Below are 57,671 nucleotides of genomic sequence, written 5' to 3'. Positions count from 1 at the left end.
GACACTGGGCGCTGCCACTGCATTTATCCAGTACTCCCGCGAGTTCAACCAGCCGCTCGGCCAGCTCGGCGGCATGATGCAGGAGGTGCAATCCGGCGTGGCCTCGGCCGAGCGCGTCTTTGAGCTTCTCGACGCCGGAGAGCAAGCCCCCGACACCACCGACGAGGACCTTCCCGGCCGCGCCCAAGGGCTCGTGGAGTTCCAAGACGTTGACTTCTCCTACGCGGAGGACAAGGAGCTCATCACCGGCCTCAACCTGCGCGTGGAGCCTGGCCAGACCGCGGCCATTGTCGGCCCCACCGGTGCCGGCAAGACCACACTGGTTAACTTGCTCATGCGCTTCTATGAGCTCGATGGCGGTCAAATTCTCATTGATGGGCACGATATCGCCCGTATGCCTCGCCATACCCTGCGTTCCCAGGTGGGCATGGTGCTCCAGGACGCCGTGCTCTTCAAGGGCTCGATCATGGAGAATATCCGCTACGGCCGCTTGGATGCGACGGACGAAGAGGTCATCGCTGCGGCAAAGGCAACCTATGTGGACCGCTTCGTCCACGCGCTGCCCGATGGCTATGACACCATCATCGACCAAGACGGCGGTGCTATCTCGGCCGGCGAGCGCCAGCTCATCACCATTGCCCGCGCCTTCTTGGCCCAGCCCGCGCTGCTCATCCTCGATGAGGCCACCTCTTCGGTCGATACCCGTACCGAGGTCCTCGTCCAGGAGGCGATGAACGCGCTGCGCGCAGACCGCACCTCTTTCGTCATTGCCCACCGCTTGTCCACCATTCGCGATGCAGACCTCATTCTCGTCATGGAAAACGGCACCATCGTGGAACAAGGTTCGCACGACGATCTCCTTGCGGCCCAAGGCGCATACTGGCGCCTGCATCAATCCCAGTTCGCTCAGGGGTAAACCTTCCCCGGCTGCGAGCTATTCCAGCCCTACCGTCACGGTCGGCGCGTTAAAGTGAGCACCCTTGAGGTTCACCAGCTCAAGGGTGACATCGCGCAGCTCAATGTGGTCCATGATTACATCGGGCACCTCCGCATCGGGGACGGGGTGAGCCTCTGGAATACCAAGTTTGTCCAACACGGCATTGATATCGTCGCGGCTTAAATCGATATCCGCCCGGGGTGCAGAAACCTTACCCACTGCCGGGGTGGCCTTAAGCTCGGTAGCCATAATGGTCACCGGTCCGCCGCGTACCTCGGTGGTGTCCCCTCCCGTGGTTAGCATGCCATCGCCATAGCGGCCAGGCAGCGTAATGGCGAGGTTGTCGATGTCTAGGTTGTCGCCCTTCAGCTCCAGGACCCGCACATCACCGCTGGCGGTGGGGAAAGTACCCAAGGATACGGTGACATTCTTCGTCAGCGTCACCGTATCCGCGAAGACGGTACTGAAGTACGGAACCGCCGGGGCATTTTGCGCATTAACCCGCTCTGAGCCGCTGGCACCAGCAACCACCAGCGCACAAGCCAGCACAATTAGGCAGCCGCGCGCCGCTCGAGGCAACGCCCTCATCATTGATCCGCTGCTTCCTTCGTACGGCGCTTCTTCTCCCCTGGCTGCCACGCAAAGGTAAAGGCCCCGCCAATAATGCCGAGCAGGGAGCCGATGACGAAGCCGCCCAAATTGGACGTCGGCAAGGCAATAATGGCCACGATGATGCCTAGCACACCGACATAATTCGAGGTTGCCGGCTGGAACCACGCACCAAGACCGAACATGGCTAGCAAGACGCCAATAAGCAGCGTAGAGACGCCAGAGATGGTGGAAATCATGACCAAAAGGTCAGAGATGCGGATGGTGATATAGGCCGGCGCGGCGATAATAATTCCGGAAAGGATGAGCAACAACCCCGGAAAAAAGGGCCGGCCAGAACGCCAGCGGCGAAAGCGCTGCCACACGCCAGGCTTAGATTCTTCGCCCGATGCCTCTGCTAATGGAAGGGACCGGGTTTCTTCCGCTGTAGGCTCAGCAGCCATTTTCGGAGCCCTTCCGCACCGTTACTCCCACATTCTTGGCGGAAAGGCGTTGCGCGCCCACGGAGGTGGCCTTCACATCATCCGCTTTGAGGGAGACCTGCTTCGAGTACAGGCCCCACGCGCCGGGATCGGCGGTATCGCTGAGCTGATTCGCATCGATGCCCACGTTGACATCCTGCATCACCAAGGAACCATCCACGTCGGTCGCGCCGACCAGCAAGCTATCGGATTCCACGCTGCCCTCACCCTCAGCTTTCAAAGCTAGGGTAGCCTCCCCACCAACGCCGGGCACCTTCGGAACCGTCACGGAAAGGCACAGGTCAGAAACCTTGGCATGGTCCAGTTTGATACGCGCGACGGGAAGGTGTTCATCGCCCTTTTGATCATCATCGACAAACAGCGAAAAGCCCTCGCCATCTAGATGCCCCATCGTGATTTTGAAGAAGCTACCCGAAAGCGCCAGGTTGGCAGTCAAGCCGCCTTGCGCCACGGCGAATCCGGTAACGCCAAAGGCGGCAAGGCCTGCGGTCAAGGCCACCGCGGCCTTGGTGATATTCGTTTTGCCCATGGCGGTTTGCCCTTTCTACGGCGGTTTAGGCTCTCTTCTTGCCAGGTTAGGCCACGCTGCAGGCACCGGCACTGGCTTTACTCTGCCGCCGTGTACAGCACGTTCAAAAGAATGTGACGGCCGAGTTTCTCATCTTGACAGTGTACAGTCCACCCCGCCGCGGCACCGCACTGAATGCAGACTCTGGGATTTTTGCCCCGAGGCTTTAAGGTAGATAACAACGTGGAGCATCAGTAATAAAGGAGCACGCATGACCACCGTGTTCGGTTGGATCGCTATAGCTGCATCGATTCCGGTGTGGCTGTACTTTTTCACCCGCGTATGGGCCCTCTTCAAGTTCATCCGCTCCGGCGGACCTAACCAGCTCAAGCGCACCGATAATATAGGCAAGCGTTTATGGCGCGTTATTGCAGAGGTCTTTGGCCATTCCCACTTCAAGGGTAAGCCTCTGGTCAATGCCGCCCACTGGCTGGTGATGGTGGGATTCCTTTTCGGCATCCTGGTGTGGTTTGAGGCCTATATTCAAACCTTCGCGCCGGACAAGGGCTGGCCCTGGCTCAGCCACTGGCCGGTCTACCACTTCGTTGAGGAAGTCTTGGGCATCGCGACGGTCCTCGGTATTGGTTTCCTCATCGCCGTGCGCCTCAAACTTGGCGATACCGAGCGCGGCAGCCGCTTCTTCAACTCCCAGACCACCTCGGCACGCTGGGTAGAGTTCATTGTCTTTTCTGAGGGACTCGGCATGATCTTGGTGAAATCCACCAAGATCGCCACCTACGGCGGCGGTTCCGCTTGGGCGGATTTCTTGAGCATCCACTTGGCCAAGCTCTTCCCCGAATCCCCGGCATTGGTGAGCTTCTTCGCCTTGTTCAAGCTGCTGTCCGGCATGCTGTTTATCGTCTTCATTTCCCGCAATTTCCAGTGGGGCGTGATGTGGCACCGCTTCACCAGCTTTTTCAATATCTTCTTCCAGCGCAACGCCACCGGTGAAAAGGCCCTACAATCCCTGCCCACCCTGGACTTGGAGGAAGACATCACCCCAGGTAGCTGGAAGATGCTGCTGGATTCCACCTCGTGTACCGAGTGCGGCCGCTGCCAAGAACTATGCCCGGCGTGGAATACCGAAAAGCCTCTGAGCCCCAAAAAGGTCATGATGGATCTGCGTCAGGGCGCACTGGATAATTACAACCCGCACGAAGGCCTGGATGTGCTGTCCATGGCCGGCGTCATCGACGATGACGTGCTGTGGTCTTGTACTAACTGCGGTGCCTGCGTGGATCAGTGCCCAACCGATATTGAACACATCGACCACATTGCGGACCTGCGCCGCTTCAAGGTGCTCGCAGAATCGGACTTCCCTTCCGAGCTCACCGGCTTGTTTAAGAATATGGAAAACAAGGGCAATCCATGGGGCCGGAATAATTCTGAGCGCCGCGCCTGGATCGATGAGGCCCGCGCCGATGGCATCGACGTCCCCATCATCGGTGAGGACGAGGCCGATTTCTCCGATATGGAATACCTGCTCTGGGTGGGCTGTGCTGGCGCTTATGATGACGATGGCCGCCGCACCACTCGTGCCGTAGTAGACCTGCTGCATACCGCAGGCGTAAAGTTTGGCGTGCTCTCCACGGGTGAGACCTGTACGGGTGATCCTGCCCGCCGCGCCGGCAACGAGTTCCTTTTCCAGATGATGGCGCAGCAAAACGTTGAAACCCTCAACAACGCCTTTGACGGCGTCCCGGAGGGCCAGCGCAAGATCATCACCACCTGCCCACACTGCTTTAACACCATCCGCAATGAGTACCCGGACTTTGACGGGCACTTCGACGTCTTCCACCACACCCAGCTGCTCAACCGCCTGGTCCGCGAGGGCTTGCTCAAACCGGTTCCGCGCACGCCGGAAAACCGCAAGCCCATTACCTACCACGATCCGTGCTTCCTCGGCCGCCACAATAAGGTCTTCGATCCTCCGCGCGAGCTGCTCGAGGCCACCGGCGTGGAGCTGCGCGAGATGGACAGGAACCGCGATGAAGCCTTCTGCTGTGGCGCCGGCGGTGCCCGCATGTTCATGGAGGAAAAGCTCGGCACCCGCATCAACGATTTCCGCACCGAGCAGGCTTTGGAGACCGGCGCGGAAGAAATCGCCACCGGTTGTCCCTTCTGCAATGTCATGATGACCGGCGGTGTGAAGTCCTTGGCGCAGGATTCCGCCCCCACTACCAAGGTCAATGACGTGGCGGTTATGCTGCGCAATTCTATTTCCCTCGACGAGTCCGGCACCCTCCCTGAGCCCCACCCCAAGGCGTTCCTGGCCACCCCTGTGCGCCACCAAAAGTCCGCAGGCACCAACGAAGTCCCGCTTGCCGACGCCCCCACTTCCAACGCTCCTACCACCCCGTCCGCCTCGGCACCAGCAGCACCAAGCACACCCGCTGCACCCGCAGCACCGGCTGCGCCCGCACCAAGTGCACCACCTGCTCCGTCGACGCCGACCCCGCCAGCTGCACCGCAGACTCCCCAAGCACCGGCAGCTCCCACAGCACCAAGCGCGCCTACCCCACCGAGCGCCTCGGCAGCACCTGCACCAAAAGCACCAGCCGCTCCGACGCCACCTAGTGCACCCGCGGCACCAAGCGCCCCTACTCCTCCGAGTGCTCCAGCAGCACCTGCGCCGAAGGCTCCCGCCGCTCCAACACCGCCAAGCGCACCCGCACCACCGGCTGTGCCCGCACCAAGTGCACCACCTGCTCCGTCGACGCCGACCCCGCCAGCTGCACCGCAGACTCCCCAAGCACCGGCAGCTCCCCCAACACCAAGCACGCCTACCCCACCGAGCGTCCCGGCAGCACCTGCACCAAAAGCACCAGCCGCTCCAACACCGCCAAGCGCACCCGCAGCACCCGCAGCACCGACGCCTCCAGCGACGCCGAAACCGCCACAGGCTGAGCCGCCAGCCGCACCGACCCCGCCAGCACCGCCGGCGGCTCCGGCACCACCGGCGTCGGAAAGCGTGCCCAAGCCACCTGAATCTGAGTAGGCACGCAGGGGCATTGGTGCGTACGCTGTAGTCCATGCATTTTAATGCGGGACTCGCCACCGATGCCCTGCTGCTGGCGGCAGGCGCAACTGAAAATACAAATTCCCTCGTCTCTTTCGCCTGGATTATGGCCGCGGCTCTACTCGCGCCGCTGGTCTCTTATATGTTGGGCTACCGCCTGCCGTCGGTGGCCCTCTTGCTGATTTTCGGCATGATTATTAGTCCTTCCGTACTCGACCTCGCGGCCGAGGACGAAGGCATCGCAATGCTCAAGGAGCTCGGCGTGGGCGCGCTGTTCCTTCTTGCAGGCTTTGAGATTCAAATCTCTACCCTCAAAACCAAAGAAGCCGGAACGGCACTATCTACTTGGATCATCTGTGCCCTCGCCTGTGGAGTGGGCGCCTACTTCTTGGTGGATAACGTGCCAGGTGCCATCGTCGTCGCCTTGGCCCTGACTTCAACGGCGCTGGGCACGCTCACGCCGATGCTGAAACAGGACCGCATTCTAGGCACCAAGGTGGGCAACTCCGTGATGATTCATGGTGCCATTGGTGAGGTCGCCCCCATTACCGCAATGGCGCTGTTGCTAGGTACTCGTTCCACGCTGACGACGATGATCATTTTGTTGTTCTTCATCATCATCGCCGTTGCCGTCGCCGTCATGCCAGCGGCCATCGCCTCGACCATCCCCTGGGTGAAGACCGCCTTTATCTCCGGTGCGGGCTCCACCAACCAGACGATCTTGCGTCTTATCATCCTGATTCTGGCCATCCTCATGGCGGTTACGGCAGTCTTTGAACTCGATATCGTGCTCGGCGCCTTTGCCGCTGGCATTATTTTGAACCGCATCATCCCGGATGAATTCCACCGCCGCCTTGAACACCGCCTCGATGTGGTGTTTTATTCGATGCTTATCCCGGTCTTCTTTGTGGTCTCCGGCATGAGCATTAGCTGGGATACCATTGCCAATAATCCGTGGAAGGTGCTGGGCATTCCAGCCCTCATTCTGGTGACGCGTGGTCTACCGGTCTTCCTGCGCGAAAATGTAGCGCATACCGGATCCGATATTGAAACCATCCGCGAGCGCCTCCAAGTGGGCTTGTATTCCGCCACCGGTCTGCCGATCATCGTGGCGGTGACCACCTTGGCGGTGAACTCCAAGATTATGGAACCCGAAAATGCCTCCATTTTTGTCTCCGGCGGCGCACTTACTGTCGCCCTCTTCCCATTCCTCGCCAGCCTGGTGGGCGGCAAGAAGCAGCCCGAAAAGAAGGACGAGGAATCTTCCGCCGCTGAGACCAAGGACCTATAGGCAGCGTTCGCTAAGAGCACGCCCCTAGCAGGGAGGAAATTTCCTAGACTGGGAAGCGTGAGTAATAGCTTTGGTTCTTCCCCTATCAATCGGACGATGCGCCTGTCCGATTCCGAGCGCAACGATGCAATCAATGACCTCGCCCGCGCCGTGGGTGAAGGCCGGTTAACCATGGAAGAGTTCGAAGACCGCTCGGACGACGTCATGCGCGCCCACACCCACCAAGACCTCGTGCCCGTCTTCCAAGACATTCCGGCGCGTGGTTCCCACGAGGTCAAGGTCTATTCCCGCGGTGAGGTCACGCGCGCCCATAATGCGGGCAAGAAGCCAAAGTTTGCGACCGCACTTTCCGGCTCGGTGGTGCTTGCCGTTGCCAGCCCAACGCTTATCGTGATGAGCGCGACCTTGAGCAGCCCATGGCTTTTGCTGGGAGGCGCGGTAGCAGCCGCGCTCATCCCTATCCTGTGGATTCTGCTCTACGTTGCCAAGGTGGGCCCATCCTCGTGGCACGCCCCATCCGTGCGCCAAATTGAAAAAGAGCAATTGCGCGAGATTCGCGCACTCACGGCGCATGAGCGCGCACAGCAAAAAATGATCGAAGAAAAGATGTGGGCCGATCGCCGCATGCAAGCCGGCGAAATAACCGGACAGGCTATGGATCTGGCCAAGCGCAAATTCAGCGAGTGGAATAAAAAATAGTCATCGCCGCTGTTAAAGCGTTTTGTGTAGCTGTGAATCGTGGCACAATATTCCCATGACTTCTCCGAAACACCGCATCTTTGACCAGTCCGACAAACTCAAGGGCGTCGCGTATGACATTCGCGGCGAGGTCTCTGCGGAAGCGGAACGCATGGAGCTCGATGGGCACACCATCTTGAAACTCAACACCGGTAACCCAGCCGTCTTCGGCTTCGAGGCTCCCGATGTCATCATGCGCGATATGATCGCTGCCCTGCCTACTTCCCAGGGCTATTCCACCTCCAAAGGAATCATTTCTGCTCGTCGGTCCATTGTTACCCGCTACGAGCTTGAAGATTTTCCGCCCTTTGATATCAACGATGTCTTCTTGGGCAATGGCGTCTCCGAGCTCATCAGCATGACCACCCAGGCGCTGCTCAATAATGGCGATGAGGTTCTCATCCCGGCGCCGGACTATCCACTGTGGACGGCAGCTACGTCCCTGGCGGGTGGCACCCCAGTGCACTACCTGTGCGATGAGGAGGACGACTGGAACCCATCGATCGAGGACATCGAGTCCAAGATCACGGATAAGACCAAGGCCATTGTGGTCATCAACCCGAATAACCCAACGGGTGCTGTCTACTCGCGCGAAGTTTTGCAGAAGATTGTCAACATCGCCCGCGAACATAACCTGCTCATCTTGGCCGATGAGATCTATGACCGCATTCTTTACGACGGCGCGCAGCACATCTCCATCGCTTCGCTCGCCCCAGACCTGCTCACCATCACATTTAATGGCTTGTCCAAGGCTTACCGCGTATGTGGTTACCGCGCTGGTTGGATGGTGCTCACCGGCCCTAAGCACCACGCCCGTGGCTTCATCGAGGGACTGGAGTTGCTCGCCGGAACGCGCCTATGCCCGAATGTGCCAGCGCAGCACGCTATCCAGGTGGCGCTAGGTGGCCGGCAGTCCATCTACGAGCTCACCGGTACCGGCGGGCGCCTTTTGCGCCAGCGCAATATTGCCTACGAAAAGCTCAACGAGATTCCGGGCGTTTCTGCGGTAAAGCCCATGGGCTCGCTGTACCTCTTCCCGCGCTTGGATCCGAACGTGTATGAGATCCATGATGATGCCAAGCTCATGCTGGATATTTTGAAGGCAGAAAAGATCCTCATGGTGCAAGGCACCGGCTTTAACTGGCCGAACCCGGATCACTTCCGCGTGGTGACGCTGCCGTGGGCATCCCAAATCGAAAACGCCATTGAGCGCCTAGGTAACTTCCTAGTGAGCTACAAGCAGTAGTTTCCCGCCAGTTGCTAATGATAGTGATAATCCATAACAATATGGTGCATGGGAAGACATTCTGCGGAACCTAAATCTCAGCCGACCCCTAGTTCATGGCGTCGGCTCTCTACTTCGATAACTCAGCATCCATGGCGATTGACTTTGCTCGGTGTGCTCGTCACAGCGCTTATTGCCACCATCGCGGGCATGGCATTGCTGTGGCCTCAGAGTCCAGCCTCCGAGCACACCTCCACTGATTTTCAGCAAACCTATGCCCTCAACCACCCACAGGTCGAGGGCACGGTCGACACGACAGATCACTCGGCTTGCCAATCGGAACTTACTGGACAGGCCTTTGATAAACCGCCGCTCATTCCGGGGACTGAGGAAGTGCAGTGCGACCGCGCCTTGGTCAACATCACCTCCGGCGAGGACGAAGGACGCATGACTCAATTGGTCACCTACGGAAATGCCGGCGATCCGCAGCTCAAACCGGGCGACAACATTGTTCTTTCCAAGGCTAATGACCCTTCCGGTGCTGTGTCCTATGCTTTCGCTGATTATCAGCGCACCGGAAGCCTAGCTCTGTGGGCAGTTATCGTGGCCGTCGTCATTATCGCTTTTGCGGCCTGGCATGGCGTGCGCGCCCTTATCGGCTTGGCGCTCAGCCTAGGCGTGATCTTTGCGTTCCTCGTCCCCGCTCTTATCGACGCCCATAACCCCCTCTGGTCCGCCCTGGTCGCCTGCTCCGCTATCATTCTGCTCGCCGTTCCTCTCGTCCACGGCCTGAATTGGAAATCGGCATCGGCGGTGGGCGGCTCCCTTATCGCTCTCATTCTTGCAGCAGCGTTAGCGTGGGCCGCTATCGATAGTTCGCAGCTACAAGGCTATAGTTCCGAGGACAACCTGAAGCTACTTCTTTATATGCCCAACGTGTCCATCGTGGCGTGCTCTTATGCGGTTTTGTGGTCGGTGCCTTGGGCAGCCTTGCCGACGTCGCCGTGGCCCAAGCATCCACCATTACCGAACTCCACGGAGCGGACCCTGATGCTCGCCCTTCACAGCTTTTCCTCTCCGCAATGAAGGTGGGCCGCGACCACATCGCCTCCATGGTCTATACGTTGATTCTCACCTATACCGGCGCAGCCTTGCCGCTGCTCATGCTGATTACCGCAGCAGAACGCCCTGCCGGCCAGATTTTGAGCAGCGATCTCGTCGCCACTGAGCTGCTGCGTTCCGGAGTGGGTGCGATGGCATTGACCCTCGCAGTTCCCATCACTACGGCCATCGCAGCTTTCACAGTGCCACAGCGCGCACAGGCTTAGGCCCCTATACAAAAGGCTGAGCAGGGCGATTATTTCGCTGCTCAGCCTTTGTATCTCAGAAGTAGAGGACCTAGAGGGTGCGCCCCAAGGCCTCAACCTTCCAGCCTGCCTGCTGCCAATCTGCGACAGGCAGCACATTGCGACCATCGATAATGTGCTTATTGTCCACCAGCTGGCCTGCCTGCTGCGGATCCAATTCCTTGAACTGCTTCCACTCGGTAGCCAAAATCACCAGTTCAGCCTCGCGCAGGGCATCGTCAGTGTCCGCGGCATAATCCAAGGTGGGGAATACCTTCTTCGCGTTGTCCATGCCTTCTGGGTCATAGACGGTTACTGCCGCGCCAGCCAGCGACAGGGAACCCGCTACGGCAAGGGCGGGCGAATCGCGCACGTCATCGGAATTCGGCTTAAACGCGCAACCCAATACGGTCACGCGGTGACCAAGCAGGGAACCATTGAAGGCTTCCTTGGCCAGGTCCACCACGCGGTCACGGCGGCGCATATTGATAGCGTCCACCTCACGCAGGAAGGTTAGCGCTTGGTCGGCGCCCAGCTCGCCAGCGCGGGCCATGAAAGCGCGGATGTCCTTGGGCAGGCAACCGCCACCAAAGCCGAGACCGGCGCCAAGGAACTTGCGGCCGATGCGCTCGTCGAGCCCAATGGCGTCGGCAAGAGCGGTAACGTCCGCGCCTGCAATCTCGCAGATCTCAGAAACGGCGTTGATAAAGGAAATCTTGGTGGCCAAGAACGCATTAGCGGAGACCTTGACCAGCTCGGCGGTCTGCCAATCCGTCACGATGAATGGGGTGTCCTGCGAGAGCGGCTGAGCATAAACCTCGCGAGCTACCTCCTCGGCACGGCTTTCGCCCTCGCGCACACCGAGAACGATGCGGTCTGGGGTGATGGTGTCCTTAACGGCGTAGCCCTCACGCAGGAACTCCGGGTTCCACGCGATTTCCACGGTGGTGCCTTCTGGGGCAAGCTCATTAGCCAGCTCCTGGAGCTCTGCCGCCGTTCCCACCGGAACGGTGGACTTACCAAAGATGATGTGATCGCCCTTGAGCTTGGGCACCAGGTCCGTAATGACGGCTTTCACATAGGTCATATCCGCCGCATAGGAACCGCGGCGCTGCGGGGTACCTACGCCCAAAAAATGCAGGTTGCCGAACGCGGCTGCTTCTTCATAGTCCGTGCTGAAGTCAAGGCGGCCGGCCTCGATATTGCGCTCGAGAACCTCCGGCAGGCCCGGTTCAAAGAACGGAACCTTGCCCGATTTAAGAGCGGAAATTTTATTGTCATCTACGTCCACGCCTAGTACTTCATGGCCGAGCTCGGCCATGCAGGCAGCATGGGTTGCACCCAAGTATCCGGTGCCGATTACAGTCATACGCATAAAACCCCATATTAGAGGCTCTATGTGAATGCCGGTTTAAGCCTATCGAAAATTCAGGTAAGACTTCGATGGCGTCGGGCCGCGCTGGCCCTGGTACTTCGACCCCAGCGAGCCGGTGCCATATGGGCTTTCCGCTGGTGAAGTCATCTTGAAGATAGCCAGCTGCCCCACCTTCATGCCCGGCCACAGGGCGATGGGCAGGTTGGCGGTATTAGAAAGCTCGAGCGTGATGTGGCCGGAAAAACCAGGGTCAATAAAGCCCGCGGTGGAGTGGGTCAACAGGCCTAGGCGGCCGAGGGAAGACTTGCCCTCCAAGCGACCGGCCAAGTCTGCCGGCAAGGTGAATTTTTCCAGCGTGGCGCCCAGCACGAACTCGCCTGGGTGCAGGATGAAGGACTGATCTTCTTCTACCTCCACCAAGGTGGTGAGATCCGGCATTTCCTCTTTGGGGTCAATATGCGTGTACCGCGAGTTATTGAAGACTCGGAAGTACTTATCTAGGCGCACGTCTACGGACGAGGGCTGGATAAGTTCGCTGTCGAAGGGCTCGATGCCCAATTCTTCGGCGTCAATGGCGGCACGGATATCACGATCTGAAAGAAGCACGGCCCCAATTCTACTCATGCCGAAGGCCGCGGTGTATAGTAGGCCGGAGCGCACAAACGCGCAGTGCCGACGTAGTTTAATGGTAGAACTGCAGCTTCCCAAGCTGCTAGCGCGGGTTCGATTCCCGTCGTCGGCTCCAATTTTCGGGGGGACAATATCGTGCTAGTCGGTGGCGCTTAGCCACTCGGCCAGTTCTTTTTGTGCTCGTTCTACCCCGCCTGGATAGTGTGCTTCCAACTCTGCGGCGGCTGGTTCGAAGAATTTCTCCGTGAGCGCGACAAGATCGCGCTCAGGAACAGTGCCGCGGATGTCATCTAGCGGGGCGCGGAACGTCATTCCACAATCGGTCCGGCGCTGATATCCGCGCCAGTCTTCGCTGTAGATGCGAAGTTCTGCCCCGCGCAGGTTGGATTCAACGACCACGTTGCCAAATATGAGCGTGGTAAGGGTTCGCTCTTCCATGGCGCCGAGTCTACTAGCCGCAGCGAACTATGGGCTGCGGGTCGTAGACCGTGGTGGTGGTCTCGCGGGAGAGCTCCTTGCCGCCTAGGTCCTTGATGATGCGGGTATCGGACGTCGTAAAGCCCGGCGCGCCAGAAGAAGGCGAGCAGTCGCTGCCGGGCACGGACATAGGTTGTGGGTCGGTCTTAGCCCAGCGGCCGTTGTTCACAGACTCGACGTCGACGGTCTTGGTGCCCTTCAGGCGCACGGTGATCTTGCCGCCACCAAAGTCGGTCTCAATGCGGACCGGGGTATTGAAGGTGTTGGTGAACTGCAGGTCGATGGCGCCCTCGTACACGGTGGCCTCGCGGCCGGCTGGGTAGCGGGAAATGTAGTACGAGTGCGGGGTGTGGGCGGTATCTTCCATGCCCGCAAAGTAGGCAGCGTTGTACAAGGTGGTGGCGAACTGGGAGATGCCGCCGCCCACGGCGGAGCCGGAGTGGCCATCGATAATGATGCCGGACTCAACGTAGCCCTGTGCCGTGCCGCGAGGGCCCGTGTGGCCGTTGAGGGAGAAGGTCTCGCCCGGGTTGACCACGGCGCCGTTGACCTGTTGGGCCACCAGCTCGATATTCTTGCCAGAGGCAGCGGAGTAGCCCTCGGTGGTGAACTCGCCCACGGTGTCGTTGAAGGTCGCCTTCTTAGCATCGTCGGTGGTGAACTCTGCCGGGTCCGGCTTGTAAGTAGCATCCCACTCGCGGTCATCGCCGGTCACGCGCTTGTCAAAGTCCTTCATGGTCGGCTCCCAGTCGATGATCTCGCCATCTTCCGACGGGGTGACCTGCTTATCGTTGCCGTTGAAGGAAATCTTGGCATTTACGCCCGGGACATCGGCGCCCTCGGAGCGCTCGGCCAGCAGCTCTTGCGCGCGGTTGGTATCCACGGCGAGCTTAAGCTTGCCGTCTTTCTTTTCAATGCTGGTGAACTGGGAGATTTCCGGCTTGTTCAGGGTAGCGCTGACATTATTCTTGGCCTTCAGGGTAATGGGATTATCCAGCGCCTTGGCGGCATCGCCGGTGCGCATGGCCTCGATAGCTTCATCATTGATGGCCGGCTCTACCTCTTCTGGGGCCACGTTTACGCCCTCGGAATCGAGCCAATTATCCGTAACCGCATTGTGCAGGGCGCCGGCATCCACGGTTTGGCCGAGCTTGGGGTCGGTGACCTTGAGCTCACCATTGTTGAGCTCCAGCATGCCATCGACTGGATCGGTGGAGAGATCCTTCTTCACGCGGTCCAGAGCCGGTTGCAGCTGGGCCTCATCCACATTGGTTTCTACCGGAATATCCCGGGTGGAGCGGAAGAAGCTATACAGGCGGGTAAAAGGATTGAGGGAAGGCTCCTCAATATTGTCCACGGCGCGCTGGTTATCCAGGGCGAGGCCCGACTCGGAGGGAACGAAATCGGTGTGCAGGTCGCCGGAGGTAACGCTCACGGGCTCGGTTTCTACGCCCGCAAGCTCGTCTTCGAGCTTCTCCACGGCGGCGGTGCGATCCATGGCGGAGATATCCACGCCGTTGACGGAAACGGCGCGCGGAATCTTGTCCTGGTTTGCTGCGACATCCCAGGCATAAGCAATGCCCGCGATCAGGACAAGGCCAACCAATACGCCGAGCGCGATGAGCCAGCCTTTAGCACCGTTTTTTCCTTCTGCCTTTTTCACGCCTTAAAGGTTAACGGTTTTAGTGGCATTTTTCCTAGTCCTGTGCGGGCTCGGGTGCAGCGCTGGCCGGGGGAGCGCTGACATGGCGGGCGGCGTCCGCAAGGCGTTCGAGTGGCAGGCGGCCCTGGTCGACTGCGCCAACAACGGCGTCGATCACCGCATTAATGTCCCCGTCGGTGGACCACAGGGGCAGGTCGGCTCCGGCATTGAGGGAGGTCACGACGGCGTCGGCAAGCGGGAGCGAATCCGCAATCGCCTTCATGCCACCGATGTCATCGGTATAGATGGGCCCGTCGTACTGCAGGGTCTCGCGGGCTAGGCCATAGGCTTCCGGCAGGATGGAAGCGGGAGTCTGACCATCGCCCAGGCCGGGCACGGCGAGGTGGCCCATCATGAGCGCGGCATTGGGCGCTTGGGGAAGAGCAGCCTTAAAGGGAATGAACTCGTGGCCTTCTAGCTCTTCTAGCGGCGGGGTAACGGCCTCGGCCAGGTGGGTATCGCCAGAAGCACGGCCGTGTCCCGGGAAATGCTTGAATACGGCCTTGACCCCGGCCGAATCCAACCCACGTGCAAAGGCCGCGCCATACTCGCCCGCTTGGGCCGGATCGGTGGAAAAAGAACGATCGCCCACAACTTCCAAGCCGTTGCCATCGACGTCGAGCACCGGCGCGAAGTCCACGTTAATGCCATGCGCCTTGAGGCTCGTGCCAATCTCGTGCGCGAGCTCCTCCACTTCTTGCGGAGAGCGCTCGGCCGCCATCTGTTGCGGCGCGGGGTACTCGCCCAGGATCTCCGAGAAACGTTGCACGCGCCCGCCCTCAAAATCGATGGAGACCTCAAAGTCGCGGCCCACCTCTTGGCGCAGGGCATTAATATCGCGGCCCTCTTCCTGCAGCAAGTTTGGATCCGCCCAGCTAGGGATAAAGATTCCGCCCACACCTGCCTCCAGCTTGGCCTTAGCATCGTCGTAGTTGGTGACCGGCGGCATCAGCACGGAAGCAGCCATGGCGCGGATGTCCTGCTGCGGGGCGGCCTCCTGCGAGATCTCTTCGAGCGTTTCGTGCGTCGCGGCAGGTGAGCTCGACCCAGCCGGGGTGGTGGAGCCCTGGCTCTCGTTGTCCTCCTGGGGGGAGGTAGAGCAGGCGCCCAAGGCCGTCACGAGGGCGAGGCTGGCAAGGATGCGCGGAGTTTTCATGCCTTCTAGTGTGCAATATTCCTCGCGTTCTGTCGCAAGCGGTGGGTAGACTAGTGACATGAGTAACGGCGAGACAATGCTAATTGCCTACGATGGCACCGAACGAGCCGGCCGCGCCCTCGAGTACGCGGCCCAGCTGCTGCGGCCCACCACGGTAGAAATCCTCACCGCCTGGGAGCCGGTAGCCCGGCAGACCGCCCGCGCTGTCAGTCGCACCGGAATGCACCAGTCCACCGTCTCCCCGGACGGCGTCGAGGAGGATCCGGCCTATGAAGAGGCGCTGAAGATTTGTCGCCAAGGTATCGAGCTGGCCGAAAGCTTGGGCCTAGCCGGCCGCGCCCACCTGGTGGAATCCGCTACCACCATTTCCTCCGCCATCATTGATGCCGCACACGAGCTGGACGTGGACGTCATCGTCACCGGCACCCGCGCCCTGACCGGTTTCCGCGCCTGGTGGACCAACTCCACCGCCGACCAGATTGTGCGCAATGCCGGCCTCCCCGTCTTTATCGTGCCGCAAGAAAACGAGGATGACGCGGACGACGATGAGGCCGAATACTTCTAAATAGCTGCTAATATCTTTAGCCATGGCTCTGGAAACCGATTCTTTGAACAAGCGTACCCTTGGCCCTGCCATCGGTAGCGCTGTTGTGGGCATCGCGCTCGGCGTCATCACCATCATCGGCATCGCTCAGTTCTCCGGCACCGATACCGTGCCGGAAGGCAATGCAGTTTCTGCCTCCGATGCGGTTTTGGGCGGCCCTGAGTACGGATCCCGCAACTAGGTGTGAGTACCCTCCGCGGGCGGCTTGCCCGCCCCTACCCGCTGGGGATTTTTGCCCTAGCGCTCATCCTCGCGGTGCAGCCGTGGGGGCTGACGGCGGCCGATACCAAGCATGATCTGGCGGCCGATCCGCTGCACTTTCTCCGCGGGGCGCTAAGCGCCTATACGGATACCTTTACCCTAGGACAGCTGCAGAATCAGGCCTATGGCTACCTCTTTCCCCAGGGCCCATTCTTCGTTTTAACCCAGCCCCTGCCCGATTGGGTAGCCCAGCGCCTGTGGTGGTTGCTGGTCTTGGGCGTCGGCTTCACCGGCTTCCATAAGCTCGCTTGCAAGGTGGGCCTGCGTGGCTGGTGGGTCTGGGTTGCAGCGATGCTCTACGCGCTCTCGCCGCGCACGCTTTCTACCCTGACCGCCATTTCTTCTGAGACCTGGCCGGTCATGCTCGCTCCCTGGGTTATCCTGCCCTTCCTCAATACCAAGCTCACCTGGCGCGATGCCGCCGCGGCCACCATCCCCGTGGCGCTGATGGGTGCGGTCAATGCCACTGCCACCATCGCGGCGTGTATCCCGGCCGCAGTAATCCTGCTCTACCGCCGTGCATTCAAGCCCGGCGCGGCCTGGCTTTTAGGCTGCCTGGCAGTATCGGCGTGGTGGATCGGTCCCCTTATCGTGCTTGGCCGCTATGCCCCGCCGTTTACGGAATTCATCGAATCCGCCCGCGTGACCACGCGCTGGCTTAACCTGCCAGAGATTCTGCGCGGAACCACGAGTTGGACGCCGTTCGTTGATACCGAGCGCGTGGCCGGCTATGAACTTGCCACCGAGTCCTTCTTTGTGCTGGTCACCATGGGCATCGCGGCGGTAGGCATCTACGGTCTTACCAAGCTGCCGCGCGTGTGGTCCGTCATGCTGGTGGTGGGCATCGTTGTGCTGGGCTGCCAGGTGGCGTGGTACCTCGATGCGCTCGATGGACCGCTGGCCGCGCTGCGCAACCTGCATAAATTCGATCCGCTGGTGCGCATCCCCCTGCTTCTGGGCGTGGCGCGCGCCTGCGCGAACCTGCCGCTGCCAAGAAGCTTGCACCCCAGCAAGAAGCAGACGCTCGGCGCACTGACGCTGCTGTTGTGCATCGCGGTGGTTTCCCCAGCGTGGTCACAGCGCTTGCTGCCGCTGGGTGCCTATAAGGAGGTGCCTTCCTATTGGCAGGAGGCAACGGACTTTATCAATACCCATGCTGCCGATACCCGCACCCTTATCTACCCAGAGGCGTCCTTTGCCCGGCAGACCTGGGGATGGACGCGCGACGAGCCGGCTCAGCCGCTGCTCGATGTCCCCTGGGCCGTGCGCGATGCCATTCCACTTGTGCCCCCAGAAGCAATCCGCGGGCTCGATGGTGTGATGGCCGCGCTCAAGGAGGATCCGGCTACCGGCGTGCGCTCCCTGCAGCGCTTGGGCATCGGCGCGGTCATGGTGCGCCACGATCTCTTCACCGGGGATGACGATGCCCTAGCCAGCGAGTTTGGCGGCGAGGTCCATCGCTTCGGCGAGGTCGATGTCATCCTGCTCAACCACACCGGCATGTCCTTAGGACCCACGGACCCAGTGCGCGTGGCCGGCGGCGGGGAAGCCTTGGCGCTTCTCGATGCCCATTCCACCCCCACCACTCGACAGCTCGTCGATCGCGACGCCGATATCGTCACCGATACCCCGACGCTCACGGACCGCAACTACGGCACCCTTGATGGCCCTATCTCCGCGCCCCTGGCCGCGGACGACCCCAGCCACGTGAATAACCGCCTGCGCGATTATCCCTCCGCTGGGCCCCTTACCCAGGTGGAAACCCACGGCGGTTCCGTGGCGGTCTCCTCCTCGGCTGCCGATGCCACGGCCTTTGGCGGAGCCCAGCCGAAAAAGTCCGCCACGGCCGCCGTGGACGGGGAGAACTCCACCGCCTGGTGGCCCGCGCCGGGCGATGATGCCGGGTGGATTGAACTGCGCGGTTCTTTCACCCAGCCGCGACTCAAGCTCATGGCCACCAGCGCCACCACGGTAACCGTGCGCTCTGGCAGCGCGGCCGTAGACGTGGACTTGCAGCCCTTCCGCTCGCAGGAAGTCCGCGTTCCCGGCGGCGATACCGAGGCCATCCGCGTAGAGCTATCCCACCGCACCGGCATCGCGGAGTTAGAGGTAGAAGGCCAGCCGGTCGAGCGCGTGGTGACCGTCCCGGATACCTCCCCTGACGTGCACCAATTCTTCTTCCAGCAAATGCTGCAGGATACTGGCGTGCTCATCCGCGACTTCACGGCGCCGCGCCCCATGCGGGTAAAGGTAGATTCCACCAAGCCTGTGCTTATCGACGCCCAGCGCTACTCCCCCGGCGATTCCCTCACCCTCAACCCTGGCACGCACCGCGTGCGCACCACTGGACCATGGGTGAGCCTGCGCGAGGAGGGCTGGCAACCAGCAGGCTCTTCCGAGCCCACCGGGTACTCGGTTGCAGCCGCTGATAAGGATCGCCTCTTGGTCACCGGTCGCGCCTTCAATAAGGGCCTGCGCGGTTATTTGGGCAATGAAGAGCTCACCCCGCGCGAGATCGATGCGGCCACCCAAGCTTTTGTCATTCCGGCCGGCCGCTCCGGTGACTTCCACATGACCTTTGCCGCCCAACCGGTTTACCGCGCCACCCTCCTCTTCGGCGGCGCCTTGGGCTTGCTCACCCTCGGCCTGTGCATCTTGGCGGCCGCGCGGCGCTCGTCCCAGCCCACCTGGCGCGCGCCGCGCGGCGGTGCCGCCTCGGCCGTAGTCGCTCTCGGCGCGCTGGCCCTGACCGGCTGGCCGGCCGCGGTGGCGGCCGTTGCCGCTTGGTTGGTGCTGCGCTGGACCACCATTCCGCGCGCCTACCTCGCGCCCGGTGTCGTAGCGGCGGCCGGGGCGATCCTCGCCCGCGCGCCGTGGACATCGGGATCCTATGCGGGCGATTCGCTCCTACTTAGCTGCTTGTGTGCCGCGGGCGTGGCCTGTCTTTTCGCCTCCGACCGAGGAGAAGATCCCGGCCGGGACGCTCGATGAGCGTATAGCTCGCGGCCGAGACCACCACGGTGGCCACCACCGTTACGGCCAGAATCACCCAAAAGTCCAGGGGTTTCCCGCTAAACAGCGGCACCCCGGTAAGCGGAAACGCCAGTCCCAGAATGGCCACATGCCATAAGAAGATGGAATAGGACCACGCGCCCAGTGCCTGCATGAGCGGGCTGGTCAGCCAGGACTTATCCCGTGGGGCGAGCGCCACCGGTACCACCACGACTGCGGCGAAGGCCGCTCCCGCAATGATCCGGCGGGAAAATTCACCTGGCTCTGGATGCACCAGTCCCTGCGGCCCGAACCACTCGCGGCTGGAAATCCACAGCACCACCGCTGCCACGAGCCACCATGCCCAGCGCGGCCGCAGCGCGCGTTGCACGCGCCGGCTAACACCAGCTTCTTCGCATTCCGCGGCCAGCATTCCCACGGCAAACCACGAAGCATACGCCGGCGGCCAAATCTGCGAATTGACCTGATCCTTGGAGTAATCGGCCACAAAGGGAACAAAACCCCAGGCCCAGCTAATCACGGCGCCCAGCGCGATGGCCGCTACCCGCCAGCGCCGCGGCAGCACCCCAAGAAGCCACACCAACACAGGCAGGGCAAGGTAGAAGAAGAACTCCACGCATAGCGACCACAGGTGAGTAAGCCCCGGCGCTAGCCCGTCCACCACATAGATCTGGGTAGAGGTGAGGTTGCTCAGCAGTTGGGTGAGGGTGAGCGAGTGGGCGTCGGGAAGCAGGAGCATCACCGCCACCACGCAGGCATAATAGGCCGGCACTAGGCGGGCCACGCGCGAGCGCGCATAGCCGGATAAGGTGTGCAAGCCGCGGCGACGCCACAAGAGGAAGGCACTGAGCGCAAAGAAGACAGCGACGAAATAATCAAAGCGCCCGGCAAACCCCCACCCGGTTCCGGTCTGAAAAGACACGTGGGTGACAATGATTCCAAGGGAAGCGACCGCGCGTAGACCGTCTAGCTCCGGCAGATGCTGGGGTACGCTTTTCACAGATGCCTGCGGCTGCACGCTTGCTCCTAACCCCGGATCGACCTGAAACTGATTGGACATATTACTGCAATGAAACGCTACCTTTGGCCACGCTCGCCACTGGCGTGGGTTGTCATTGCCGCCGTCATTTTCTTGGTGCTGGGTACCGTGGTGCCGCCGCTGTATAACAATCAGACTCGGCCGCTGGCCTTCGACCAAAACATCAACACCGTCACCGCGCCGTCGGCCGGGGTGTGGATGGAAGCGCCCGAGTTCATCGCCGGGGCCAAAGCCTCTGGCGATAGCAAGGACCCACAGTGCCAAGAAAAGCAGACACCCATGTGGTGCTACCTGCACCACGACCTGCTTACTATCGAGCGCAATACCACCACCTCTGAGGTGGCAGAAGATGATGCGCTCGCTAACTCCGATTCGCTCTCTCGCCTGCTCGCCGGCGATACTCCCCTTGCCCAAATCACCGAGCATTCCGTGTTGAACCGCGAGTCCACCTACCCAGTTGCTGCGCCAAAGGATAAATGGAAGTTTGTGCTACCGGCGCTGGATACCGGCATGGCCCGCACCGACTTCGAGCGCGATGGAATCAACTACTTCTTTCCCTCCGGTACCGAGCAGCGCTCCTATCCGTTTTTCGATCTAGCGACGCAATCCTCCACGGCGGTGGACTTCACCACGACGGAAAAGCTCGACGGTATCCCCACCTATTCTTTCCACCACGATATCCAGCCCATTTCCTTGGCTGATATGCGCAAAAGCATTACCGCCGAGGTCGATACCGGCACCGGCGATAAGCAACTAGCGGCCGAGGATTTCCGCATCTCCGGGTCGGCGAAGCGGTTCTACGACGCCGAGTCGCGCGAGCTCCTTGGCCTAGATGCCACTGACCGGGTCACGGTGGAGCCCTTCTACACCATCGGCCGCGATATCTCCGTCGAGCCCACCACCGGCACCATGGTGGACCTGCGCGAGAACATCAAGATCTTCTTTGCCGCGGACGAAAAGCAAGCCGGCACCATGGTGGCGAATGACGATACAGAAGACCGCTCCATCTTCGCCGCCGATCTGCGCTGGTCCGATGAGACCCGCGCGGAGCGCCTTGATGAGGTACGTCCGGTCATTCGCACCATTCGCGCCTTGATGGTGGTCGGCTGGGCCGGCAAGGCCATCGGCGTTGGTCTATTGCTCTGTGCCGCCTATATGTACATGCGCCGCCACCGTGAAGGCTAGGCGTCTTTTACTCCTCATCTGGGGCACCCTCCTCGTGGCCGCGGTGTGCTGGCCCTTTGCCTTGCCCGGCGAGTTCTTGTGGCGCGATATGGCGTTGCTTGACCATCCGGCGCTTTCCCCTTCTGCCTTTGGTGACGGCAGTTTGCCCGCCCGCAACGCACCGCAGGACGGTTTCCTTGCTCTCGTGGGCGGCGCGTGGGCGGCACGGGTGCTCATTTTTGCCGCCGCCGCGTCCTCCGCGCTCACCGCGGCGCGCTGGGCACGCTCTACAGTCGCCGCGGTGAGCGCGATGGCGGTGGCGGTGGCCAATCCCTTCGTCATCGAGCGTCTCCTGCAGGGCCAGTGGTCGCTTGCAGTGGCTGCGTGGCTGTTGCCGGTCATCGCGTGGGCTGGAAGAAAGCACAGCTGGGTGGCGTGGCTGGCCATGTGGGGAGCATCGCTTACCCCTACGGGCGGGCTCTTTGCCGTGGTGACCGCGGCGGTGACCTGCCGCAAGCGGGTAGCGCTCGGCGGCGTGATTCTGTGCTTGCCGTGGGCCATTCCGGGCATGTTCAACCCCGCCGCGCCCGGCGATACCGCGGCGGCGGTGGCCGCGTTTGGCCCGCGGGCAGAAGACTACGTCGGCACCGCGGGCGCGCTGCTGCGGCTCGGCGGTATCTGGAATGCGGAGGCGGCCATCGGATTCGCCGTGTGCGGCGTCATCGTGGCGATCATCGCCCTGCTCGGGGCGTGGCGGGTTCCCGCACGGTTAAGCGTCCTCGCGGCGATGGGGCTCGGCGGAGCGATGTTCTTCTGGCTGGTTCCCGGTGCTCTGGTGTGGTCCATCGATCACGTACCGGGGGCGGCGCTGCTGCGCGATAGCGGGAAACTGACCATGTTGGCGTTGCCGCTCTATGTGGCCTCACTGGGGGCGCTGCCGAATCTTCCGGCGGCACTGGCCACCATGGCCGCGACCGTGCAGCTGCTGCCCGTTCCGGGACGCCTCGCTGTGCTCGCGCCACGGGATACGGGGGTAGATGAGCAGTTGGTGCGCGCGATTGACGGCCGCGTGGCCTTCTTCCCGGAGCGCGCCAACCTCGTGGAGGTACCCGGCGGCGTGGCCGTCGACCCCTACTCCAAGGCGGTGGCCATGGTGGAATCAGGAGAATTGAGCGTAGACGGGACCGTGGTGGACCAAGCCTCGCCGCACTACCGGGCGGCGCTGCACGCGTGGGAAGAGCACGATATGAACCGGCTGGCCGAGGTCGGCGTCGGTGTGGTCGTGGTGGACGGTGCCATAGCCGCGGAAACCAACGCGCCGCGGCCGCAGGTTCCGTGGGCGCTTACCGCTTTGTGGATGGCGTGTCCGCTACTAGCCCTTGCAGCAATTCCGCGAACTGCTCGCCGGTCTTCTTCCACGAGAAGCTAGCGGCAAAATCCCGCGCGTTGGAGCCGAGGGTGCGGCGAAGGGGGGCGTCGGCAAGCAGCTGCTTGGTGGCCGCCACGAAATCCTCTTCGCGCTCTACCAGAATGCCGGTCCTGCCGTTGATAACGCTGTCACGCAGGCCAAATGTATAGCCAACGGCGGGCACCCCATGTTGGGCCGCCTCCATTACTGCCAAACCCCACCCCTCTTTGCGCGAAGGCATGAGCAAGGCATCGGCGCGGGCGAGCAGGGCGTGCTTATAGTCCTCGGTCACCTGGCCGCGAAAGCGCACGCGATCGCTTACCCCATGCTCCTCGGCATAGGCACGCAGGTTAGCTTCCCACCAGCCGGAGCCGATGACGTCCAAGACCGCGCCCGGGGTCTGCGCCACCGTATCCATGGCATGCTCGATCTGCTTATGTGGCACTAGGCGCGAAAGCGTGACTAGATGCACCTCGGCCTCTCGTTCCAGGGAAGGAACGTGATCAGGGACCGGGTCCAGGCCATTGGCGATGATGTGCGCGCCCTTAATGCCCAGCGCCTCTAAATCCTCGCGGGAGGCCTCAGACACGGTGACATAGGGAGCGCCGCGATACACACGCGGGGCCACCCGGGACTCAAGGAACCAACCGAGCCGGCCGAGGAGAGGGCCCGCCACCGGCCATTGTTCGCGGTGGCAATGGTGGGTAAGCAGCACCGTCGGCGCGCCAGACACCAGACGGGCGAAGAAAGGGATGCCGTTTTGGGTATCGATTACCGCATCCACGCCGCGCAGATCTCCCAGCCCCAGGCGGCCGGCCAGCATCGCCGCCCAGGCACGCGGATACACGCCGAATTTGGCGCCGCCGCGGCTATAGCGCACGCCGTCGCGCACCTCCCGGCGCGCGGCATTCATGTGCTTGGAGGTGCGAAAGACCACCTCGTGGCCTTGGGACGCCAGGTACCCGCCCACGCGCTCCAAGTAGCGCTCCGAGCCACCGCCTTGCGGGTGGGTGGAATCGCGCCAGCATAGTAAAAGAATCTTCATCGTGAGGTATTAGCCTAGTGGGTTATGAGACATACCCGTGAGATGGCCACGCTGCGCCGCTCCTTTCAGCTGCTGCGTTCCTTCCGCTTTGAGCAGACGCGCCCGGAGATTTTCTACGGCGGGCTCGCGGAGGATACGACCGCGCTGGTGGATAGCCTCGGCCGCGACTTGGGCGTGCAGCTTTTCGGAGCACGGGTGCTCGATGTCGGCGGCGGACCGGGCTATTTTGCGGACGCCTTTTCCCGGCGCGGCGCCCGCTATGTGGGATTGGAGCCAGATGCCGGCGAGATGTCTGCGGCCGGCATCCATTTAAGCAATTCCGTGCGTGGCGATGGCACCAACCTGCCCTTTGCCGATAATTCCTTTGACGTGGTCTATTCCTCCAACGTGGCCGAGCACATCCCCAATCCCTGGGATATGGGCGAGGAGATGCTGCGCGTAACCCGCCCCGGCGGACTTACCATCCTGAGCTACACGGTGTGGCTCGGCCCCTTTGGCGGCCACGAGACCGGCCTGTGGGAGCACTACATTGGGGGTGGCTTTGCCCGCGATCGCTATACCCGCCACCACGGCCATCCGCCCAAAAATGTCTTTGGCACTTCGCTTTTCGACGTCCCCTGCTCCGCCGGCCTTGCCTGGGCCCAGCGCACCGGCGCGCTCCAACTCGCCTTCCCCCGCTATCACCCCAGCTGGGCTTGGTGGCTCACCCGTGTGCCAGGGGTGCGGGAATTCGCGGTTTCTAACTTGACGCTAGTGCTGCAAAAATAGCACCCAACAACAGTGCTGTCGCTGGGTGCTATTGAGCTTAGAGCTTAAGAGGCGTTCTCTACACGCTCCTTCAGGGCGTGGAACTGGTCCCACACCTCGGACGGCACGCGGGAGCCCAAGAAGTTGAGGTAGCTGGCGTTATCCTGCATATCGCCTTCCCAATCCTTCGGGTTGACGGCGAGAGCGGCGCGAACATCCTCGATATCGAAGTCGATGCCCTCGAGGTCGATATCCTCGGCGCGGGCGGTGTGGCCCACGACGGTTTCCTCGGCCTCAACGTTGCCCTCAATGCGGTCAATGATCCACTTGAGCACGCGGGAGTTCTCGCCGAAGCCCGGCCACAGGAAGCGGCCGTCATCGCCACGGCGGAACCAGTTAACCAGGAAGATAGACGGCATGCGGTCGCCGCCCTTTTCACCCATATCGATCCAGTGCTGCAGGTAGTCACCGGCGTTGTAACCAATGAACGGCAGCATAGCCATCGGGTCGTGGCGCAGGGTGCCGACGCTACCTTCTGCGGCAGCGGTCTGGCCGGAAGCCAGCAGAGCGCCGATCATGGTGCCATGGTTCCAGTCAAAGGCCTGGGTTACCAGCGGGACGGTGGTCTTGCGGCGGCCGCCGAAGAGGATGGCGTCGATCTTCACGCCCTGCCAGTCGTCATACTCTGGTGCGGCGCTCGGGCACTGGGAAATCGGGACGCAGTAACGAGAATTCGGGTGCGCAGCCTTAGTGGAGGAGGACGGAGTCCAATCCTGACCGGTCCAGTCGATGAGGTGCTCTGGCGCCTCCTTGGACATCTCCTCCCACCAGACATCGCCGTCGTCGGTAAGCGCAACGTTGGTGAAGATGGTGTTGCCCGGCTCCATGGTCTGCATGGCAATCGGGTTGGAACCGTAGTTGGTGCCAGGGGCCACGCCGAAGAAACCATTTTCCGGGTTGACTGCGTAAAGGCCGTCCTCGCGCAGGTGCAGCCAGGCAATATCGTCACCGACGACCTCAGCCTTCCAGCCCGGAATGGTCGGCGTAATCATGGCCAGGTTGGTCTTGCCGCATGCCGAAGGGAAGGCGGCCGCAACGTGGTACTTCTTACCCTCTGGGTTGGTGAGCTTCAGGATGAGCATGTGCTCAGCCATCCAGCCTTCTTCCTTAGCCATGACAGAAGCGATGCGCAGCGCGTAGCACTTCTTCGCCAGGATGGCGTTGCCGCCGTAGCCGGAACCGTAGGACCAGATTTCCTTGGTCTCTGGGAACTGGGTGATGTACTTGGTGTCATTGCATGGCCACGCCACATCTTCCTGGCCTGCCTCTAGCGGGGCACCCACGGAGTGCAGGGCGTGGACGAAATCGCCGTCGGTACCAATCTTGTCCAAGGCTTCCGCACCCATACGGGTCATGATGCGCATGGAGAGCACCACATAGGCGGAGTCAGTCAGCTGCACGCCCAGCTTTGGTTCCGGATCGCTAATAGGGCCCATGCAGAAGGGAACCACGTACATGGTGCGGCCCTTCATGGAACCACGGAATGCCTCCGTCATTTCTTCCTTCATCGCAGCTGGCGGCGCCCAGTTATTGGTCGGGCCGGCGCCTTCTTCATTCTCGGTACAGATGAAGGTGCGGGATTCCACACGGGCAACGTCGGAAGGATTGGAGCGAGCCAGGTAGGAATTAGGGCGTTTTTCCTCATTCAGCTTGATAAGCGTGCCCTTTTCCACCAGCTCTGCGGCCAAACGGTCAGCCTCGTCCTGGGAGCCGTCTACAAAGACCACCTGGTCCGGCTGGAAAAGCTCAACGTTCTCGCTGATCCAGCCGATAAGCTTTTCGTTTTTAGTCGGCAGCTCTCCGACGAGCCCTGGGATAGTGGCGGTCATTAGTAATTCTCCTGAGGGTGGGTGTGAAAATTGGGGAAATAAAGCCCCAACTGTGCCTTCCACCTCAAGATTAACGTGCTTGTCCGAATAATTTGCGTAGATTTTGTCACACCGGTTATATCCACCGCGTTTACCAGAACTTCACCAAGCGCAACCACAGATACTGTGTTAAAAATCGCCTTTTTCCATCCCCCTGTCTGGGGGTCTATTCCCCTCCCTAGCGGCAACCAAAACGATAATCTTCCACCCCCAACCGGGCCCACTGGTTATACCAGGATTGGCTTCGCCACACGTGACCCACGGCGCGGCGTATTGCTTGGCAAGGCTAAGCAGGGAAAAATAGGCCGCAATGAATAGCACAGATAACTCTCAAAACACCCGCGCTGGAGAAATGCCTCCAGGGCGCCCGCCACAGACCGACTTCAATGCCGTATTCGACAACGAGCTTGACTACCCACGCCTAGGCAACGTCACCTTCCGCCGCGGCACGCTGACCGAAAATCAGCATGAGCTTTTTGAAAAGCGCTGGCCAGAACTAGGCCGCACGCTAGAAGACGAGGTCATTGACCTCGATGCCTGGTTTGGCCGCAGCGGGGCAAAGACCATCGTGGAAATCGGATCCGGTACCGGTACCTCTACCGCCGCCATGGCGCCGAAGGAGGCCGATACCAATATCATCGCCGTCGAGCTCTACAAGCCGGGCCTGGCCAAGCTACTGGGCCAGATCGAGCGCGAGGGTATCGACAATATCCGCATGATTCGCGGCGATGGCATCGAGGTCATGGTGCGCATGTTTGCGCCGGAATCCCTTGATGGCATCCGCGTTTTCTTCCCGGATCCCTGGCCAAAGGCCCGCCACCACAAGCGCCGCATCATCCAGTCGGGTACACTCAACCTTTTTGCTTCCCGCCTGAAGAAGGGCGGCGTGCTGCACGTTGCTACCGACCATGCCGGTTACGCCGAGTGGATCGATGAGCTTGTGGACGTAGAGCCGAGCCTGGATTACAAGGGCTGGCCGTGGCCAGAGTGCCCGCAGTTGGTGGACCGTCAGGTCATCACCAAGTTTGAGGGCAAGGGCCTAGATAAAGAACACGTCATCACGGAGTATCTCTGGGAGAAGAAATAAATGAGCACCTACCTACTTGTCTGGGATGCGCCCAATATGGACATGGGCTTAGGCTCCCTGCTCGGCGGCCGCCCCACCGCCGCACACCGCCCGCGCTTCGACGCCATCGGCCGCTGGCTGGTACACCTTGCCCAGGACGTTGATGCGGAACCGCGCGCCGATGTCTTTACTAATGTCACCCCGGGCGGCGCCGATGTCATCCGCCCATGGGTAGAAGCCATCCGCAACGTGGGCTTCGGCGTTTTTGCCAAACCCAAGATCCACGAAGACGATGACGTGGATCCGGATATGCTCGACCACATCGAAAGCCTGCGTGAGGATCTGGCCGGCGTGATTGTTGCCTCCGCCGATGGCCAGAATTTCCAGGAACCTTTGGAAGAGCTCATTGCGGAAGGCCTTCCGGTGACGGTCCTCGGTTTCCACGAGCATGCTGCGTGGGCCGTAGGCCACGCAGATATCAATTTTGTGGACCTGGAAGATATCGAGGGTGTATTCCGCGAGCCGCTACCGCGCGTGAACCTGGATAACCTGCCGGAGGGTGGTGCATGGCTGCAGCCATTCCGTCCCCTGGCTGCGCTGCTTAATAACCGCTAGGAGGCTGGCCCAATGTTTGAAAAATGGGGACGCTTTTCCTATGCGCACCGCCGGCTCATCCCCGCCATCATCGTCGCCGCCATCCTTGCGCTCTTCATCGGCTTTGGCTTGCAGCTCGAAGACCGCATGAGCCAGGAGGGCTGGGAAGATCCCAATGCGGCGTCGACAAGCGCGGCCCAGATCGAGCAGGAAGCATTCGGCCGCGATAACTCCGGCGATGTCATCTTGCTCTACCACTCCCCCGACGAGAACTTCGACGCCGCAAAGCAGCACTTGGCGCAGTTGAAATCGGAGTATCCGGACCAGATTGACTCGGTGACCAGCTACTTCGACACGAAGAACCCGAACCTGGTCAATGCTGATCATTCGCTGGCCTTCGCCGCCATCGGGCTGAAAGGCGATGACGAGCAGACGCTGAAAGATTTCCGCGCCATCGAGGGCGCGCTTACGGACACCACCGCACCGGTGGAGATTGCGGGTGCCACCGCGGTTGCTGATGCCCTGGATGAGGGAATGTCCCACGATATCTCCCGCGCCGAAAAGGCCGCCCTTCCACTGGTAGGCATCCTCCTCCTGGTGGTCTTTGGTTCCGTCGTTGCGGCCTGCATGCCGCTGGTGGTCGGCGGTCTCTCCATCTTGGGTTCTTTGGGCATCCTGTCCATCCTGGCCAGCTTCTCGCAGGTCAATGTCTTTGCCCAGGCCGTCGTCACCCTGCTGGGGCTCGGCCTCGCCATCGATTATGGCCTCTTTATGGTTTCGCGCTTCCGCGAGGAGCTGGACAAGGGCCGCTCCACCGAGGAGGCCGTGGCCACCACCACCGCAACCGCCGGGCAAACCGTGGTTTTCTCCGCGGCCATGGTCGCCGTTGCGCTTTCCGGCCTCTTCCTCTTCCCCCAGGCCTTCCTGAAGTCCGTGGCCTATGGCTCCATTTCTGCGGTCGGCTTGGCCGCGCTCCTTTCCGTCACCGTGCTGCCGTCCATTTTTGGCATGCTCGGCCCCAAGATCGATACCTGGTCCGTGCGCCGTACCTCGCGAACGGCTCGCACCATTCAGGACACCTGGTGGTATAAGCTTCCGCGCTGGGCCATGCGCCATGCCCGCGGGCTGACCATCGCCGTGTGCGGCCTGCTCATCGCGCTTACCCTGCCTATCATGAGCATCACCTTCGGTGGCATCAACGAGTCCTACCTGCCACCCGACCAGGACACTCGCGTGGCACAGGATAAATTCAACGAGGAGTTCCCCGCCTTCCGCACGGAGCCGGTCAAGCTCGTGGTGGAAAATGCCTCGAACCAGCAGCTTGTCGACGTCGTCATGCAGGTCCGCGGCCTCGACGGCCTCACCGATCCCATGGCGCCGACGACCGCCACCAAGGACGGCACGACCGTCCTTTCCGCCGGCATTGAAGACCGCGATGATTACGCGAAGATCGTGCACGAGCTGGAAAAGGTCAAGGCCCCTGAGGGCGTGAACCTCTACGTGGGCGGTACTCCCGCCATGGAGGTGGAGTCCCTCGATGCGCTCTTCCACACGCTGCCGTGGATGGCGCTCTACGTGGTGCTGGCTACATTCCTGCTCATGGCTCTGGTCTTCGGCTCCTTTGTACTGCCGCTCAAGGCCATTGTGATGACGTTGCTGACCTTGGGCGCAACGCTGGGCATCCTGACGTTAATGTTCGTTGCCGGCTTGGGATCGGACATCCTCAACTTCACGCCCGGCCCGCTCATGAGCCCGATTTTGGTACTCATTATCGCCATTGTCTACGGCCTGTCCACCGATTACGAGGTCTTTTTGGTCTCCCGCATGGTGGAGGCCCGCCGACGCGGCGCTTCCACCGAAGAGTCCATTGCGGCCGGCACCGCACATACCGGCGGCATTATTACCGCGGCGGCGCTCATCATGATCGTGGTCTCCGGCGCGTTCGGCTTCTCCGATATCGTGATGATGAAATACATTGCCTACGGCATGATTTTTGCCCTGCTTATCGACGCCACCATTGTCCGCATGCTCCTCGTCCCGGCCGTCATGCACTTGCTGCGCGAGGATAACTGGTGGGCCCCTAGCTGGCTGCGCCACGCCACCACCACCTTGACCGGCGGTGCGACCCACCGCGGCAAGACTGTTCCCTTCACTGAGCTCAAACAACGCCTCGAAGGGGGTAAGTAAGTGAAGAATTGGCTGCGCCTTATCGCCTCGCTCATCGTCCTGCTGGTCTTGGTTTATGTCTTCCGCGATGAGCTGGACTTCCTGCGCGAAGGCTTCTCGCGGCTTTCTCATTCCAATCCGGCCGCGATAGCACTGGTGATCATCGCCTCCATCGTGGCGGTACTCGCCATGGGCGAGGTCATGCGCCTGCTCATTCGCGCCGGTGGCGTCAAGGTACCGGCCTCAGAAACCGCAGCACTGACGTTGGCCGCTAATGCCTGGTCCACCACTCTTCCGGCCGGCCCAGCCTTTTCCGCCATCCTCACCTTCTACGTGCAGCGCACGTGGGGCGCGTCCGTCATGCTGTGTGGCTGGTTCTTCGTGCTGTCTTCTGCCATTTCCACGATGTGGCTCGTGCTCATCGGCTTGGGCGGCGTGCTCTTCCTCAACGCGGATATGGCGCTCTGGTCCCTCATTGGCACCCTAGTGCTCATGCTGGCGCTTTCTGGCGGCCTGTTCTGGCTGACCAATCATCCGGATACCATCATGCGCTGGCTCAACCGCCAAAAGCTCATTAAGGGCTCCAAGCGCGAAGCCCTCTTGGACCAGGTCAAGAATCTGGAGGAAGTTCACCTTACCCGCCGCCAATTCGGTTGGGTGTCCTTCTACTCTTTGGCCAACCGCCTGATCGACATGGTCTCGCTATGGGGCTGCGTGTGGGCCGTTACCGGCCACCTGCCCGCCCTGCACGCTGGCGAGGACACCACGACGATGGCCGGCGTGGCGCTGGCCTATCTCACCGCTAAGCTTGCCGGCTCTGCTCAGGTCACGCCGGCCGGCCTCGGAACGGTGGAAGCCGCCATCATCGCCACTCTGGTGGCCACGGGCATGACCGCGGTGGACGCTACCGGCGCGGCCATCATCTACCGCCTCATCTCCTTTGCCTTGATCACCATCATTGGCTGGGTAATCTACTTCTGGCACTATGCCCGCAAGGGCATTACCTACGCCGCCTTGAACCGAAAGGAAAACGCATGAGAATCGCCCCCATTATCGATATCATCGCCCTGATGCTCTTCGCCGTGGCTGCCCGCCTCGCCCACGGCGGTTTGAGCTTTTCCACCTGGGTAGATGCCTTTTGGCCCTGGGCCGTAGGCGCGCTTATCGGCTGGGTCATCATCCTCGCTACCAAGGTCCAGGGCAAGTGGAAGGAGGGCGGCATCGTCTGGCTGAGCACCGTCGTGGGCGGCATGGCCCTGTGGATGCTCGTCAACGGCCGCCTGCCGCACTGGAGCTTCCTCATCGTAGCGACGGTGATGTCAGCGCTATTTTTCTTTGGCTGGCGGCTTTTCGCCCGCAAATAAAAAAGAAGGAGGGTTCAACCCTCCTTCTTTTTGCTCCACTTACTTGGAACTTACCTGAATGCCTGCCTGATTCAGAATATCGACCACGAAACCAATGATCTCGCTGACGATGTCCACAGCGCTAGACAGAATCATAGATAACTCCTTCACTAGGATTAGCTCTTTATATGCTATCCAAGCACAAGGCATTACATCGGGGCAATAGTGTGCTTCTTCGGCAGATCGCTTTCCTGCTTGGTGGCCAGCTGGCGCAATGCCTGACGGAGCGCCAACCGGGACTGATTCGGCTGAATCATAGCGTCTAGATAACCACGCTCGGCCGCAACATAAGGAGCGGTCATGGTCTCATCGTAGAAGTCCATGAACATCTTCTTGGTCATCTCACGCTGCTCAGGGGTCTCGGCTGCCTCGAGCTGCTTGCCCGCGATCATCACCACGGCAGCGGCCGCGCCCATCACTGCGATCTGCGCGGTCGGCCACGCTAGGTTGATATCACCGGTCAGGTTCTTCGAGCCCATCACGGCATAGGCACCGCCGTAGGCCTTGCGCACGATGAGCGAGACCTTCGGCACGGTGGCTTCCACCACGGCGAAGGCGAACTTGGCGCCGCGGTGAATAAGACCCACCTTCTCCTGCTCCACGCCCGGCAGATAGCCCGGGGTATCCACTACGAAGACCAGCGGAATATTGTAGGCGTCGCAGATGCGGATAAAGCGCGCGCCCTTATCGGCGGCGTCGGCATCAATGCAGCCCGCAAGGTGCATGGGGTTATTGGCCACAAAGCCAACGGTCTTGCCATCGATGCGGCCGAAGGCGGTGATCATATTGGGCGCGAAGTTCTCTTGAATCTCAATGAGGTCCTCGTCATCGCCCAACTGGGTCAACAAGTCCATCATGTCGTAGCCAGCATTGGTGTCATCCGGCATGAAGGCATTGAGCTCTTCGTCTTCGGCCACTTCGGCGTCGGAAGGCGCAGCGAACTCCGGTGACTCATCAAAGCAGGTCAGCGGCAGGTGGTCGAGGAGATCGCGGACCATATCAAAGGCGTCATCCTCGGAAGGGACGACCGCCGAGACGTTACCGTTGAGCTCCTGCTGGCGAGCACCGCCCAGCTCGGCGGAGGTAATATCCTCACCGGTAACCTCACGGATGACGTTCGGGCCGGTGACGTACATTTCCGCTTCCTCGTCCACGGCAATGACAAAGTCCGTGGTCACGGGAGCATAGACGGCGCCACCGGCGGACTTGCCCATCATGATGGAAATCTGCGGGCTGCGGCCGGACAGCGGAAGCTGGCGGCGGGCGATCTCGGAGTACATGGCCAACGAAGTCACCGCATCCTGGATGCGGGCGCCGCCGGAATCCTGGATACCGATAACCGGGCAGCCAATCTTGATGGCCATGTCCATGACCTCGGTGACCTTCTTACCAAAGGTCACGCCGACAGAGCCGCCGTACACGGTCTTATCGTGGGCATAGATACACACAGGGCGGCCGGAGATGCGGCCATAACCGGTGACCACGCCATCGGAATAAATGGCGTCAGGGTCACCCGGGGTCTTGCCCAAGGAGCCGGTTTCGACGAAGGAACCCTCATCTAGCAATTCATTGATGCGTTGACGAGGCGTGGTGCGCCCAGCCTCGTCGCGGCGCTTGCGGGAGCGCTCACTGCCTGGGTCCTGCGCCTTGTCCAGACGCTCGCGCAGGTCAGCGAGTTTCTCAGCGGTTGTCTGCTTGGCCGCCACGTATCTTCTCCTCGATCCATTCGTTCATATGCTTGCCCACGATGCCGATGGCCGGCTCGTCCGGCACTGCAAGGTGATCGCCTTGCAGCTGCACAATTTCTAGATCCTTAACGATAACTCCCCAACCGCCGTCGGGGTCAATCTCAGCGTAGCGCGGCTCCAGCTCAATCGCACCGTCGTGCATGCGCTCGGAACGGAAAAGCAGTACCGGCACGGTGACATCGGCCCAGCGATGGAAGTCGATCTTGGCCAGAATCTGGTTATCCACGAAGGAAGCGCGCTGGTGCTCCAGTACGCCGGCGGCAAGGCCGTGCTCGGAGGCGTCGGTAGTAGCGAGGAACTCCGCCAACATGGTCATGAGCGCATCTTCGCCCATGGTCTCAAGCATCTCGTACGGTGGCTCAAAATCCAGGCCGTAGGTCTTCTTCGCAAAGGCCGCGTAGCGCTCCCACCGAGCACGGGTTTCTTCCGGGGTATCCGGCGCTGGGTTCGACGGCTGGGTGGTATCCAGCAGCGCGATGAACGCCACGTCCGCCGAATCCTGGCCGCGCTGGGTGCGCTGATGCAGCTGGTAGGCCACCTCGTAGGCCAGCGCGCCACCGAAGGACCACCCGCCGAGCACGACCTTGCGGCCGCGCGCGTAGTGCAAGATGTCCTCGATATAAGCCTCGGCGCGCTCCTCCAGCGAGCCTTCGATGCGCTCTACGCCGTAGACTGCCACGTCCTCGGGCAGGCGGCGGGTCAGTGGCTGGTAGACCACAGTTGTGCCGCCGGCTGGGTGGAACATGAATACGGCAGGACCATCAGCCTCGCGTAGGACGCGGATATTGCCTTCTACCTCAGTCTCCAGTCCTTCGCGGACGAGGTCGGCCAACGTCTCTAGGGCCTCGGCCTCGTGGACCTGCTGGGCGGTGACCTCGATGCCGGCGCGCTCGGTGAGGCGCTCGGCGATCTGGGCCGCTACCTCGTCGCTCACCTCAGGCAGCGCCGAGGTAACGCCCGCCGCTGCCTTTCCCGTGAAGGTGGCCCAGGTACCAAAGACCATGCGCTCCGAGGCATCGCGCGGGGCAACGCCGACGCCCTGGCCGGGCTCGTCTTCTTCTGGTGCAGGCGTATCCGCAGAAGCAATGTCGCTGGTATCCACGCTGCCGCCAGCGACGGCCTCTTCCACCATGGCAATGACGTCTGCCAAAGAGGCGTCGCGAAGCGCCTGCACCTGCAGCTGCGGAATCTGGAAGTCATTTTCCACGCGGTTCTTAATGCGCATGCCCATCAGGGAATCCAGGCCCAAGTCAATGAGCGGCAGCTCGCGCGGCAGGTCAGAGACGTCGTAGCCCATGGATTCCGACACGATGAGTGCGAGGCGATCCTCCACGGTTTCCTCCGCGGGATCCCAGCGCACGGCATCAACCTCTGCGGTTGCCGCAGGCTCGCTTTCAGGCACATCGGCCACGCCCGGGATGGGCGCCGCGCCCAAGTCCAAGGCGGAGGCAAAGCCTTCCGCCAAGAGCTCCGTCTGCGCGCCACGGACGGCGTAGACGGCTACGGACATACCACCGATGGACTGGCTTACCACCGTGGTGACCTCACCGCGCGGTGGCAGGTCGGCGTGCTCCTCGGTGGCGATGATGCGCGCCCCAGGCTGAACGGCCTCGGCCGCGGCCTCCACGATGGCCAGCGCGGATGGCGCCTGATCCGCATTGGTGGAGAAGGCCACCTTGCCCTCTGGCAGGTTGACGCGTGCGCCCGGCAGGCCGGAAACGCCGGCCGACGGACGGGCGTTGGTCCAGAAGCGCTGGCGGTTGAACTGGGTATAGGGTGCCTCCACGCGCGCACCAGAGCCAAAGACCGCGCCAAAATCTACCGGCATGCCGGCGACATAGAGCTTGCTGAGCAGGTCCAACAACGACTCGGTGGGATCTACCTTGCGCTTCAACGCATACAGCAGCTGCGCATCGGCCTTGCCCACGGCGAAGGCGGTGGACATGAGGCCCATCAGCGCCACCGGGTTCGGCGAGATTTCTACCAGCTGGGTGTGGCCGGCGTTGAAGGCTGCCTCGGTGGCATCCTGCAAATAGACCGAGTGGCGGGTCATGCGCAGCCAATAGTCCTCATCGTGGACGGTGGTACCAGGGCGATAAACCTCGCCCTTATCCACGGAGGAAAACAGCGGGGTGTGCAGCGGCTTGGCCTCCATGCCGGCGATGGCTGCATGCAGCTCGCCCAGGATGGGGTCCACGGCCGAGGTATGCCCTGCGGCCTTCACATTGAGTGCACGGGCGAACTTGCCCTCGCCGTCGAGCTTTTCCACCAGGTCCAGCACCTCTTGGCGCGGGCCGCCCACGGTGGTCATTCCGGGGCCGGTGTACACGGCGGGTTCGATGTTTCCGTCGAGCGCGGCAATATCCTCGGCCGAGAGCTCTACGACGGCCATGGCTCCTTGCTCGGCATCGCTTAGCGACGCCTCACCCTCACCCATCAACCGCGCGCGATGGCAGGCAATAACCATGGCGTCCTCTGCGGAGATGCCGCCTGCAGCATAGGCCGCGGCAATTTCGCCCATGGACATGCCCATTACGCCGGCCGGGCGCACGCCAAAGGAAGCGAGCAGGTCCGTCAACGCAATCTGAATGGCGGTAATGGCCACCTGGGCGGTCTCGGTGTCATAGGTTTGGGCATCATCGTTGACGATATCCAAGATGGACCAGCCGGACTCAAAGTCCACGATGGCATCCAGCTCTTCCAAGCGGGCCTTGAACTGCGGCGAGAGCGCAATCATGTCCTTCGCCATCTTGCGGTGCTGGGATCCGAAACCGGAGTAAACAAATACGGGCCCCGGGACCTGCGGGGAATCCGCAGCGGCGATGCCAACGGAAACCTTGCCCTCAGCTACCTGGCGCAGGCGCTTGACCGCTTCCTCGGTGGAGCTAGCCATCACGACGGCGCGGGAACGGGAGTGGTTGCGGCGGGCGACGGTGCGGGCGACGTCGACAAGCGCGGGCTTTTCCGCCTCAATGAAGTCTGCCAGCAAGGCCGCAGCGCGTGCCCGGCGCGAAGGCAAGAGGCCAGAGACCGGCAACGCCACCGTTTCGGTGGAAAGCTGGGGCGCGCGTTTGGCCGGGGCGCCGCGATAATCGGTGAGCACGACGTGCGCATTGGTGCCACCGAAACCAAAGCCAGACACACCAGCGACCTTGCGCCCGGAGTATTCGGGCCACTCGCGCGGATCCTCCACTACCTCGAGATGCTCGGCCTCGAAATCGATATAGCGATTCGGCGCCGAGTAATTGATATTCGCCGGAATCACGTCATTGCGCATGGCCTGGATGACCTTGATGAGGCCGACCACGCCCGCGGCGGATTCAGAGTGGCCGATATTGGTCTTGGCAGAGCCGAGCAAAATAGGAGTTTCGACCCCGCGGCCCGCACCGAGCACGCGGCCCAGGGCAGAGGCCTCGATCGGATCGCCCAAAATGGTGCCGGTGCCGTGGGCTTCGATATAGTCCACGTCCTGCGGATTTACGCCCGCATCAGCATAGGCGCGACGCAGCACATCCTCCTGTGCCTCCGGGTTCGGGGCGGTCAGGCCATTAGAGTGGCCATCGGAGTTGACGGCCGAGCCCTTGATGACGGCCAGGATATCGTCGCCGTCCGCTTCCGCGTCCTCCAAGCGCTTGAGCACGAGGACGCCGGCGGCGTCGGCACGCACGATGCCATCGGCGTCGTCAGAAAAGGCGTGAATGGCGCTCGTGGGAGAGGTAACGCCCAACTCCGAGAACGCCGTGGACGCATGCGGGGCGGCCAGAATATTCACGCCGCCTGCCAGCGCCACGTCCGCGCTCCCCGTGCGCAAATCCTTCATCGCCTGGTTCACCGCCACGAGGGAGGAGGAGCAAGCCGTATCCACGTTGATGGAAGGGCCGCGGAAATCCAGGGCGTAGGAAATGCGATTAGCCACCACGGCGGAAGAAATGCCGGTCAGCGCATACGGGTGCATCTCGGCGGAATCGGCACCGATGAGCATGCCGTAGTCATTATTGGTCGATCCCATATACACGCCGGTCTGCGTGCCACGCAGCTCATTGGCGGGAACACCAGCGTTTTCTAGCGCTTCCCACACCAGCTCCAACAGGATGCGCTGCTGGGGATCCATGTTGGCGGCCTCTAGCGGGGACAGGCCAAAAAATTCCGCATCAAAGGACGCGATGTCTTCGATATAGCCGCCGTCGGTATTTTGCTGGGCGATCTTCTCGCTCATGACCGGATCAGCGGAGTACTCGGACCACCGGCCTACTGGCAACGGGCCGGTGCCTGCGCGGGATTCCGCCAACATAGACCAGAACTCTTGGGCATTCTTAGCACCCGGGAAGCGGCCGGAAAGACCAATGACCGCAACGTCAGATCCCTGCGCGATCCGCGGCGCGTGCTCTTCCGGCTGGGGCGCCGCCGGTGCGTTCAGCAGGCGGTCCGCCAGCAGCTCGATGGTGGGATACTCATATGCCACGGTGGCATCGAGGCGGGTGCCCAGAAGGTTTTCCAGCTCGCCGGATAGCACTACAGCATCCCGCGAGGAGAGGCCATAATTTTCCAAAGGCTTGGAATCTAGGATCTCTTCGGCGGAAACACCGGTGGCCTGGGCGACCCAGTCACGCAGCCATGCTCGCAGTTGCTCGATGGTCATAAAAAGGTCTTTCGTTACGGAAAAATACTAAATGGCGTAGGGGTATATCGCTATATTTTGTCACTTTGTTAGCGATATATCAGAATCCCACATAATTCTTCTTGGCTACGCGGCGCGCAATCTTGCCGGAGGACGTGCGGTTGATTTCGCCAGGTGCCTTCCACACGATGTCATCCGGAGTAATGCCATGGTGGGCAGTGACCGCGGTGCGAATGGCCTCGGTTGCCTCGGCATCGCCGGACGGCTGCGCATCATCGGCGCGCTCCACCAGCAGGACGAGGGACTCAGAATCATTGCCTTCCACGGAAAAGGCTGCAACGGAATCCGGGCGAACCTGTGCGGAAGCTGCTTGCACCGTGCCCTCAATATCCTGCGGATAATGGTTGCGCCCAGCAATGACGATGAGATCCTTCAGGCGGCCCGTAATGTACAGCTCACCATCCACGATGGTTGCCAAGTCTCCGGTGGCCATCCAGTAATCGTCTTCCGGCAGGCCATCCTGCAGGCGCTCACCCAGCGTATTGCGGAAGGTCGCAGCAGTTTCCTCTGGGCGGTTGAGGTAGCCGGTGGCCATATTGGGACCGTGGACCCAGATTTCTCCGATAACGCCGTCCTTCACCTCGGTGCGAGTTTCCGGATCCACAATGGCGAGGTGCTGGTGCGGCACGCACTGTCCATTGGAGGCGTAGGCAACGGTATCTTCGGATTTATCCTCAATGACGGCGCGACCTGCGGCCAGCTCCGCGCGGTTAAAGTGCGCGATGACCGGGCGCTTGTCAGTTTGCGGGGTAGACACAATAAGTGCTGCCTCTGCCAGACCATAGGCCGGGCGCAGTACGGAACGGTCCACGCTGAAGGCATCGAGGAAGGAGTCCACGGCCGATTCCGTCACCGGCTCGGAACCAATAATGATGCCGGCCACGTGCGAGAAATCTGCATCCTCGGCATGGCGAGCGGCAAGTTCCAAGGCAAAGTTCGGGATAGCGGTATAGGTGGCCTGTTTGCCGGCCGTCACGCGCCGGACCCAGCGATCCGGGTGCTGGATGAAATCGCGCGGGGTCATCACCTCGAAGTCGAGGCCCAAGATGGTGACAAATACGGCCAGGATGATGCCCATATCGTGGTGCATCGGCAGCCAAGAAACGATGCGGGCCGGCATCTGCAGCTGCAGGGCCTGGAAAATCTGCGCCACGTTGGTAATAATCGCGCGATTGGTGAGCTCCACGCCGGCCGGGGTGCGGGTGGAACCGGAGGTGTACTGCAGGAAGGCAGTGTCCTCTGCGGTTCCTTCCACAGGAGTCCAGGAGGAAGCCAAAGAATCCGGCAGGACATCAAGGGAGATGATGCGCGGGCGCTCACGTTGAGCGGAAAAGTACGTGCGCACTGCCGCCGCCGATACGCGGTTAGTTACCACGATGGACGGTTCACAGTCACCAAATACGGCCTTGAGGTGGTCCGAGTGGCCCGGTTCGTTGGGGTCATATAGCGGAATCGGCACCATGCCCGCATAAAGAGCACCCAAGAAGCCGAAGACGTATTCCGGTGAATTACCTGCCAAGATGGCCACGCGGGTACCGGGCTCTGCCACCTGCTGCAGGCGCGCCGCCACCACCTTGATGCGGTTATTGACCTGTGCGCGGGTAAGCTCCCGGCAGGTTTCTTCCTCACCGTAGATCCACTGGCGCATGACCACGCGGTCTGGGTCGGTTTCCGCTTGGAAGAGCTTCTCTGCCAACTGGGCCAAGGTGAACTCGGGTGCTAAGAACTGCCCCATCTGCGCTTTTAGATCCATCGATTCTCCTTAGGTAAATGGTTTCGTTAATAAAACTATCGGAGTTGGGGGAATGGTTGTTACGCGGCGTCGATAAGCTGGCGGGCCCAGCCCACTACCCACTGGTTGGCAGTCGTGCCATCGATAACGCCACTATTTGAGGCGTACTGCGCATGCACGCCATTCGCGGCAATCAAACCCTGCGCGCGCTCTAGTGCATTGGTGACGTTTGGCGGGGCATCACACACCGAATCATTGGGCGCGCAAATTTGGAAGGTGCGATCCGCGAGGCTACCGAACCCATTCTGGCGCGCACCACGCATGGAAGCACCCGGCACGATGGGCTGCACCAATCCGGATACGGGCTGAAGGGCAATTTCTGCACCGACGCCACCCACCTTGCGGCCTGGGTTTTGCCCGACGCCATTTTGGCGGCGGCCGTCTGCGATAAGGGCCACGCCTGCGATGTTTTCCGCCGGAACCACGCCCTGGCCGCCACCAATCTCATCGGCAACGTCGCCAGCAATCACCGCACCCTGAGAAAAGCCGCTCAGAATGAACTTGGTAGCCGGGCAGCTTTGATGAACGCTACGCAGCTCGTCATTCATCTTGGCGGTTCCCTCAGTGCGGGAATCGTCGTAGCTCATCTCGTGCTGCGCATTAATATTTTTGAATTGCGCGGTATAGGGAAGGGTCCAGACCTTCACGTCGTCCCCGTAGGCCTCCTGCAACGGCTTCGTAATAGACAGCATGAACGAGCGCGGGTTGGCAGAAGGATTAATGGGGTCGTCGTCAGCCGCGGACTCCCAAGTACCCGGGGCAGAAATGAACTCAACACGGGGGCACCACTCGGGCTGCTGCGGTTGCGGCGGCGCTGCCTGCTCCGTGGTATGCGGAGCCGGGGAATCAGTGCCTTGGTTGAAGTAACGCGACGCGCCCACGCCAATGACAGCTAATACGACGAGGGCCGCGACAACGGTAATAGTTTTTCGCATGGATTAGTTGTACCAGGTAAACCTAGCAAATCCCTGAACGTGCAGAATCCTTGATGAGCTGGGAAAGCTCCTCAAAACTCTGCGTGGTGCGCTGCTGCTCGATGAGCTGGCCGGCAACTGCAGAAATGGTGACCTCATTCTCGTCGCAGGCCGCTTTGCCGGCTCCAAGGAGCTGATCCTCTACGCCATCGACGTTAACGCCGGCGTCCTTGAGCTTGTCCAAGTACTTGGCCTCTGGTTCCGGCACCTCAGCGGACGGGATTTCAGAGATCTCGCGCGCACCGCGGTCTTCTTGCGACTTAGAGGTGGCACTCTCCGAAGAAGAGGAAGGGGCCTCGGACTCGCGCTCGAGGGGCGCGACCTCGGTCTCTTGCGGCGGTTCGCTATCCACCGTGGCGGAATCGCAGCCCGCAAGACCCAAGCACAGCGCCGCGCCCACAACTACTAGCTTGCGCATAGCTACTTCTTCTCGGCCCGAACCTGGCCGAGGACCTCACTGATCTTGCCGTGCTGGAATTCCTGGCTCAGGCCGCCAGCGGCAATCTCGGAATAGTCAGAAGTAGGCCAGCCGAACTCGCCCTGCTCCCAGCCAGCCTGGCCCCAGCGGTCCATGATCTTGCTCTTTAGGATGTAGTGCGCACCAGTCTTCGGGGACCAGTAGATGCTGCCCTTTTCAAAGGTCTGGAAGAAGCCGCCGTTGACGGCGTTCTCACCGGACGTCGGGAAGCCGAGCGCAGATTCAGCGCCGCCCATGTCCTTGTACTTGGCGCCGATAGCACCGTGGACTACCTGGTTGGAGCCATCCGGGTTACGGGTCAGGACGCCATCCTGGAATTCCTGCATGTAACCCTCGCCGACCTTCTTAACCGAGCCGGTCGGGTACTTCAGGTCGCCCTTTTCGTAGCCATTCTTACCCCAGGCCTGGAACATATCGCCGGTAATCTCCCAAGCGCCGGTCTCCGGGGACCAGTAGATGGAGCCGTGCTCGAAGTGCACGAAGCGACCCTTGCCGTCCGGGGTCTTAGACTCGCCGGTCTTAGGGAAGCCCAGCCAGGAGGTAGGCCCGCCGATTTCGGCGTAGCGGGCACCAATGCGGCCGAAGAGAGCGTGCGCACCGGTATCCGGGGACCAGTAAGCGGTACCAGACTCGAAGTCCTGGGCCTTGCCCTTCTTAGCGACGTCGTACTCGTTATTCAAGCAAGAGCCAATGACGCCGCTCTTGGTCTCCTTGGCGATGGCGCCGATGGCCTCACAGTCCGCACCGCGATCAGCCTTGTCCATCTCGAGGGCATCTGCGATGTAGGGCCATGCCTGCTGCATCTCAAACTGCCAGTATTCCCAGCTGTGCACGCCGGATGGGCGGAACTTAATCACTGGGTTAATCTTGGCGCGCTTTGCGTAGTCCACATAGGTCTGGGTGGACATGCGGGAAATGACCTCCAAGCCCATACCGGCAAGGTTGGCCTGACCCTTGGCTACGGAGTTGGCGTTACCAAAGTCATCCTTGCCCGAACCTGCAGAGACATAGACCTTCATGTCCTTCAGGTTTTCAATGCCCAGCTTCGGATCGTGGTCGATCCAGTTTTGAGAACCTGGCTCGCCCCACATCTTGCGGGAATCATAGCCGCCGGCATCGCGCTGCGCAGCCATGATGGCTTCCGGCATGCCGCGCGTAGTGGTGTCCAGGTAACCGGAGAAGGAACCCACGAAGTTGAACAGGTGCGGGTTGCGCTCAGCCAAGTTCATCGCGGCCGTGCCGCCCATGGACAGGCCGGTGACCGCACGCTTGTGGTTCGAGCGGTACTCATTATCCAAGATGGGGATCAATTCCTTGGTGAGGAAGGTCTCCCACATGTAGTGCTTACCGCGGTCTGCCTGCTCCCAGTCCGAGTAGAAGGAAGATTCGCCGCCTACCGGCATAACTAGGTTGACGTTACGGTCAGCGTACTGGTTCAGAATATTGGTCTCGATGGTCCAGCCGGACTCATCGTCACGTGCACGCAGGCCGTCGAGCGCCCATACCTCTGGGAACTTCTTTTCCGGGTGGGAGTACCAGTCACGAGCCAGCTGGATCTGCACCTTCTGCTCTTTGTCCGGCATAGCCGCGGACTTGATGTAGACCATCAAGTGGCGGTTGGTCAGGTACTCCACACGATTGATCTTGACACCCTCCGGCAGGCCCTTAACATCTGGGTATTCGGTGTTCAGCGGGGTGCGAGCGGGCGGCTCCTTCGGTGCGAAGTGATCGGACAGGCTGGAATCGCCGCCGATTGCGGAAGAGAGATCGCCTACGGAAGATTGTGCGGTGGCGTTTGGCAGCAGAGCCAAACCCACGGCAATAGCGGTAGGTACTGCGGCCACTGCAAGGCCCTTGCGAGCTTTGCTCGGGGAAGTGCTTTTGCGCATAGGTAAACGTCCTTGAAGATTTGCCGCGGTACCTTTCCGAGGGTTCCCCTCCCCCGGACCGATGCCTGCGGCGTGAGCTGTCTATCGTGTGCTCAAGTTTAAGTTGAACTTGAGACTTACGCTAGACTGACACGCCGCTACATTGCCGGGGAGTTGCCCGGGTTATCCTGTCCGCTCACGCGATACAGGTGCTCGTTGACAAACTCACCGACGCCCCAGCGTGCCAGCTCGCGGCCGTAGCCGGAGCGATTCACGCCACCGAAAGGCAGGCCTGCTGCGGTTACCGACGCCTCGTTGACAAACGTCATGCCATCGTTGAGCTGGTTTGCCACCTCGAATGCGGCATCCAGGTCGGTGCCCCACACGGAGCTGGACAGACCATACTCCGAGTTATTGGCAATCTCGATAGCCTCTTCAACATCCTTGGCCTTGTAGACAATAGCCACAGGACCGAAGATCTCGTTGCAGCCTACGTCGGTGGATGGGTCGACGTCGGTAAGCAGCGCAGGCTCCATGTAGGCGCCCTCGCGGTCAATCTTCTTGCCGCCTACGCGAATCTTGGCGTCACCATTGGCCACGGCCTTTTCTAGGCGCTCCACAATCTCATCGCGAGCACCGATGGAGGACAGCGGACCAATGTCGGCATTCTCGTCGTCATAAGTGCCAACCTTCATGTCCCCAATCTTCTTCTCCAGGTACTCCACGGTGCGGTCGTAGAAGTCCTCCAGAACGATGAGGCGCTTTGGCGCGTTGCAGGCCTGGCCAGTGTTGTACATGCGAATCAGGTTGTACTGATCCAGGACCCACTCCAGGTTCTCATCATCAATAACCAGGAACGGGTCGTTGCCGCCTAGCTCCAGCACGGACTTCTTGTAATTTTCACCGGCGGTCTTGGCCACGGCAGCACCTGCGCCCTCCGAGCCGGTCAGCGAAACACCCTTGATACGCTTATCCGCTACAAAGGCATCCATCTGGGAACCGGAAGCGTAGATGTTGATGTACGCGTCCTTCGGCAGACCAGCCTCTTCCAGGATGTCCTGGCATGCCTGGGAAGACAGCGGGCAGATGGAAGCGTGCTTGAGCACAATGGTGTTACCCAGCAGCAGGTTAGGCGCCGCGAAGCGGGCTACCTGGTAGTACGGGAAGTTCCACGGCATGATGCCCAGCAGTGGACCGATCGGCTCCTTGCGCACTACGGTCTTGTCGGCATTCTGTGCCGGCAGGTACTCGTCGGCAAGCAGCTCGTGCGCGTGCTCGGAGTAGTAGCGGTAAATATCGGCAACAATCTGTACCTCGGCCTTGGCCCAACGGGTCAGCTTGCCCATCTCGCGGCCGATGTGATCTGCTAACTCATCAATGCGCTCTTCATAAAGGTCAGCTGCGCGGGACAAAACCGCAGCACGCTCCTCGATGCGAGTGCTACGCCATGCCTCGTAGGCCGCGGTGGAGCGGTCTAGGATGTCATCGCGCTGCGAATCATCGATACGTTCAAACTGGTCTTCACTCTTGCCTGTGTTTGGATTCTCAATAGCGAACATGCGCCCCTGTATAGTCCCAACTCACATACCTTGCAATGAACCCCTCCTGAGCTTGAGGAATCGCTCCCACGTCAGTTTCCAATGAATACTCCGGGGCGCCAATGGACCTGCCGCTCGATCCACCTCATAAGTGCCATCCTCAAACATCCAGACAATATCTCCGGTAAACGGGTCCATGATGTATCGCACCCGACCATCCGTCTTCACGTTATGGTGATGCTGACACAAGCTCACCAGATTTCCCACACTGGTAGGTCCTTTGTCGCCGTACTCCACGCGATGATCCAATTGACAATAGTGTGCTGGCATCGAGCACCCTGGCCACCGGCAGGTCGCGTCCCGTCCCTGCACCCAGGCGCGGATTTCTTCTGAGGGAACATACTTTTCGACGTCCTCGGCGGTAAGAGTTCGCACCGCAGAGTCATGGGCCAGGTCCTCCCCCAGATCGCACCATCCTGCGCTAGGAATGAAGACGCGGGAAGGATCCTCCCCGGTGCGATAGGTGTTAATCACCACCTTGGTACTAGTGCGGTTGAAGATCAGACTTTCCAGCGCCTCCGCCGTTGAAACCCCCTCTTGTGCTGCCGCTTTATCAATATGTCTAGAAATTGCCGCCGCAGTGGCCTTATCTGTCTTCAACACAATCGTGGCCTGTCCACCCGAATAGGACACCGACACTGCGCGCTCGATCTGCGCCGATAAATCTGGCTTCAGCAGCCCATCAATGAATCCACGCAGGAAATTTCGGATTTCCGGTTCCGTCGGCACGTGCTGTCCCGGGTCTTTGGGCGTGAGGAAATCTGCCAAGGCCGCATCAACTAGTTGGATCTGCGCTTCGTCCTCGCCGAGGGGACGCAATTCCACGTCAATAACTTGGAGTCGCGGAAGGTCCAAAATCCAGTGTTCCGTTTGCACTGCGGTAGTAAGCGGCAGTTCGCGCATCCGAAAGTGGGCTTGGATTGCACTTGATACCCGCCATCGCGAAAGACCGAGTCTCTTGGACAAAACGGCCAGTGTGCAATCAACGTCGTCTTCTAACTGTGGCAGCACTGCCTGGAACAGTTGCCATGATTGAATTCTTTGCACCATGGCCATGACACACACGGTGTCTTCCATGTCATTGGTAGAAAAATACGCCTGTTTTGGTGGTGCGGTAGCAGTAGTCACGAAAGCTCCCCCTCTGAATAATTTCGCACACCCAATCGAACTGACACGCCTAGATTAGCGCAATGCCGAGACGCCCGCAATAGTTAGACGTATATTTGTTCGATACCCTTCGCAAAAGAAAATCCCCTTTCCTTAAGAAAGGGGATTCGGCCGCAAGAATTACCAAGCGTTCATGACGTTAAGCACCTGTGGCTTAGAGCGGTTGAGCTGGTAGCCGAACTGCTCCCAGTTGTGCAGACCCTGTGCCGGGTAGTCCACGGTCGGGTTCAGGCCCTGCAGGCGAGCGGCACCCTCCCACACGCGGGTGGTGATATTCGAGCCGAACTCGAGCGCGGCACCGGCGGCCTGGTGCTCCGGAAGGTAGTGGCTATCGCCGGCGCCTGGGACACCAGAAGCTGCGGAGATGTACAGGTTGGTATTGCGCAACTTCGGAATAAGCAGCAGCGGATCGTTCTGGAAACGCTTCGGGTTAAACAGGGAACCGTACATAGCGTTGATGTTGAATCCGCCCGCATCCAGCATGGCAAAGCGCATCATGGTCTGAGCGCCTGGGACCGTGGTGGTCAGGAAGCCGGAGTAGGACAGCGCCTGACGGAACTGGTTCGGGTGCTTTGCAGCCAGGGTCAGGGCGGCACCGGCGCCCATGGACAGGCCAGCAATGGAGTTGTTGTTGCGGGCAACACCGAAGTTGCGCTCCAAGTAGCCAGGAAGCTCGCTGGTCAGGAAGGTCTCCCACTTGTAGTTGACCGGATTTTCCAGGTCATAGGTAGCAGGACCCTGCCAGTCAGCGTAGAAGGAAGCAGCACCACCGACGGGCATAGCGAGGGTGATGTTGTGCGGCTCGTAGGTCTTGGCAGCATTAACGTCATTTACCCATGCGTTAGTGCGATCGGTGGCACGCAGGCCATCTAGCAGGTAGAGGGCAGCATTGCCGCCGCGCTTTGCCGGCTGAACCTGCACCGGGATGGTGCGGCCCATAGCCTGGGACCATACGTCGCAACGCTGGACCCACCAGCCAACCTTGTCCCACTCACACGTACCAGTGGCGTCACGGCGCAGCCAGTCGCGGTTGGCTGCCTCTGCCGGCTGGGAACCTGCCACGACGGCCAGGCCCAAAGCTACGGCAACTGCCATGATGACTGAAAGGACGCGACCCTTGATGGATGCAGTCATCTTTCTCCTTCAAACTACTCGGTGATTGTCACTAAGTTCTATCGTCCGGAACCTGTATACCGTTAACGTCACGGATCGATAACAATGTCACAGAATAGTGTAACTTAGGTTCCCCCTAAAGTCTGCATCTAAAGGAATTAGCTCAGGTAGTCAGAGGGATCAGAAGAAAAAGTGAGGGTCCGACCATCGGTCAGAGAGAATTTAATATTTTTCCAGAAACGGTCCCAAGTTAGGGGTTCCCTGTATGTGGCGAAGAGTTTCTGAAAATCGGCGTCGGCAAGCGCGGCGCGAGCCTTGGCCGCCTCGTACTTATCAATCCACGCCGGGATCTCGTCGATATCGGCGGCGGAATCTGCCACCTGCCACGACATATCCAAGCTCTTGTCGTGCCCAATGCGCCCGCCCTCGATGCGCGGCTGGCGCGCCGCCAAAGGGTTGCTGAGGCCGATATTGTCCAGCACGCGAATATCCAGCGGCGCATTCATGGAAGACAGGCCCAAATTGAGCAGGTAAACGGTCGGCGGATCGGTGCGCGAAGGGTCCGCAGGCGTGGCCGTCCACGAGAACCTATCTTCGCCCTTGATATAGCGGAAGGTCATGGCGTCGCCCGCCTCTAGCTCGTCGATGCCCTCCTGGTAGTCCTCCATAAACTTGGCGCCGAGGAACTCTTCGGCCCGCATAGGAGGATCCTGGCGCTGGGTGGCATAGGTCCAAAAATCGCGCTCGTCCACGATGGAAATTTCATCCGCATAGATGCTGCGATCCACCGGATGCCCGCGCAGAACGATAACCAGCGCCCACACCGCACAGAGGACGGAAACGATCCACATGCGTACGCTAACGACAAAGATCGGAAGCAGAATCGCAAAAAGTGGCAGCAGCAGCATGCGGCCGTGCATAAAGTCTCCACCCACGCGCAAGACATAAAGCGTATGGATGAGCGCCGCACCTACAAAAAGATACGTGGCAGTGGCGGTGGATCGGAGAGCCGTGGGGCGCAGGTCCGCCTTCCACAGACCCGCAATGGCTAGCACGATGAGCGGTAGGAAGAGCCAGTACGGTCCGGCAAAGTCCGCCAGGTAGGTAAAGCCCTTGCCCCATTCGGAACCGGCCGCAGACTTGGCCACGGCTGTGTGCGGGGTCAGCAGGCCGTAGTAACCCATGCGGAAAATCTCATAGGCCAACGGCAGCGGGACTGCGACGGCAAGAATCTTCCACCAGCGGTGGGATACGAGCAGCACGATTCCCACCAGGCCACCGTACAGAGCGAGCTCTGGGCGCACCAGCCAGGACAGCCCGGCCCAGAAGGCGAGCCAATAGGCGTCGCTATTGCTCCCGGAGTGGCGACGCGGGCGCGACCACCTCAGCAACAGCCACCACAGCACCGCAAGGTAGAAGATGCACAGTCCCCATTCCAGGCCGGAGGTAAAGAAGTCGCGGGCCGGTGGCAGGGCCACATACACAAGTGCGCCGGCCGGAAGGACGGCGCCAGAGCGCATGCTTGCCGACGCCCCCGTGCCGACAACCATTGCTGCTACCGCCAAGAAGAGGCCCAAGTAAATGGCGATGCCTTCCAGGTTTGCGTGGGAGACCCAGCGCACGAGGAAGATGAGGTACTGCCACAGCGTGGAAGTATTGGCCTCCACGCGCTCGCCCATATTGAACACGGGCCCGTTTCCAGCTTCGAGATTGCGCACGGTACGCAGGACGATGAGTCCGTCATCGGAAATCCAGCGGCGCGCAAAACCGCCCCACAAAGATAAAACACCGATCACAAGGGCGGCCGCCGGGGCACTCCAGCGGGCGATACTCTTGTGGTCGGTGTTAAGCACGGGGAGAAAGTTTATCAGCCCCGCGGAAAATTTCTATATCGATTCAGCTGTGTCTAGAACAACGGCATGATATAAACCGCCATGGCGATGCAGGCGAGCCAAGCCAAGGCGAGAACCTGCAAAGTGCGGTCCTCGAGTGCAATCTCATCCGGTGCGCCGCCCTGGCCGCGGTCCACATCGGCCGCGTAACGCAGGATGGCGATAGTAAACGGCACCATGGAAATCTGGTACCACACGCCACCGGTCTGGGCGTCGTTAGCGAGCTCGAAGCCCCACAAGGTGTAGCAGATGACCACTGCGGTGGCGGCTAGGGTCCACACGAAGCGCAGGTAGGTGGGCGTATAGCCCTCCAGGGATTTGCGGATTTTCGCGCCAGTCTGTTCTACCAACAGGATCTCCGAGTAGCGCTTGCCGGAGGCCATAAACAGCGAGCCGAAGGCCGCCACCAGCAGGAACCACTGGGAAAGCTCGATGCCTGCGGCTACGCCACCGGCCATGGTGCGCAGCATGAAGCCGGAGGACACCAGCGCAATATCGATCACCGGCATATGCTTCCAGCCAAAGCAATAGCCCAACTGCAGTGCGATATAAATTGCCATCACGATAGCCAGCTGCGGCCCGGCCGTAGCGAGGAAAGACAAGCCGATGGACAGGCAGATGAGCACCACGGCCATGACATAGGCGAGCTTGATCGGTAGCACACCCGAGGCAATCGGGCGGAAGCGCTTGGTCGGATGCTCTTGGTCCTCTCGCCAATCCTTCGCATCGTTAATCAGGTAAATGGAGGAAGCACCGAGGCAGAAGACGACGAAGGCCAAGAGGACGTCGAGAAGCACGCGGCCATGGAACAGCGCTTCGGCGCCGGCCGCGGCGGGGGCGGCCAGCACCAGGACGTTTTTGACCCACTGCTTGGGGCGCAGGGCCTTAATCATGCCATCGGCAAGATTCTTCGGCGGCTTGCGCTTGCGGCCGGTGTCTACGCCAGAGGTGTGCGGCTCCGAATGGAAAAAGTGCTGGTTTCCATCATCACTCATGCTTCATTCCTTTCATCACGACCTCCGCGGTAGCAGCGCCGATGGCCGCGCCCACGGCCGTATCTGTTGGGTAGTGCACTCCGAGCACCATACGCGATGCCATCATTACCGGCACGCCGAGAAGGGGCGCCTTGCGGCCGGTAAGGCGGCTTACCGCCACCAGGAATGCGGTGGTCGAAGTCGCGTGCGAGCTGGGAAAGGAGAGCTTGGAGGGCGTTTTTACACCCACGCGCACGTAGGGATAATCCGGGCGCTTGCGGCGCACGATGCGCTTGAGCACCACGCTGGCGGCGTGCGCGAGGAAGGCAGCGGCTCCAACACGGATCCAGCCTTCGCGGCGGCACTTGTCGATGCCCGCCCCTACCGCAGCGCTACCCATCCAGCCCAAGGCATGCTCGCCCCAGTGGCTAAGCCCGCGGGCGGTGGGAAGCACGCCGGGCACGTCGAAGGCCGCATTCTGGATGGATTCGAGGACGCGCGATTCTGCTACGGAAAGCTTATTGGGCATCGAAGACCTTCTTCCAGGACTCGCGCGAGGTCAGCTCCGGCTGTGCCGCGCGGTATTCGGCGCGCAGGTCGTCGAAGTTCTCCTCGATTTCCTTCAGCAGCTCGCGGGTCTGGGTCACGAGGTCCTTGGCTAGGTCGCGATCACGCTTGCGAAAGGCCACGCCGGTGCCACCCGCGGTGGAGACGGTGGCCGAATCTACGCGGGACAAGGTGAACCAGCGGGCCTCGTCCGGGGTGAGGTTGAGCTGCGGCGCCTCATGGTGCGCAGCGTCTTCCTTGCTGACGAGGTGCTTGAGGCCTTTGATGGCCCACGGGATCTTCTTAATCTTGGCCAGGCGGCCGCCGATATTGCGGGTGGGAACGCCCGGCGCGCCGGTGGGAGCCGGCAGCTCATCGGCGGATTCCAGGATCACGGCATCGGAGTAGTTCTTGCGGATCTGCGCGATGCGCGGCAGCGAAGACTCCAAGATGTCGAAGAGATGATCCGGTCCGGCCAGGAAGTCCCGCATAGCCTCAATCTGGATGGCCATGGTGGAGTATTCCATGCACATGGTGTGCTTGAGGGTGGACTTAAAGATGGACTTGGTAATGCCCTTGGCCGGTCCCTCGTGGTACATCGCGGCAACGATGAGGCGGTTGCGCAGGTGGAAGTAGGCCTGCCAGTCAATGGCATCGTCCTTGTCGGCCCAGGCCATGTGCCAGATAGCGGCGCCCGGCCAGGTCACCGTGGGGAATCCGTTGCGCGCTGCGCGCAGGGAGTACTCGGTATCGTCCCACTTGATAAACAGCGGCAGCGGCTGGCCGTTGGTTTCTGCCACGATGCGCGGGAAGAGGCACATCCACCAGCCGTTGTATTCCACGTCAACGCGGCGGTGCAGCGCGCGGGAATCGTACTTCTTGGGATCCAGGTGGGTTTCGCGGGTGCCGATGGCGCGCAGTGGGTACTTGGCAAAGTCGTGGTCGTAGACGGCGTGCGGCGCCGCGCCCCACATGAAATCGGCACGGTTAACCTGCTCGCCGGTAGTGCGCAGCTGGGAGCGCTCCTGCAGGTTGAGCATCTGGCCGCCGACGATGATGGGCTTAGCCGCGTAGCGGGCCGCCTGGACCGCGCGCAGCACGGAGTCCGGCTCGATGGCGATGTCATCGTCCATGTACAGGATGAAGGGCGATTCGGTATTTTCCAGCGCCTCGTACATGATGCGGGAGTAGCCGCCAGAGCCGCCTAGGTTGCCCTGGCGGAATTCGCGGAAGCGCTCGCCAAAGTGAGCCACCGCCTCGTCGTACCCCGGCTCATCGGCTGGGTGCTGGTTGCCTTGATCCGGCATGAGGACGAAGTCGATGATCTCATCTACTACCGGGTCCTCGGCCAGCGCCTTGAGGGCTGCCACGGCATCGGTCGGGCGGTTAAAGGTGGGAATGCCAACCGCCACGCGCTTGTCCTGCGCCGGCTGCTCGGTGCCGTCCGGCAAAAGCTGTGGGCCGGGGGCATGGGGGGAGCACCAGGCGGCGTCGGCAAGCGTGGTTTCCTGCTCGGCGGTGATATCGAACCACAGCCAGCCGCCATCCTCGAAGTTCTTAAGCGGCAGCTCGAACTCGTGGTGGCCGGTGCCTACCAGGTGGTTGGCCACGGAAATGCGCTGGCCATCCTGCTTGGAGCGGTAGAGGGAAATATTTGCTTGACCCTCAATGTCCAGGCTGAGGATTACGGAACGCAGCTGGGACCAGCGGCGCCAGTAGGAGGCTGGGAAGGCGTTGAAGTAGGTTTCAAAAGATGCTGCCTCGCCGGCCGGGATGGTGACGGAGGTGCGGTTAAACCAGCTGAGGCGTTCGCGGTTTTGCTCGGCCTCGATGAGATAGAGCATCCGCACATCAAAGGGCTCGCCGCGCTTAGGCAGCAGGATGCGCTGCAGGGGCTCATGGGCCTGGGTGTTGTTGGCAGTCACGATAGCTTCGATTCTCCAAACGGTATAAACAGTAGTCAGCGATTTAGCGTAGTTGCTTTTGCATAAGTACTACGGTTTACACGCGGAGCCCGTATTATGGAACATCATGAGATGGGTTCCTTGCGCGGCAGCAGTGGGTCTTCTCGCTGTAGCCAGCGCGCCCGCCGCTATCGCAGAGGAAAAGCCCGCGGTGGAGTTTCTGGACCACGCCCAAATCCTTAGCACTTCGGACGAAGAGGCCATCAAATCGCAAGCCCAGTCCATGCATTTGCCGGATTCCGTGCACGAGGTCCTCTACGCTACGTACCCGAATTCGGGCGAGGAATTTTCCCGCACCCTGTTCCATGACTTGGAACGCGAGCATCCACAGTTCATCAGCGGAAGTGGGCTACAGAAAAATGTGCTCGTCATCGCGGTAGGTTTTGAGCCCAATAGTATGGCCGTGCACTGCGGCACAGAGGTGTGCCAGGACATCAAGATTTATGACGAGGGCCGCGTTGACGGCATCTTGGACCAGATGCGGTCGGCGTTGGCGGACGATGACTATACCATCGGCATGATCCTGGCGACGCGCGCCGCCGCGGATACCACCGTGCGCCGGCAATATACGCAGGATATGCCCACGTGGTCCGTATTCATCGCGGCCACTATGGTGCTCGTGGTTCTGGGCGCGGTTGGCCTCATTACCTACTTGTTCATCCGCCGCGCCCGAGTGCGCAAGCGCTTCGATTATATTAAGGGCGCTCGCGACGGGGCTGAGGAACTCATCAAGCGCACGGAAGCACGGATTGACGCCCTGCATTCCCCCTTAGCGGGCGACTACCTGAAGGTACAGTGGCGCTCTCTGGTCAATCAGTACACCGATGCGCGGCCGACGCTCAAGGCGCTGGAGGACATCCAAGACTATTCGCTTCACGCTGCCTCCATCAAGGAGGCGTACAAAGCGCTCAAGCAGATCAATACGGCCGCAGCGCAGATAGATTCCCTGGAAAATTTCTGCGCCGGCGATACTGCGGTGCGCGCGGGCGAGGTGCAATGGCTGCTTGGCGACGCCCAAGCGGCCCTCTCCCGCCAGCCCGACAACGCCAGCTTGCGCCAGATAACGCAGCGCATTAGCGACCTGTCCCAGGATTTGTCGCGGGAAGACTTCGATTCCGCCTTCGCTCGCGTCCTCGAGGACTATCACCCCATGGTGGGCGCGCTGCCAGAACGGCTATATCCGCAGCGCGACCGCAAAACTCCCCCACTGTTGGGCACGCCGGAATGGCGCCCCGGTATGGGCACGCACTACATGCCCTATAGGTTTGCGGGCTTCTGGGTGGCTAATAATAACGTCTCCTCCCAGCTGCCCAACCCGTATCGCTTCTAGGCGTTGACCGGCTCGGTTACCGGATCGATGCCCAGCTTATTGAGCATGTAGAGCACGCGGGCTTCGAGGTCATCAGCCAATTCGCGCGCCTCCTCCACGGTATCCGCAGCAGGAATATCCCAAATCTTGATGTCCTTGCCCGCCTCATCGCGCTCTACCTCGCGGCCCAAGAACACGATGTAATCCGGCATCGCTACCGTGCGCACCTCGTCGAGGTACTTATTCGGGGCCTCACCCATGCCGCGCTCGTTCATGACGTGGGCAAGGTGGCCTTCCGCTTCGTTTTCTGGGTGAGCAACGGCGGTATCTACAAAGAGGGCTTCGCCGGCGTGCTTGCGGGTAAGTTCCGCTGCGGCTTGGGCCAGCGCATTATTGGTACCGGCGGCAAAGCGAACGTGCAGGCGGTGAGCACCGAAGTAGTTGCGCACCTCACGCTCCACCAAAAGCGGCACGAATTCCTCGAGCTCCGCCTTCTTGGTGTGCTTGGCAATAACCTCATCGAGCTTGGCATCGATTTCCGCGGCCGTGTACTCGTGGCCGTAGTTCTCGTGCAGATCCTGGCGCAGGGTTTCAAACTGGTTCATTGTTATCCCCTTTCTCGGATTATTGTCCCGTTTGCTAATTGTTAACCTGTCGTTAACTTTAATGGTTAACGTTGGGTTAAGTCAAACGGTTGGGAATGACCCAATAGTTTTCTGCGCCGAAAATGCAGGGCTAAGTAGCAAAAGGGCATGCCTATACAAAAAGACAGCGCCGAGACGGCTGTGTCTCGGCGCTGTCTTCGAAGATCTTCTAGCCGAACTAGAAGTCTTGGGAAAACAGTTACAGTACTTGTCTGCAACTTTCTCCGTTAGTATGGCAGGAACGGAGGATTTTGTAAACCGCGCGACGAGACTCATTAAAAATGCCCGCGAAAGGCCGCGCCGTACGTTAAGGAGGCCATTCGTGAGAAACCACGAATGGGAAAGATTTGAAAGGGGATTAAGCCGTCCTCGACTCACACCGTACCTTGAGCGGGCAGGCCATGATCCTGAACTCGCGCTCGCCTTATACCGATGGAATATCGAAATCTCAGCAGCTTTTCTCGAGGTCCTTGCCCCTGTCGAGATTATTGTTCGTAACGCGATAGACCGCGAATTGAGGCTCTGGAATCGCCAACGCAGGCAACCCGATGGATCCTCGTACGGCCCAGACTGGACGATCAATCCCGCGACTCAACTCGCATCACTGAAACGAACATTGTCAGAAGCGACCCGGCAAGCAAGGAAGTCAGCGCGTTCACGTCCTACTTATCACCCACGAAAAACCACCGAAGTTACACACGACGATATTGTTGCTCAATTGAGCTTCGGCGTATGGCCGCGCCTGCTTCCTCCAAGCCAACCGAGCAATAAAAAGAAGCAGATCCTTTGGGATTACGCCCTAGTCCGTGCTTTTCCTTACGCAGCCCACAATTCTGTCAGTGGAGTCCTCAAGCAACCTGCAGTAGAACTCGTCTACGAACGATTGCACCGGCTTGCTCAGTTACGGAATCGCGCCGCACACGTAGAAAACCTTCTCGACTCCAACCCGCATGCGCGACTGCACGATGCAACAGAAATAGTTCGTTACATAGATCCAGGCCTCCGTAGCTGGGTAAAGGACCTTTCCCGAGTGGAAGACATCGCCCGCCGTCGACCATAGCTGGCTCACGATTCTTCAGCCTGAGCACGAAACAAAAGCCCTAGCTAACTTATGCATTGCCTTCACGGCATGACGCCTGAACCGGTATCTCACAATTGTGTCTCTAGCGGAATTGGTGACGCGTTTTAAGGCGCGTCCTGACTACTCTCGCCCAAATCCCGCTGCCACGCCCACACGCACATACACTTAAATCATGCGCATTCTCCCCGTCCTCACCGCCGCGTCCTTGCTCTTCCTTGGCCCTGCCGCGCCCGCCTTCGCGTTGGAGCCCTCCGCCGTCACCCTCGATGACCAGGCGGACATCCTGACGCCCGAGGAAGAATCCCAGCTCAAGGAGGACGCCAGCAACGTCACCCTGCCCCAGAGCGTCACCGCTATCGACTTCGTCACATTTGAAAGCAACGACGATAATCTCAATGACACCGTGCGCTTCTATACCGGCGACCACGGGCTCCATGACGCCTCTGGCGAGAAATACGCCGACAGTCACCTCATCGTCGCCGTGGGCATGAACCCGCGTCGCATGGGTGTCTACGCCGGCGAGGACGTCGCAGGCGACCTCAACCTCCGCGACGAGAAGCGTCTCAAGGCAATTACCGACGAAATGCGCGGGCTCCTCGCGGACGAGAAGTACAAGGACGGCATGCTCCGCGGCGTGCAGGCCGCTGCCGATGCCGATCTCACTGCCAAGGACTCCAACGACGGCCACGTGGGCGGCATTATCGGCGGCACCTTCGGCGTCCTCGGCCTCGGTGCTCTCGGCGCTGCACTAGCGGCCACCCGCAAGAAGAAGGCCAAGAAAGCCCGTGAGGACTGGGACTACATCCTGGCCCACCATGGCGATATCACGCAGCGCCTCGACCAGATCAACGTCCGCGCCCATTCGCTCAGCTCTCCCCTGGCGAATGACACGCTGCGCCAGCAGTGGGAGGAGATTCGCTCCCGCTTTGTCGACGCCCACTCACGCATGACCGGCTTCGACGGACTCACCTCAAAGTCCCCGGACAGCGAGTTCCGTGACTGTGCACCGCGCATCGCGGACGCTCGCGCCGCCGTCGAAGCCACGGTGAACGCCGAGTCCAATATCGAACAGCTCGCCCGCATGGAGCACGGCAACACCGAAGTCCGCCGTCGTGAGCTCACGGATCTTCATGAAGACGTCCTCGCCGCCACCAACAAGGCGGAGGTTGATCTCAAGGGCAAGCTCGAGGCGCTCGACGCCCGCGTCCTGGAACTGCGGAAATACATCGATGCCCCCAATTTCATGGACACCTACGCCGGCATCCTCGGCGATTACAAGGTCCTCATCGACGCACTCCAGGACCAGCTCTACGCTGCCTCCAACATCGAGCGCGAGGACCACAGCGCCGTTACGCTTGCCGATGCCGCCTGGCGCCCCGGCGTCGGCTCCTACTACGTCCCATACTTCGTGGTCCACGACTGGCACCAGTCGGACGTCGTCGCCCACGCTCAGACAAGTTCGGGTTCTGGCGGCGTCTCCACGGGCTACTCCTCCGGTGGATTCTCCGGCTCGGGCGGATCCAGCTCGTTCTAAGGAGGACTCACACGACTCATTTGTTTATCGTTCGTCACGGCGAAACTGCCTGGTCGCGCACTGGCTAGCACACCTCAACCACGGATCTTCCGCTCACGGAGAAGGGCCGCGAGCAGGCGAAGGCGCTTGCGGGCATCCTCGACCCCGACCAGTTCGACACGGTTTACGAGGCATTCGCGAAAGGTTCTTCACCTGATTCGCGAAACCTCGCCGGGGCGCGCAAACGCTTATCCCTGCGCTGATTTTCATTTCAGCACAGGGGCTTTTTCATTTAGCCTGTGGATAACTGGAAAATTCAACAGAGCCTGTGAAAACTCAA

General features: G+C 60.8%; 44 protein-coding genes, 1 tRNA gene and 2 pseudogenes (1 of these 47 only partly in view). 22 read left to right on the top strand and 25 right to left on the bottom strand.

Annotated features, from left to right (window positions below; translation table 11 throughout):
* Nucleotides 1–916, top strand: the 3' end of a protein-coding gene (locus tag MHY24_RS04095; RefSeq protein WP_301332445.1) for an ABC transporter ATP-binding protein. It extends 1,022 nt beyond the left edge of the window; only the last 916 of its 1,938 coding nucleotides appear in the window; its start codon lies beyond the left edge, outside the window; it ends in the stop codon at nt 914–916.
* Nucleotides 917–934: 18 nt separating this feature from the next.
* On the opposite strand, the gene MHY24_RS04090 is transcribed toward MHY24_RS04095, so the two are convergent.
* From MHY24_RS04090 to MHY24_RS04080, 3 genes are read right to left on the bottom strand one after another with little or no spacing between them, the layout of a single operon-like run.
* The gene (locus tag MHY24_RS04090; RefSeq protein WP_239228444.1) at nt 935–1,528 is read right to left on the bottom strand and encodes a hypothetical protein; all 594 of its coding nucleotides are present in this window, start codon (nt 1,526–1,528) and stop codon (nt 935–937) included.
* Nucleotides 1,525–1,989, bottom strand: a complete 465-nt coding sequence (locus MHY24_RS04085; RefSeq protein ID WP_239228443.1) for a DUF6114 domain-containing protein — start codon at nt 1,987–1,989, stop codon at nt 1,525–1,527. The genes MHY24_RS04090 and MHY24_RS04085 overlap by 4 nt, the downstream gene beginning before the upstream one ends.
* On the bottom strand, nt 1,979–2,557 hold the full coding sequence (locus MHY24_RS04080) for a DUF6230 family protein (RefSeq protein ID WP_204610822.1): 579 nt from the start codon (nt 2,555–2,557) through the stop codon (nt 1,979–1,981). The genes MHY24_RS04085 and MHY24_RS04080 overlap by 11 nt, the downstream gene beginning before the upstream one ends.
* A gap of 250 nt (nt 2,558–2,807) precedes the next feature.
* Here MHY24_RS04080 and MHY24_RS04075 point away from each other — a divergent pair, with 250 nt between their 5' ends.
* The 5 genes and pseudogenes from MHY24_RS04075 (at nt 2,808) to MHY24_RS04055 (ending at nt 10,197) form a co-directional block, all read left to right on the top strand.
* The gene (locus MHY24_RS04075) at nt 2,808–5,594 is read left to right on the top strand and encodes a (Fe-S)-binding protein (RefSeq protein ID WP_239228442.1); all 2,787 of its coding nucleotides are present in this window, start codon (nt 2,808–2,810) and stop codon (nt 5,592–5,594) included.
* Between the two features lie 34 nt (nt 5,595–5,628).
* The gene (locus MHY24_RS04070; RefSeq protein ID WP_204610820.1) at nt 5,629–6,906 is read left to right on the top strand and encodes a cation:proton antiporter; all 1,278 of its coding nucleotides are present in this window, start codon (nt 5,629–5,631) and stop codon (nt 6,904–6,906) included.
* 57 nt (nt 6,907–6,963) lie between these two features.
* Nucleotides 6,964–7,605 carry a DUF1707 domain-containing protein gene (locus tag MHY24_RS04065; RefSeq protein ID WP_239228441.1) on the top strand — a complete coding sequence of 214 codons (642 nt, stop codon included), beginning with the start codon at nt 6,964–6,966 and terminating at the stop codon, nt 7,603–7,605.
* Nucleotides 7,606–7,660: 55 nt separating this feature from the next.
* Nucleotides 7,661–8,890 (top strand): pyridoxal phosphate-dependent aminotransferase, encoded by a 1,230-nt coding sequence (locus MHY24_RS04060; RefSeq protein ID WP_179387070.1) that lies wholly within the window; start codon nt 7,661–7,663, stop codon nt 8,888–8,890.
* 144 nt (nt 8,891–9,034) lie between these two features.
* Nucleotides 9,035–10,197 (top strand): annotated as a pseudogene (locus MHY24_RS04055) (YibE/F family protein).
* A gap of 70 nt (nt 10,198–10,267) precedes the next feature.
* Here MHY24_RS04055 and MHY24_RS04050 read toward each other — a convergent pair.
* Both MHY24_RS04050 and dcd read right to left on the bottom strand, forming a co-directional pair.
* Entirely contained in the window at nt 10,268–11,590 is a 1,323-nt protein-coding gene (locus MHY24_RS04050) for a UDP-glucose/GDP-mannose dehydrogenase family protein (RefSeq protein WP_204610818.1), read from the bottom strand.
* 42 nt (nt 11,591–11,632) lie between these two features.
* On the bottom strand, nt 11,633–12,196 hold the full coding sequence (gene dcd / locus MHY24_RS04045; protein WP_005329405.1) for a dCTP deaminase: 564 nt from the start codon (nt 12,194–12,196) through the stop codon (nt 11,633–11,635).
* A gap of 65 nt (nt 12,197–12,261) precedes the next feature.
* Between dcd and MHY24_RS04040 the strand changes: the two genes are divergently transcribed.
* Nucleotides 12,262–12,335 (top strand) — tRNA-Gly (locus MHY24_RS04040).
* Between the two features lie 23 nt (nt 12,336–12,358).
* Here MHY24_RS04040 and MHY24_RS04035 read toward each other — a convergent pair.
* The 3 genes from MHY24_RS04035 to MHY24_RS04025 are packed head-to-tail and all read right to left on the bottom strand — an operon-like array spanning nt 12,359 to nt 15,555.
* Nucleotides 12,359–12,658, bottom strand: coding sequence for a hypothetical protein (locus MHY24_RS04035; RefSeq protein ID WP_239228440.1), 300 nt, complete (start codon nt 12,656–12,658; stop codon nt 12,359–12,361).
* A gap of 13 nt (nt 12,659–12,671) precedes the next feature.
* Nucleotides 12,672–14,360: a VanW family protein gene (locus MHY24_RS04030; RefSeq protein ID WP_239228439.1), complete on the bottom strand. Its 1,689-nt coding sequence runs from the start codon at nt 14,358–14,360 to the stop codon at nt 12,672–12,674.
* A 34-nt stretch (nt 14,361–14,394) separates the two neighbouring features.
* The gene (locus MHY24_RS04025) at nt 14,395–15,555 is read right to left on the bottom strand and encodes a glycoside hydrolase family 3 N-terminal domain-containing protein (RefSeq protein ID WP_239228438.1); all 1,161 of its coding nucleotides are present in this window, start codon (nt 15,553–15,555) and stop codon (nt 14,395–14,397) included.
* 58 nt (nt 15,556–15,613) lie between these two features.
* On the opposite strand from MHY24_RS04025, the gene MHY24_RS04020 reads away from it, so the two are divergent.
* From MHY24_RS04020 to MHY24_RS04010, 3 genes are read left to right on the top strand one after another with little or no spacing between them, the layout of a single operon-like run.
* Entirely contained in the window at nt 15,614–16,120 is a 507-nt protein-coding gene (locus MHY24_RS04020) for a universal stress protein (protein WP_049359996.1), read from the top strand.
* Nucleotides 16,121–16,142: 22 nt separating this feature from the next.
* The gene (locus MHY24_RS04015; RefSeq protein ID WP_005325448.1) at nt 16,143–16,340 is read left to right on the top strand and encodes a DUF2613 domain-containing protein; all 198 of its coding nucleotides are present in this window, start codon (nt 16,143–16,145) and stop codon (nt 16,338–16,340) included.
* A 2-nt stretch (nt 16,341–16,342) separates the two neighbouring features.
* Complete coding sequence (locus MHY24_RS04010) at nt 16,343–19,411, top strand: alpha-(1->3)-arabinofuranosyltransferase family protein (protein WP_239228437.1); 3,069 nt, start codon at nt 16,343–16,345, stop codon at nt 19,409–19,411.
* On the opposite strand, the gene MHY24_RS04005 is transcribed toward MHY24_RS04010, so the two are convergent.
* Nucleotides 19,332–20,492: an acyltransferase gene (locus MHY24_RS04005; RefSeq protein ID WP_239228436.1), complete on the bottom strand. Its 1,161-nt coding sequence runs from the start codon at nt 20,490–20,492 to the stop codon at nt 19,332–19,334. The two genes, MHY24_RS04010 and MHY24_RS04005, sit on opposite strands and share 80 nt — an antisense overlap.
* A gap of 9 nt (nt 20,493–20,501) precedes the next feature.
* Here MHY24_RS04005 and MHY24_RS04000 point away from each other — a divergent pair, with 9 nt between their 5' ends.
* Together MHY24_RS04000 and MHY24_RS03995 are read left to right on the top strand one after the other, a co-directional pair.
* Nucleotides 20,502–21,656, top strand: coding sequence for a DUF3068 domain-containing protein (locus MHY24_RS04000; protein ID WP_239228435.1), 1,155 nt, complete (start codon nt 20,502–20,504; stop codon nt 21,654–21,656).
* Complete coding sequence (locus tag MHY24_RS03995; RefSeq protein WP_239228434.1) at nt 21,646–23,064, top strand: hypothetical protein; 1,419 nt, start codon at nt 21,646–21,648, stop codon at nt 23,062–23,064. The genes MHY24_RS04000 and MHY24_RS03995 overlap by 11 nt, the downstream gene beginning before the upstream one ends.
* On the opposite strand, the gene MHY24_RS03990 is transcribed toward MHY24_RS03995, so the two are convergent.
* Nucleotides 22,979–24,088 carry a glycosyltransferase family 4 protein gene (locus tag MHY24_RS03990; RefSeq protein ID WP_239228433.1) on the bottom strand — a complete coding sequence of 370 codons (1,110 nt, stop codon included), beginning with the start codon at nt 24,086–24,088 and terminating at the stop codon, nt 22,979–22,981. The two genes, MHY24_RS03995 and MHY24_RS03990, sit on opposite strands and share 86 nt — an antisense overlap.
* A gap of 24 nt (nt 24,089–24,112) precedes the next feature.
* Here MHY24_RS03990 and MHY24_RS03985 point away from each other — a divergent pair, with 24 nt between their 5' ends.
* Nucleotides 24,113–24,856 carry a class I SAM-dependent methyltransferase gene (locus MHY24_RS03985; protein WP_239228432.1) on the top strand — a complete coding sequence of 248 codons (744 nt, stop codon included), beginning with the start codon at nt 24,113–24,115 and terminating at the stop codon, nt 24,854–24,856.
* A 44-nt stretch (nt 24,857–24,900) separates the two neighbouring features.
* Here MHY24_RS03985 and MHY24_RS03980 read toward each other — a convergent pair whose 3' ends face one another.
* Nucleotides 24,901–26,724 carry a phosphoenolpyruvate carboxykinase (GTP) gene (locus tag MHY24_RS03980; RefSeq protein WP_239228431.1) on the bottom strand — a complete coding sequence of 608 codons (1,824 nt, stop codon included), beginning with the start codon at nt 26,722–26,724 and terminating at the stop codon, nt 24,901–24,903.
* A 349-nt stretch (nt 26,725–27,073) separates the two neighbouring features.
* Here MHY24_RS03980 and trmB point away from each other — a divergent pair, with 349 nt between their 5' ends.
* The 5 genes from trmB to MHY24_RS03955 are packed head-to-tail and all read left to right on the top strand — an operon-like array spanning nt 27,074 to nt 31,953.
* Nucleotides 27,074–27,850 (top strand): tRNA (guanosine(46)-N7)-methyltransferase TrmB, encoded by a 777-nt coding sequence (gene trmB, locus MHY24_RS03975; protein ID WP_239228430.1) that lies wholly within the window; start codon nt 27,074–27,076, stop codon nt 27,848–27,850.
* Nucleotides 27,851–28,444, top strand: coding sequence for an NYN domain-containing protein (locus MHY24_RS03970; RefSeq protein ID WP_005325427.1), 594 nt, complete (start codon nt 27,851–27,853; stop codon nt 28,442–28,444).
* 12 nt (nt 28,445–28,456) lie between these two features.
* Nucleotides 28,457–30,610 carry an MMPL family transporter gene (locus tag MHY24_RS03965; RefSeq protein ID WP_239228429.1) on the top strand — a complete coding sequence of 718 codons (2,154 nt, stop codon included), beginning with the start codon at nt 28,457–28,459 and terminating at the stop codon, nt 30,608–30,610.
* The gene (locus MHY24_RS03960) at nt 30,611–31,627 is read left to right on the top strand and encodes a YbhN family protein (protein WP_239228428.1); all 1,017 of its coding nucleotides are present in this window, start codon (nt 30,611–30,613) and stop codon (nt 31,625–31,627) included.
* On the top strand, nt 31,624–31,953 hold the full coding sequence (locus MHY24_RS03955; protein ID WP_204610794.1) for a DUF3054 domain-containing protein: 330 nt from the start codon (nt 31,624–31,626) through the stop codon (nt 31,951–31,953). The genes MHY24_RS03960 and MHY24_RS03955 overlap by 4 nt, the downstream gene beginning before the upstream one ends.
* A gap of 188 nt (nt 31,954–32,141) precedes the next feature.
* Here the strand turns inward: MHY24_RS03955 and MHY24_RS03950 are convergent, their stop codons facing one another.
* The 13 genes from MHY24_RS03950 to MHY24_RS03890 all read right to left on the bottom strand — a co-directional run bounded on the left by MHY24_RS03950 (nt 32,142) and on the right by MHY24_RS03890 (nt 52,745).
* Nucleotides 32,142–33,698, bottom strand: a complete 1,557-nt coding sequence (locus tag MHY24_RS03950) for an acyl-CoA carboxylase subunit beta (protein ID WP_239228427.1) — start codon at nt 33,696–33,698, stop codon at nt 32,142–32,144.
* Nucleotides 33,673–38,379, bottom strand: a complete 4,707-nt coding sequence (locus MHY24_RS03945; protein ID WP_239228426.1) for a type I polyketide synthase — start codon at nt 38,377–38,379, stop codon at nt 33,673–33,675. Before MHY24_RS03945 ends, MHY24_RS03950 begins: the two co-directional genes overlap by 26 nt.
* 79 nt (nt 38,380–38,458) lie before the next feature.
* Entirely contained in the window at nt 38,459–40,171 is a 1,713-nt protein-coding gene (locus tag MHY24_RS03940; RefSeq protein WP_239228425.1) for an AMP-binding protein, read from the bottom strand.
* Between the two features lie 59 nt (nt 40,172–40,230).
* Nucleotides 40,231–41,145, bottom strand: a complete 915-nt coding sequence (locus MHY24_RS03935; RefSeq protein ID WP_239228424.1) for a cutinase family protein — start codon at nt 41,143–41,145, stop codon at nt 40,231–40,233.
* Between the two features lie 22 nt (nt 41,146–41,167).
* A complete protein-coding gene (locus tag MHY24_RS03930) occupies nt 41,168–41,602 on the bottom strand; it encodes a hypothetical protein (protein WP_204610789.1) in 435 nt (144 codons plus the stop codon).
* A 2-nt stretch (nt 41,603–41,604) separates the two neighbouring features.
* Complete coding sequence (locus MHY24_RS03925) at nt 41,605–43,551, bottom strand: alpha/beta hydrolase-fold protein (protein WP_239228423.1); 1,947 nt, start codon at nt 43,549–43,551, stop codon at nt 41,605–41,607.
* 137 nt (nt 43,552–43,688) lie between these two features.
* Nucleotides 43,689–45,089 carry an NAD-dependent succinate-semialdehyde dehydrogenase gene (locus MHY24_RS03920; protein WP_239228422.1) on the bottom strand — a complete coding sequence of 467 codons (1,401 nt, stop codon included), beginning with the start codon at nt 45,087–45,089 and terminating at the stop codon, nt 43,689–43,691.
* 21 nt (nt 45,090–45,110) lie between these two features.
* The gene (locus MHY24_RS03915; protein ID WP_239228421.1) at nt 45,111–46,256 is read right to left on the bottom strand and encodes an HNH endonuclease signature motif containing protein; all 1,146 of its coding nucleotides are present in this window, start codon (nt 46,254–46,256) and stop codon (nt 45,111–45,113) included.
* Nucleotides 46,257–46,415: 159 nt separating this feature from the next.
* Nucleotides 46,416–47,429, bottom strand: coding sequence for an alpha/beta hydrolase family protein (locus tag MHY24_RS03910; RefSeq protein WP_049377543.1), 1,014 nt, complete (start codon nt 47,427–47,429; stop codon nt 46,416–46,418).
* A gap of 137 nt (nt 47,430–47,566) precedes the next feature.
* The gene (locus MHY24_RS03905; RefSeq protein WP_239228420.1) at nt 47,567–49,261 is read right to left on the bottom strand and encodes a hypothetical protein; all 1,695 of its coding nucleotides are present in this window, start codon (nt 49,259–49,261) and stop codon (nt 47,567–47,569) included.
* 53 nt (nt 49,262–49,314) lie between these two features.
* On the bottom strand, nt 49,315–50,295 hold the full coding sequence (locus MHY24_RS03900) for a decaprenyl-phosphate phosphoribosyltransferase (protein ID WP_204610781.1): 981 nt from the start codon (nt 50,293–50,295) through the stop codon (nt 49,315–49,317).
* Nucleotides 50,288–50,803, bottom strand: a complete 516-nt coding sequence (locus MHY24_RS03895) for a phosphatase PAP2 family protein (protein ID WP_239228419.1) — start codon at nt 50,801–50,803, stop codon at nt 50,288–50,290. The genes MHY24_RS03900 and MHY24_RS03895 overlap by 8 nt, the downstream gene beginning before the upstream one ends.
* Complete coding sequence (locus tag MHY24_RS03890) at nt 50,793–52,745, bottom strand: glycosyltransferase (protein ID WP_239228418.1); 1,953 nt, start codon at nt 52,743–52,745, stop codon at nt 50,793–50,795. The genes MHY24_RS03895 and MHY24_RS03890 overlap by 11 nt, the downstream gene beginning before the upstream one ends.
* A gap of 106 nt (nt 52,746–52,851) precedes the next feature.
* Between MHY24_RS03890 and MHY24_RS03885 the strand changes: the two genes are divergently transcribed.
* Nucleotides 52,852–54,114 (top strand): hypothetical protein, encoded by a 1,263-nt coding sequence (locus MHY24_RS03885; protein WP_239228417.1) that lies wholly within the window; start codon nt 52,852–52,854, stop codon nt 54,112–54,114.
* Here MHY24_RS03885 and MHY24_RS03880 read toward each other — a convergent pair.
* Nucleotides 54,111–54,698, bottom strand: a complete 588-nt coding sequence (locus MHY24_RS03880; protein ID WP_005325402.1) for a three-helix bundle dimerization domain-containing protein — start codon at nt 54,696–54,698, stop codon at nt 54,111–54,113. The two genes, MHY24_RS03885 and MHY24_RS03880, sit on opposite strands and share 4 nt — an antisense overlap.
* A 361-nt stretch (nt 54,699–55,059) precedes the next feature.
* Between MHY24_RS03880 and MHY24_RS03875 the strand changes: the two genes are divergently transcribed.
* From MHY24_RS03875 to MHY24_RS03865, 3 genes and pseudogenes are all read left to right on the top strand, one after another.
* Entirely contained in the window at nt 55,060–55,797 is a 738-nt protein-coding gene (locus MHY24_RS03875) for an Abi family protein (protein ID WP_239228416.1), read from the top strand.
* Between the two features lie 193 nt (nt 55,798–55,990).
* Entirely contained in the window at nt 55,991–57,352 is a 1,362-nt protein-coding gene (locus MHY24_RS03870; RefSeq protein ID WP_239228415.1) for a DUF5129 domain-containing protein, read from the top strand.
* A gap of 86 nt (nt 57,353–57,438) precedes the next feature.
* Nucleotides 57,439–57,594: pseudogene (locus tag MHY24_RS03865) on the top strand (hypothetical protein); the annotation flags it as partial.
* Nucleotides 57,595–57,671 lie beyond the last annotated feature (77 nt).

The sequence above is a fragment of the Corynebacterium sp. ACRPQ genome (assembly GCF_022347225.1).
Classification (GTDB): domain Bacteria; phylum Actinomycetota; class Actinomycetes; order Mycobacteriales; family Mycobacteriaceae; genus Corynebacterium; species Corynebacterium tuberculostearicum_D.
Note: the sequence above shows the minus strand (reverse complement) of the source record. Positions and strands in the feature narration are given on the sequence as shown.

Coding starts and splice junctions, on each gene's coding strand:
- MHY24_RS04090 (WP_239228444.1), bottom strand. CDS start 1,528: ATGATGAGGGCGTTGCCTCGAGCGGCGCGCGGCTGCCTAATTGTGCTG.
- MHY24_RS04085 (WP_239228443.1), bottom strand. CDS start 1,989: ATGGCTGCTGAGCCTACAGCGGAAGAAACCCGGTCCCTTCCATTAGCA.
- MHY24_RS04080 (WP_204610822.1), bottom strand. CDS start 2,557: ATGGGCAAAACGAATATCACCAAGGCCGCGGTGGCCTTGACCGCAGGC.
- MHY24_RS04075 (WP_239228442.1), top strand. CDS start 2,808: ATGACCACCGTGTTCGGTTGGATCGCTATAGCTGCATCGATTCCGGTG.
- MHY24_RS04070 (WP_204610820.1), top strand. CDS start 5,629: ATGCATTTTAATGCGGGACTCGCCACCGATGCCCTGCTGCTGGCGGCA.
- MHY24_RS04060 (WP_179387070.1), top strand. CDS start 7,661: ATGACTTCTCCGAAACACCGCATCTTTGACCAGTCCGACAAACTCAAG.
- MHY24_RS04050 (WP_204610818.1), bottom strand. CDS start 11,590: ATGCGTATGACTGTAATCGGCACCGGATACTTGGGTGCAACCCATGCT.
- MHY24_RS04035 (WP_239228440.1), bottom strand. CDS start 12,658: ATGGAAGAGCGAACCCTTACCACGCTCATATTTGGCAACGTGGTCGTT.
- MHY24_RS04025 (WP_239228438.1), bottom strand. CDS start 15,555: ATGAAAACTCCGCGCATCCTTGCCAGCCTCGCCCTCGTGACGGCCTTG.
- MHY24_RS04020 (WP_049359996.1), top strand. CDS start 15,614: ATGAGTAACGGCGAGACAATGCTAATTGCCTACGATGGCACCGAACGA.
- MHY24_RS04015 (WP_005325448.1), top strand. CDS start 16,143: ATGGCTCTGGAAACCGATTCTTTGAACAAGCGTACCCTTGGCCCTGCC.
- MHY24_RS04005 (WP_239228436.1), bottom strand. CDS start 20,492: ATGTCCAATCAGTTTCAGGTCGATCCGGGGTTAGGAGCAAGCGTGCAG.
- MHY24_RS04000 (WP_239228435.1), top strand. CDS start 20,502: ATGAAACGCTACCTTTGGCCACGCTCGCCACTGGCGTGGGTTGTCATT.
- MHY24_RS03990 (WP_239228433.1), bottom strand. CDS start 24,088: ATGAAGATTCTTTTACTATGCTGGCGCGATTCCACCCACCCGCAAGGC.
- MHY24_RS03985 (WP_239228432.1), top strand. CDS start 24,113: ATGAGACATACCCGTGAGATGGCCACGCTGCGCCGCTCCTTTCAGCTG.
- MHY24_RS03980 (WP_239228431.1), bottom strand. CDS start 26,724: ATGACCGCCACTATCCCAGGGCTCGTCGGAGAGCTGCCGACTAAAAAC.
- trmB (WP_239228430.1), top strand. CDS start 27,074: ATGAATAGCACAGATAACTCTCAAAACACCCGCGCTGGAGAAATGCCT.
- MHY24_RS03970 (WP_005325427.1), top strand. CDS start 27,851: ATGAGCACCTACCTACTTGTCTGGGATGCGCCCAATATGGACATGGGC.
- MHY24_RS03965 (WP_239228429.1), top strand. CDS start 28,457: ATGTTTGAAAAATGGGGACGCTTTTCCTATGCGCACCGCCGGCTCATC.
- MHY24_RS03955 (WP_204610794.1), top strand. CDS start 31,624: ATGAGAATCGCCCCCATTATCGATATCATCGCCCTGATGCTCTTCGCC.
- MHY24_RS03945 (WP_239228426.1), bottom strand. CDS start 38,379: ATGACCATCGAGCAACTGCGAGCATGGCTGCGTGACTGGGTCGCCCAG.
- MHY24_RS03940 (WP_239228425.1), bottom strand. CDS start 40,171: ATGGATCTAAAAGCGCAGATGGGGCAGTTCTTAGCACCCGAGTTCACC.
- MHY24_RS03935 (WP_239228424.1), bottom strand. CDS start 41,145: ATGCGAAAAACTATTACCGTTGTCGCGGCCCTCGTCGTATTAGCTGTC.
- MHY24_RS03930 (WP_204610789.1), bottom strand. CDS start 41,602: ATGCGCAAGCTAGTAGTTGTGGGCGCGGCGCTGTGCTTGGGTCTTGCG.
- MHY24_RS03925 (WP_239228423.1), bottom strand. CDS start 43,551: ATGCGCAAAAGCACTTCCCCGAGCAAAGCTCGCAAGGGCCTTGCAGTG.
- MHY24_RS03920 (WP_239228422.1), bottom strand. CDS start 45,089: ATGTTCGCTATTGAGAATCCAAACACAGGCAAGAGTGAAGACCAGTTT.
- MHY24_RS03910 (WP_049377543.1), bottom strand. CDS start 47,429: ATGACTGCATCCATCAAGGGTCGCGTCCTTTCAGTCATCATGGCAGTT.
- MHY24_RS03900 (WP_204610781.1), bottom strand. CDS start 50,295: ATGAGTGATGATGGAAACCAGCACTTTTTCCATTCGGAGCCGCACACC.
- MHY24_RS03895 (WP_239228419.1), bottom strand. CDS start 50,803: ATGCCCAATAAGCTTTCCGTAGCAGAATCGCGCGTCCTCGAATCCATC.
- MHY24_RS03885 (WP_239228417.1), top strand. CDS start 52,852: ATGAGATGGGTTCCTTGCGCGGCAGCAGTGGGTCTTCTCGCTGTAGCC.
- MHY24_RS03880 (WP_005325402.1), bottom strand. CDS start 54,698: ATGAACCAGTTTGAAACCCTGCGCCAGGATCTGCACGAGAACTACGGC.
- MHY24_RS03870 (WP_239228415.1), top strand. CDS start 55,991: ATGCGCATTCTCCCCGTCCTCACCGCCGCGTCCTTGCTCTTCCTTGGC.